General features: G+C 72.8%; 46 protein-coding genes, 1 tRNA gene, 2 pseudogenes and 1 CRISPR repeat array (1 of these 50 only partly in view). Of the genes and pseudogenes, 27 read left to right on the top strand and 22 right to left on the bottom strand.

Features of this window, described 5'->3' with window-relative positions; all coding sequences use genetic code 11:
• Positions 1-49: 49 nt before the first annotated feature.
• The 4 genes from ACZ6X9_RS15520 to ACZ6X9_RS15505 all read right to left on the bottom strand — a co-directional run bounded on the left by ACZ6X9_RS15520 (position 50) and on the right by ACZ6X9_RS15505 (position 3,066).
• Positions 50-122, bottom strand: a tRNA-His gene (locus tag ACZ6X9_RS15520).
• A 151-nt stretch (positions 123-273) separates the two neighbouring features.
• On the bottom strand, positions 274-879 hold the full coding sequence (orn, locus tag ACZ6X9_RS15515) for an oligoribonuclease (protein WP_469778491.1): 606 nt from the start codon (positions 877-879) through the stop codon (positions 274-276).
• 5 nt (positions 880-884) lie between these two features.
• Positions 885-2,255, bottom strand: a complete 1,371-nt coding sequence (locus ACZ6X9_RS15510) for a GlxA family transcriptional regulator (RefSeq protein WP_469778490.1) — start codon at positions 2,253-2,255, stop codon at positions 885-887.
• Positions 2,256-2,622: 367 nt separating this feature from the next.
• Positions 2,623-3,066 carry a hypothetical protein gene (locus tag ACZ6X9_RS15505; RefSeq protein WP_469778489.1) on the bottom strand — a complete coding sequence of 148 codons (444 nt, stop codon included), beginning with the start codon at positions 3,064-3,066 and terminating at the stop codon, positions 2,623-2,625.
• 451 nt (positions 3,067-3,517) lie between these two features.
• On the opposite strand from ACZ6X9_RS15505, the gene ACZ6X9_RS15500 reads away from it, so the two are divergent.
• A complete protein-coding gene (locus ACZ6X9_RS15500; RefSeq protein ID WP_469778488.1) occupies positions 3,518-4,039 on the top strand; it encodes a universal stress protein in 522 nt (173 codons plus the stop codon).
• Positions 4,040-4,339: 300 nt separating this feature from the next.
• Here the strand turns inward: ACZ6X9_RS15500 and glmS are convergent, their stop codons facing one another.
• The 7 genes from glmS to ACZ6X9_RS15465 all read right to left on the bottom strand — a co-directional run bounded on the left by glmS (position 4,340) and on the right by ACZ6X9_RS15465 (position 13,582).
• Positions 4,340-6,160: a glutamine--fructose-6-phosphate transaminase (isomerizing) gene (gene glmS, locus ACZ6X9_RS15495; RefSeq protein ID WP_469778487.1), complete on the bottom strand. Its 1,821-nt coding sequence runs from the start codon at positions 6,158-6,160 to the stop codon at positions 4,340-4,342.
• Positions 6,161-6,252: 92 nt separating this feature from the next.
• Complete coding sequence (locus ACZ6X9_RS15490; RefSeq protein ID WP_469778486.1) at positions 6,253-6,528, bottom strand: hypothetical protein; 276 nt, start codon at positions 6,526-6,528, stop codon at positions 6,253-6,255.
• Positions 6,529-6,606: 78 nt separating this feature from the next.
• Positions 6,607-7,509 (bottom strand): DUF4429 domain-containing protein, encoded by a 903-nt coding sequence (locus ACZ6X9_RS15485; protein ID WP_469778485.1) that lies wholly within the window; start codon positions 7,507-7,509, stop codon positions 6,607-6,609.
• Between the two features lie 183 nt (positions 7,510-7,692).
• Positions 7,693-8,853, bottom strand: a complete 1,161-nt coding sequence (locus ACZ6X9_RS15480; RefSeq protein WP_469778663.1) for an acyl-CoA dehydrogenase family protein — start codon at positions 8,851-8,853, stop codon at positions 7,693-7,695.
• A 6-nt stretch (positions 8,854-8,859) separates the two neighbouring features.
• Positions 8,860-9,810 (bottom strand): hydroxymethylglutaryl-CoA lyase, encoded by a 951-nt coding sequence (locus ACZ6X9_RS15475; protein WP_469778484.1) that lies wholly within the window; start codon positions 9,808-9,810, stop codon positions 8,860-8,862.
• Entirely contained in the window at positions 9,807-11,936 is a 2,130-nt protein-coding gene (locus tag ACZ6X9_RS15470) for an acetyl/propionyl/methylcrotonyl-CoA carboxylase subunit alpha (protein WP_469778483.1), read from the bottom strand. The genes ACZ6X9_RS15475 and ACZ6X9_RS15470 overlap by 4 nt, the downstream gene beginning before the upstream one ends.
• A 14-nt stretch (positions 11,937-11,950) precedes the next feature.
• On the bottom strand, positions 11,951-13,582 hold the full coding sequence (locus tag ACZ6X9_RS15465) for a carboxyl transferase domain-containing protein (RefSeq protein WP_469778482.1): 1,632 nt from the start codon (positions 13,580-13,582) through the stop codon (positions 11,951-11,953).
• 126 nt (positions 13,583-13,708) lie between these two features.
• Between ACZ6X9_RS15465 and ACZ6X9_RS15460 the strand changes: the two genes are divergently transcribed.
• The 4 genes from ACZ6X9_RS15460 to ACZ6X9_RS15445 all read left to right on the top strand — a co-directional run bounded on the left by ACZ6X9_RS15460 (position 13,709) and on the right by ACZ6X9_RS15445 (position 16,867).
• Positions 13,709-14,344, top strand: coding sequence for an SACE_7040 family transcriptional regulator (locus ACZ6X9_RS15460; RefSeq protein WP_469778662.1), 636 nt, complete (start codon positions 13,709-13,711; stop codon positions 14,342-14,344).
• Positions 14,345-14,516: 172 nt separating this feature from the next.
• A complete protein-coding gene (locus tag ACZ6X9_RS15455; RefSeq protein WP_469778481.1) occupies positions 14,517-15,674 on the top strand; it encodes an acyl-CoA dehydrogenase family protein in 1,158 nt (385 codons plus the stop codon).
• Positions 15,675-15,712: 38 nt separating this feature from the next.
• Positions 15,713-16,615 (top strand): acyl-CoA thioesterase, encoded by a 903-nt coding sequence (locus ACZ6X9_RS15450; RefSeq protein WP_469778480.1) that lies wholly within the window; start codon positions 15,713-15,715, stop codon positions 16,613-16,615.
• Positions 16,616-16,663: 48 nt separating this feature from the next.
• Positions 16,664-16,867, top strand: coding sequence for a hypothetical protein (locus tag ACZ6X9_RS15445; protein WP_469778479.1), 204 nt, complete (start codon positions 16,664-16,666; stop codon positions 16,865-16,867).
• Between the two features lie 56 nt (positions 16,868-16,923).
• On the opposite strand, the gene ACZ6X9_RS15440 is transcribed toward ACZ6X9_RS15445, so the two are convergent.
• Complete coding sequence (locus ACZ6X9_RS15440; RefSeq protein ID WP_469778478.1) at positions 16,924-17,721, bottom strand: phosphatase; 798 nt, start codon at positions 17,719-17,721, stop codon at positions 16,924-16,926.
• Between the two features lie 410 nt (positions 17,722-18,131).
• On the opposite strand from ACZ6X9_RS15440, the gene speB reads away from it, so the two are divergent.
• The 3 genes from speB to ACZ6X9_RS15425 all read left to right on the top strand — a co-directional run bounded on the left by speB (position 18,132) and on the right by ACZ6X9_RS15425 (position 23,731).
• Positions 18,132-19,106 (top strand): agmatinase, encoded by a 975-nt coding sequence (gene speB, locus ACZ6X9_RS15435; protein WP_469778477.1) that lies wholly within the window; start codon positions 18,132-18,134, stop codon positions 19,104-19,106.
• A gap of 107 nt (positions 19,107-19,213) precedes the next feature.
• Complete coding sequence (locus ACZ6X9_RS15430) at positions 19,214-23,053, top strand: ABC transporter ATP-binding protein (protein ID WP_469778476.1); 3,840 nt, start codon at positions 19,214-19,216, stop codon at positions 23,051-23,053.
• Positions 23,054-23,095: 42 nt separating this feature from the next.
• The gene (locus tag ACZ6X9_RS15425) at positions 23,096-23,731 is read left to right on the top strand and encodes a hypothetical protein (protein ID WP_469778475.1); all 636 of its coding nucleotides are present in this window, start codon (positions 23,096-23,098) and stop codon (positions 23,729-23,731) included.
• 257 nt (positions 23,732-23,988) lie between these two features.
• Here ACZ6X9_RS15425 and ACZ6X9_RS15420 read toward each other — a convergent pair.
• Together ACZ6X9_RS15420 and ACZ6X9_RS15415 are read right to left on the bottom strand one after the other, a co-directional pair.
• A pseudogene (locus tag ACZ6X9_RS15420) lies at positions 23,989-24,621 on the bottom strand (DUF5753 domain-containing protein); the annotation flags it as partial.
• A 12-nt stretch (positions 24,622-24,633) separates the two neighbouring features.
• On the bottom strand, positions 24,634-25,830 hold the full coding sequence (locus ACZ6X9_RS15415) for a helix-turn-helix transcriptional regulator (RefSeq protein WP_469778474.1): 1,197 nt from the start codon (positions 25,828-25,830) through the stop codon (positions 24,634-24,636).
• Between the two features lie 202 nt (positions 25,831-26,032).
• Between ACZ6X9_RS15415 and ACZ6X9_RS15410 the strand changes: the two genes are divergently transcribed.
• The 5 genes from ACZ6X9_RS15410 (at position 26,033) to ACZ6X9_RS15390 (ending at position 29,619) form a co-directional block, all read left to right on the top strand.
• Entirely contained in the window at positions 26,033-26,218 is a 186-nt protein-coding gene (locus ACZ6X9_RS15410; RefSeq protein ID WP_469778473.1) for a hypothetical protein, read from the top strand.
• Positions 26,211-26,435, top strand: coding sequence for a hypothetical protein (locus ACZ6X9_RS15405; RefSeq protein ID WP_469778472.1), 225 nt, complete (start codon positions 26,211-26,213; stop codon positions 26,433-26,435). The genes ACZ6X9_RS15410 and ACZ6X9_RS15405 overlap by 8 nt, the downstream gene beginning before the upstream one ends.
• A 333-nt stretch (positions 26,436-26,768) precedes the next feature.
• Positions 26,769-26,900 (top strand): hypothetical protein, encoded by a 132-nt coding sequence (locus tag ACZ6X9_RS15400; protein WP_469778471.1) that lies wholly within the window; start codon positions 26,769-26,771, stop codon positions 26,898-26,900.
• On the top strand, positions 26,901-28,103 hold the full coding sequence (locus tag ACZ6X9_RS15395; protein ID WP_469778470.1) for a methyltransferase domain-containing protein: 1,203 nt from the start codon (positions 26,901-26,903) through the stop codon (positions 28,101-28,103).
• An 82-nt stretch (positions 28,104-28,185) separates the two neighbouring features.
• Complete coding sequence (locus ACZ6X9_RS15390) at positions 28,186-29,619, top strand: S28 family serine protease (protein WP_469778469.1); 1,434 nt, start codon at positions 28,186-28,188, stop codon at positions 29,617-29,619.
• Between the two features lie 118 nt (positions 29,620-29,737).
• On the opposite strand, the gene ACZ6X9_RS15385 is transcribed toward ACZ6X9_RS15390, so the two are convergent.
• Positions 29,738-30,637, bottom strand: coding sequence for a LysR family transcriptional regulator (locus tag ACZ6X9_RS15385; RefSeq protein ID WP_469778468.1), 900 nt, complete (start codon positions 30,635-30,637; stop codon positions 29,738-29,740).
• Between the two features lie 189 nt (positions 30,638-30,826).
• On the opposite strand from ACZ6X9_RS15385, the gene ACZ6X9_RS15380 reads away from it, so the two are divergent.
• Complete coding sequence (locus ACZ6X9_RS15380; RefSeq protein WP_469778467.1) at positions 30,827-31,750, top strand: EamA family transporter; 924 nt, start codon at positions 30,827-30,829, stop codon at positions 31,748-31,750.
• Positions 31,751-31,802: 52 nt separating this feature from the next.
• Complete coding sequence (locus ACZ6X9_RS15375; protein ID WP_469778466.1) at positions 31,803-32,426, top strand: LysE family translocator; 624 nt, start codon at positions 31,803-31,805, stop codon at positions 32,424-32,426.
• A 39-nt stretch (positions 32,427-32,465) separates the two neighbouring features.
• Here ACZ6X9_RS15375 and ACZ6X9_RS15370 read toward each other — a convergent pair whose 3' ends face one another.
• The gene (locus ACZ6X9_RS15370; RefSeq protein ID WP_469778465.1) at positions 32,466-33,266 is read right to left on the bottom strand and encodes a sugar phosphate isomerase/epimerase family protein; all 801 of its coding nucleotides are present in this window, start codon (positions 33,264-33,266) and stop codon (positions 32,466-32,468) included.
• A 269-nt stretch (positions 33,267-33,535) separates the two neighbouring features.
• Between ACZ6X9_RS15370 and recD2 the strand changes: the two genes are divergently transcribed.
• Together recD2 and ACZ6X9_RS15360 are read left to right on the top strand one after the other, a co-directional pair.
• A complete protein-coding gene (gene recD2, locus ACZ6X9_RS15365) occupies positions 33,536-35,758 on the top strand; it encodes an SF1B family DNA helicase RecD2 (protein ID WP_469778464.1) in 2,223 nt (740 codons plus the stop codon).
• Positions 35,759-35,926: 168 nt separating this feature from the next.
• Positions 35,927-37,216 (top strand): citrate synthase, encoded by a 1,290-nt coding sequence (locus tag ACZ6X9_RS15360; protein WP_436783454.1) that lies wholly within the window; start codon positions 35,927-35,929, stop codon positions 37,214-37,216.
• 667 nt (positions 37,217-37,883) lie between these two features.
• On the opposite strand, the pseudogene ACZ6X9_RS15355 reads toward ACZ6X9_RS15360, so the two are convergent.
• The 4 genes and pseudogenes from ACZ6X9_RS15355 to ACZ6X9_RS15340 form a co-directional block, all read right to left on the bottom strand.
• A pseudogene (locus tag ACZ6X9_RS15355) lies at positions 37,884-38,163 on the bottom strand (heavy-metal-associated domain-containing protein).
• Between the two features lie 85 nt (positions 38,164-38,248).
• Positions 38,249-38,455, bottom strand: coding sequence for a helix-turn-helix transcriptional regulator (locus ACZ6X9_RS15350; RefSeq protein ID WP_469778463.1), 207 nt, complete (start codon positions 38,453-38,455; stop codon positions 38,249-38,251).
• A gap of 212 nt (positions 38,456-38,667) precedes the next feature.
• A complete protein-coding gene (locus ACZ6X9_RS15345; protein WP_469778462.1) occupies positions 38,668-39,699 on the bottom strand; it encodes a Gfo/Idh/MocA family protein in 1,032 nt (343 codons plus the stop codon).
• 232 nt (positions 39,700-39,931) lie between these two features.
• Positions 39,932-40,825: a sugar phosphate isomerase/epimerase family protein gene (locus ACZ6X9_RS15340; RefSeq protein ID WP_469778461.1), complete on the bottom strand. Its 894-nt coding sequence runs from the start codon at positions 40,823-40,825 to the stop codon at positions 39,932-39,934.
• Between the two features lie 256 nt (positions 40,826-41,081).
• Here ACZ6X9_RS15340 and iolC point away from each other — a divergent pair, with 256 nt between their 5' ends.
• The 7 genes from iolC to ACZ6X9_RS15305 all read left to right on the top strand — a co-directional run bounded on the left by iolC (position 41,082) and on the right by ACZ6X9_RS15305 (position 51,177).
• Entirely contained in the window at positions 41,082-42,380 is a 1,299-nt protein-coding gene (iolC, locus tag ACZ6X9_RS15335) for a 5-dehydro-2-deoxygluconokinase (RefSeq protein ID WP_469778460.1), read from the top strand.
• Positions 42,377-43,327: a Cgl0159 family (beta/alpha)8-fold protein gene (locus tag ACZ6X9_RS15330; protein WP_469778459.1), complete on the top strand. Its 951-nt coding sequence runs from the start codon at positions 42,377-42,379 to the stop codon at positions 43,325-43,327. The genes iolC and ACZ6X9_RS15330 overlap by 4 nt, the downstream gene beginning before the upstream one ends.
• A gap of 404 nt (positions 43,328-43,731) precedes the next feature.
• Positions 43,732-44,607, top strand: coding sequence for a 5-deoxy-glucuronate isomerase (gene iolB, locus ACZ6X9_RS15325; RefSeq protein ID WP_469778458.1), 876 nt, complete (start codon positions 43,732-43,734; stop codon positions 44,605-44,607).
• Positions 44,604-46,502, top strand: coding sequence for a 3D-(3,5/4)-trihydroxycyclohexane-1,2-dione acylhydrolase (decyclizing) (gene iolD / locus ACZ6X9_RS15320; RefSeq protein WP_469778457.1), 1,899 nt, complete (start codon positions 44,604-44,606; stop codon positions 46,500-46,502). The genes iolB and iolD overlap by 4 nt, the downstream gene beginning before the upstream one ends.
• 149 nt (positions 46,503-46,651) lie before the next feature.
• Positions 46,652-48,157, top strand: a complete 1,506-nt coding sequence (locus ACZ6X9_RS15315) for a CoA-acylating methylmalonate-semialdehyde dehydrogenase (RefSeq protein WP_469778456.1) — start codon at positions 46,652-46,654, stop codon at positions 48,155-48,157.
• 429 nt (positions 48,158-48,586) lie between these two features.
• Positions 48,587-50,836 (top strand): FUSC family protein, encoded by a 2,250-nt coding sequence (locus ACZ6X9_RS15310; RefSeq protein ID WP_469778455.1) that lies wholly within the window; start codon positions 48,587-48,589, stop codon positions 50,834-50,836.
• A 215-nt stretch (positions 50,837-51,051) separates the two neighbouring features.
• Positions 51,052-51,177 carry a hypothetical protein gene (locus tag ACZ6X9_RS15305; protein WP_469778454.1) on the top strand — a complete coding sequence of 42 codons (126 nt, stop codon included), beginning with the start codon at positions 51,052-51,054 and terminating at the stop codon, positions 51,175-51,177.
• A gap of 331 nt (positions 51,178-51,508) precedes the next feature.
• A CRISPR array of direct repeats spans positions 51,509-51,963; the repeat unit is 29 nt; unit sequence GGGACCACCCCCGCGTGCGCGGGGACCAC.
• A 232-nt stretch (positions 51,964-52,195) separates the two neighbouring features.
• Here ACZ6X9_RS15305 and ACZ6X9_RS15300 read toward each other — a convergent pair.
• On the bottom strand, positions 52,196-53,203 hold the full coding sequence (locus tag ACZ6X9_RS15300; RefSeq protein ID WP_469778453.1) for a threonine/serine dehydratase: 1,008 nt from the start codon (positions 53,201-53,203) through the stop codon (positions 52,196-52,198).
• Between the two features lie 160 nt (positions 53,204-53,363).
• Entirely contained in the window at positions 53,364-53,993 is a 630-nt protein-coding gene (locus ACZ6X9_RS15295) for a TetR/AcrR family transcriptional regulator (protein ID WP_469778452.1), read from the bottom strand.
• A gap of 110 nt (positions 53,994-54,103) precedes the next feature.
• Between ACZ6X9_RS15295 and ACZ6X9_RS15290 the strand changes: the two genes are divergently transcribed.
• The 3 genes from ACZ6X9_RS15290 to ACZ6X9_RS15280 all read left to right on the top strand — a co-directional run.
• On the top strand, positions 54,104-54,640 hold the full coding sequence (locus ACZ6X9_RS15290) for a PH domain-containing protein (RefSeq protein WP_469778451.1): 537 nt from the start codon (positions 54,104-54,106) through the stop codon (positions 54,638-54,640).
• Entirely contained in the window at positions 54,637-56,472 is a 1,836-nt protein-coding gene (locus ACZ6X9_RS15285; protein WP_469778450.1) for a PH domain-containing protein, read from the top strand. The genes ACZ6X9_RS15290 and ACZ6X9_RS15285 overlap by 4 nt, the downstream gene beginning before the upstream one ends.
• Before the next feature lie 284 nt (positions 56,473-56,756).
• Positions 56,757-57,442: the 5' portion of an alpha/beta hydrolase gene (locus ACZ6X9_RS15280; protein ID WP_469778449.1), read on the top strand. 268 nt of this gene lie beyond the right edge of the window; the window shows 686 of its 954 coding nt (coding positions 1-686); its start codon is at positions 56,757-56,759; its stop codon lies off the right edge, out of view.

The raw sequence follows: 57,442 nt of genomic DNA, 5'->3' as shown, positions 1-57,442 counted from the left end.
CGCCGAAGGCCCCGACCTGGTTTCCCAGATCAGGGCCTTCGGCTCTGAGGGTGAGTAACGGGACTCGAACCCGCGACATCCTGGACCACAACCAGGTGCTCTACCAGCTGAGCTATACCCACCACGACCGGCGTTCGTTTCCGTGTTTCCCACCGGCCGAGAAGAAGTCTACAGGGTCCGGAGGGGTGCTCGCTCCCGGCTTTCGCCGTGCCGGGAGCGAGCTGCGTCACTCCGCCTGGTCCCCGTGGAAAACCCACGGGGACCAGGACCGGACTACGACTGAACAGGAAGGACGTGCTTGGCCGCGATCGCCTTCGCCGTATCGGAGTCCGGACCGGGCTGCGGTACGAAGATCGCCTCGCGGTAGTAGCGGAGCTCGGCGATGGACTCACGGATGTCGGCGAGGGCCCGGTGGTTGCCGGCCTTCTTCGGACTGGCGAAGTAGGCACGGGGGAACCAGCGCCGGGACAGTTCCTTCACCGACGAGACGTCGACGATGCGGTAGTGCAGGTGCTTCTCCAGCTCCGGCATGTCCCGCAGCAGGAAGCCGCGGTCGGTGCCGACCGAGTTTCCGCACAGCGGGGCCTTGCCCGGCTCCGGGACGTACTCGCGGATGTACGCCAGGACCTGCCGCTCCGCTTCCTCGAGCGTCGTCCCGCCGTCCAGCTCGTCGAGCAGCCCGGAGGCCGTGTGCATCTGGCGCACCACCTCGGGCATGGTGGTCAGGGCCTCGGCGGGCGGGCGGACGACGATGTCCACGCCGTCGCCGAGGATGTTCAGCTCGGAGTCGGTGACCAGGGCGGCCACCTCGATGAGCGCGTCGGTCGACAGCGAGAGCCCGGTCATCTCGCAGTCGATCCACACCATGCGATCGTTCATGGAGCTCACCCTACGGGGCGTTCCCGCTGGCCGGGCAGGTGCGGGCTGTACAGGTCGGACTCCGGCTTGCCCGGTTCCACGGCGCCGGGACCGTGCCCCGCTCCGTGGCCGAACCCCGGGTTCCCCGGCCCGTGCCCCAGGGGCATCCCGTGTCCGGGATGCCCGCCGTGCCCACCGGAGTGCGGTGGGCCGCCGAGCGGACCGGCCGCGGCGTGCGCGGCGGCCAGTGCCGTCCGTCTCAGCCCGACCACCGACGGCTCCCCGGGCCGGGGCTCCATCGGCTCGGGTCCGCCGAAGCGGTCGGGCCGCCCGTCCCGGTCCGGCCGCTCGGTCCGCTCCGGCCGGCCGTCGGGGCCGCCCTGGGGCCGGCGCGCCCGGTAGGCCGCCCGGTAGGCAGCGGGGGAGGACCCGAGCTGCCGCCGGAAATGGCCGCGCAGGGCGACGGGGGAACGGAAACCGCAGCGTCCGGCGACCTCGTCCACGGAGTAGTCGGACGTCTCCAGCAGCCGCTGTGCCTGGAGCACCCGCTGGGTGATCAGCCACTGGAGCGGCGCGCTGCCGGTGAGCGAGCGGAACCGGCGGTCGAAGGTGCGGCGGCTCATGTAGGCGCGAGCGGCCAGGGTCTCCACGTCGAACTGCTCGTGGAGGTGCTCCAGTGCCCAGGCGACGACCTCGGCGAGCGGGTCGGCGCCGATCTCCTCCGGTAAAGACCGGTCGAGGTAGCGCTCCTGGCCGCCGCTGCGGCGCGGCGGTACGACGAGGCGTCGGGCGAGCGCCCCGGCGGCGTCCGCGCCGTGGTCGGTGCGGACGATGTGCAGGCACAGGTCGATGCCGGCCGCGGTGCCCGCGGAGGTCAGGACGTCACCGTCGTCCACGAAGAGCTCCCGCGGGTCCACATGGACCGAGGGGTAGCGCTTGGCGAGCGTCGGCGCGTACATCCAGTGGGTGGTGGCGGGTCTGCCGTCGAGCAGTCCCGCGGCGGCCAGCACGAAGGCCCCGGTGCACAGCCCGACGATGCGGGCGCCTTCCTCGTGGGCGCGGCGCAGGGCGTCGAGAGCGGCGGGTGGCGGTGGCTGGGTGATGGACCGCCAGGCCGGTACGACGACGGTGCCGGCCCTGGAGAGCGCCTCCAGGCCGTACGGCGCGGTCAGTTCCAGACCGCCGGTCGTTCGCAATGGCACATCTTCGCCCGCGCAGACGAGCAGGCGATAACGGGGGACCCCGGCGTCCTGCCGGTCGATCCCGAATACGGAGAGCGGAATGGAGCTTTCGAAGATCGGGCCGCCGCTGAACAGCAGTACGGCGACGATCTCCCGGCGGCGGCGTCCGGAGAGCTTGCGCACGGTCTCCGGTACGGTCGTGGAGTCCTGGCTCATGGCGCTAAGCCCCCCTCGGCGGTCGAGTCCTCTCGGTCCTGCACGTTTCCCCTCGGTCCTGAACGGTTCCCCCGCCGGTCATGGCCAAGATCGAATCTACTGCGTCGGATGTCGTCGCGGTGACCAGTTCACCATCCGGCTCTATGTCGACATGACAACTTGGCGCGAAGCGTTCGATCACGAAGCGTTGCACTTGCAGGGCCCGCTGAAAAGTACGCCTCTCGCCACTGCCCTCGCCGCGTAGGGATCAACCGCCCTCAGCGGTCCTTTCCTTGCTGGTCGCCCGGCTGTTGGGGGCTGGTCAGGCCAAGCGAGGGCCCTCGGCCTGAAGTTGGCCGAAAACATACGGGTGTCGTCGTACAAAAACTCAGTCGACGTACGTACTGGTGCCCGCATGGCGTGCGCCGCGGTGCGTACCGGTACCCGTGCGGCCGTGCCGGCCGCGGTGCGGGGAGACGGGTGCCCCGGCCCGTCCGACTGCCTCGTCCGCGAGGTCGTCGAGGGCCCCTTCGAGTGCTCCCGCGACCTCTTCGTCCCGGGCCGCCCGGCCGCTCCCGGAGCCCCGGCCGGTGGCCCGGAGGCCGCGCCCGGCGGCCCGTTCCGAGCGGCGGAGCAGGGCGTGGCAGGCGCAGGTGACCGCCACGAGGCCGGCGGCGCTGCCGGCCGCCCCTCCGACGGACCGTCCGCACATCAGCAGGACGACGGGGACCAGGGCGCAACTGAACGCCGCCCAGCGCACGACGTCGCTCACCGGATCGGGCGATTCCCGGTCGGGTTCTGCGGCGTGGGCGTCGTCGCGGGTTCCGGGCACGGAGCGGCTCCCTGGTGGCGGCTGCTGGCGGTAGTACAACGCCGGTCCGGCGTGTGGGTCACTCGGCGAACGGGCAGGGGTAGGGACACACGGGGCATTGCGCTGGGGACGGCCCTCGTGCATGCTCCGGGGAACGCTCACCCGTCAGCCGTCACACCCGTCGAGGGGACACCGCGTGTCGCACCCGTCGTCCGGACGTCCGCCCCCCGGGGACGGCCGTCGCGGGCGGGTGACCGCCGGCGTCTTCCGGCCCCGTCCGGCGGGCCGGCCTCTGGGCACCCGGCGGGCGGGGCCGTACCCTGGGGGGTAAGTCCTTGAAAAGATGAATCCCGGACGGATTTTTGTCGTCGTACTGACATCCATGCGCCCGCTCGGTGTCCCGTACGGCGGGAAATGTCCCGTCAGCCCACCGCCGACCCTCCGCAAGAGGATTTCCTTCGCCGAGACACCGATGGCCGGTCACGAATTCTCCGAACCCGCGGACCGCAAGCGGATCGCCGATCAGACGGCGCTTCCCGAAGCGGCGGAAGAAACACGTCATTCCTGCGATCCGGCGTTCCAGCACGGCGTCGTGGTGGGTTTCGACGGCTCCACGTCGAGCGAACGGGCGCTTGCTTATGCAATCGGAATGGCCCGGCGCTCCGGCTCGGGCCTGATCATCGTCCACGTGGCCAACCGGCTGCCGACGACCGTCTGGGCGGGCTGCGAGCCGCCGGTCTTCGTGGACGTCCCCGACCACCGCACCGAGGTGCTGGGCCTGGAGCTGGCCTGTGCCGACCATCTCTCCGAGGTCTCCTGGATCCTCGTCGAGCGCGGCGGGGACATCTGCCACGAGCTGGAGGAGGTCGGGCGGGAGTACGCGGCCGACGCCATCGTGGTGGGTTCCACCCATGGGATCGTCGGCCGGATCTTCGGCTCGGTGGCCGGCCGGCTGGCCCGGCGGGCGCAGCGTCCCGTGGTGGTCATTCCCTGAGACGCCAGGGGCGCCCGGTGTTCCCGGGTTCTCGGAAGCGGGAAGGGACGGGCCGCACGCGGCTTCCGTCCCCTCTCGGCTTCCGTCCCCTCAACTTCCGCTCACCGGGCGCCCGGTGAGCCGCCCGCGCGCCTGTGAGAGGGGTACGGAAGGCCCCCCGCGTGCCAGGCGGCCCGTGCGGGGAGGATCGTCGGCGGGCCGTCGCCCCAGGGCGTGGGCCCGCCGGATACACGTCCGTTCGACTACGCGTCCGCTCGGCTTACGCGTCGGCTCGACTACGCGTCCGCTCAGTCTGCGCGACTACTCGACGGTGACGGACTTCGCCAGGTTGCGCGGCTTGTCGATGTCGCGGCCCATGGCCTTGGCCGTGTAGTAGGCGAAGAGCTGGAGCGGGATGCCCATGAGGATCGGGTCCAGCTCGTCCTCGTTCTTCGGCACCACGATCGTGTGGTCGGCCTTCTCCTGCACCTGGTGCGCGACGGCGAGGATGCGGCCGCTGCGGGCCTTGATCTCCTCCAGGGCGGCGCGGTTCTTCTCCAGCAGCTCGTCGTCAGGGACGATCGCGACGGTCGGCATGGCGGGCTCGATCAGGGCCAGCGGGCCGTGCTTGAGCTCCGACGCCGGGTAGGCCTCGGCGTGGATGTACGAGACCTCCTTGAGCTTGAGGGAGGCCTCGCGGGCCACCGGGTAGCCCCGGACGCGGCCGATGAACATCATCGACTTGGCGTCGGCGTACTCGGCGGCCAGCTTCTCGATCTCCGCCTCGTTGCCGAGGATCTCCTCGATCTGCGCGGGCAGCTTGCGCAGGCCCTCGATGATGCGCTTGCCGTCGGCGACGGACAGGTCGCGGGTGCGGCCCAGGTGCAGGGCGAGCAGGCCGAAGGAGACCACCATGTTGGTGAAGCACTTGGTGGAGACGACGCAGACCTCGGGTCCCGCGTGCACGTAGATGCCGCCGTCGGTCTCCCGGGCGATGGCCGAGCCGACCACGTTGACCAGGCCGAGGACGCGGGCGCCCTTGCGCTTGAGCTCCTGGACGGCGGCGAGCACGTCGTACGTCTCACCGGACTGCGACACGGCGATGTAGAGGGTGTCCGGGTCCACGACCGGGTTGCGGTAGCGGAACTCGGACGCCGGCTCGGCGTCCGCGGGGATGCGGGCCAGCTCCTCGATCATCTGGGCGCCGATCTGGCCGGCGTGGTACGAGGTGCCGCAGCCGAGGATCTTCACCCGGCGCACGGCGCGGGCGTCGCGGGCGTCGAGGTTGAGGCCGCCGAGGTGCACGGTGGAGAAGCGGTCGTCGATGCGGCCGCGCAGGGCGCGGTCCACGGCGTCGGCCTGCTCGTGGATCTCCTTGTGCATGTACGTGTCGTGGCCGCCCATGTCGTACGACTCGGCCTCCCACTCCACGGTGGTGGGCTGCGACGAGGTGGAGGAGCCCTCGGTGGTGTAGGTGCGGTAGTCGTCGGCCTTCAGGGTGGCCATCTCGCCGTCGTCCAGGGTGACGACCTGGCGGGTGTGGCTGACCAGCGCGGCGACGTCGGAGGAGACGAACATCTCCTTCTCGCCTATGCCGAGGACGACCGGGGAGCCGTTGCGGGCGACGACGATGCGGTCCGGGAAGTCGGCGTGCAGCACGGCGATGCCGTAGGTGCCCTCGATGTGCCGGACGGCGTCGCGGACCTTCTCCTCCAGCGTGGCGGCCTGCGAGCGGCCGATGAGGTGGGCGAGCACCTCGGTGTCGGTGTCGGAGAGGAACGTCACGCCGTCGGCGGTGAGCTTGGCGCGCAGCTCGGAGGCGTTGTCGATGATGCCGTTGTGGACGACGGCGACCTTCTCGTCGGCGTCCACGTGCGGGTGGGCGTTGACGTCGTTGGGGGCGCCGTGGGTGGCCCAGCGGGTGTGCGCGATGCCGGTGGTGCCGTTGAAGCGCTTGGGGAGGCGGGCCTCCAGCTCGCGGACGCGGCCCTTGGCCTTGGCGGTCTTCAGGCCGCCGGCCTTGCCGCTCGCGTGCAGGGCGATGCCCGCGGAGTCGTAGCCGCGGTACTCCAGGCGCTGCAGACCCTCCAGCAGCAGCGGGGCGACGTCCCGCTTGCCGATGTAACCGACGATTCCGCACATGGTGATGACCCTCCCAGACAAACGATCAGTGATGCCCGCGGGCGGCAGCAGCCGCCGTTCCGCCGTGGACGCCGTCCCGGCCCGGTGCCGCCTCAGCCGTAGACGATGCGCCGCAACTGGCGCAGCGAGAGCGGGGGCGGGGCGACCGCGCGGTGCGGCAGTTCGGCCGCGATCCGCTCGAAGATCTCCGCGTTCGCCAGGCCACCGGACTGCAGTTCGCGGTGGCGGCGGCGGACGAACTCCTCGGCCGTCTCGTCGAAGTACGCCAGGACGTCCAGGACCACCCGGGCGGCCTCGCCGCGCTGGAGCGGCGTGCTGCGCACCAGGTGGTCCACCAGGTCGTCATGGGGCGTACGGCGTTCGAGCACCCGTTGATACTGAGGGGTACCGCAGCGTTTCGCAAGAATCCTGCCCGATTTCGGGCAAGGGTCGTGGCAAAGTGTTGATCATTTTGCCTGGAAACGCTGGAGAATCGCCTGTTTCGCGGCGGTGAACTCGTCCTCGGTGAGAATCCCGGACTGGCGCAGCTCGCCCAGCTCCCGCAGCCGGCGGAGCAGGACGTCATGGTCGTCGGCGGCCGGGGCGTCCACCGGGGCCCGGTCCAGTGCGGCGGGCGCGGCGGGCACCGGGACCTCGTGCGCCGCCGGCGCGGACGGGTGCGGCAGCCGGGCCGTGACGGCCGCGCCCAGCAGGGCCATCAGCCCGTCCTTCTTGAAGCCGTAGAGCTCGATGGCGTTCGGATCGTGCTTGGCGGGCGTCTTCGTGGGCGCGCCCCGGACGAGGAACCGCAGGTAGCCGTTCTCCAGCCCGATGCCCGGCAGCCACTCCACGCCCGTGATGTCGGCCAGCGTCAGTTCCCGGGGGCCGCCGGACGCCTTGCCCTCGTCGGTGATCCAGTTCCACTCCAGCCGGACCTTCTCGCCGTCGAAGGAGGCCGTGCCGTCGCCGGCGCCGACCGCCAGCGGGACGGCGGGCCCGGGCAGCAGATAGCGGTCCGTCGGGCCGTCCGGCACCTGCTCCAGCAGCAGGGCCGTGCGGACCTCCTCCGCGAAGTACTCGGCGACGCCGGCCCGGTCCGGGTCCGTCTTGAGCTGGTACGGGTCGATGGCGTCCGTCATCCGGCCGCGCGTCACCTGGGAGAGCGGGTCGGCCCCCTCGCGCAGCCGCAGCCGCAGCCGGCCGGCCTTGCGGCCCGGCTCGAAGGCGATGCCCGCCACTGCCTCCAGCGGCACGGTCAGCTCACCCAGCGTCTGCCGGACCAGGTGCACACCGCGCTCGCGGCCCGGGACGATGCGTATCGCGTCCCCGTCGAACGTCCACGTGCCGTCCTTCTGGAAGATCTCTGCCATGGACGAATTCTCGCAGTCGGCGGACGGGTGGGTGGAGCGGTCGTGCGGCGGGGCGGGCGGGCAGGGGGCGGCGGCCGGGCGGGGCCGAGTGGGGCGGATGGGTGTGCGCGGGGCGGGCGGGCCCCCGGGGCGGATGGGTGTGCGCGGGGCGGGCGGCACACCCGCCCGCCCCGCGCACAGCGGTCAGCCCGTGAGCCCCAGCTCCCGGGCGATCAGCATCCGCTGCACCTCGCTGGTGCCCTCGCCGATCTCCAGGATCTTGGCGTCGCGCCACATCCGGGCCACCGGGTACTCGTTCATGAAGCCGTAGCCGCCGTGGATCTGGGTGGCCTCGCGGGCGTTGTCGACCGCGATCTCCGAGGAGTAGAGCTTCGCCAGCGCCGCCTCCTTCTTGAACGGTTCGCCGTGCACCAGCCGGGAGGCCGCGTCACGCCAGGCGAGCCGGGCGGTGTGGGCGCGCATCTCCATGTCGGCGATCTTGAACTGGATGGCCTGGTTGTCGCCGATCGGCCGGCCGAACGCCCGCCGGGTTTTCGCGTACGCCAGCGACTCGTCGACGCAGCCCTGGGCCAGGCCGGTGGCCAGCGCGGAGATCGCGATCCGGCCCTCGTCGAGGATCCGCAGGAACTGGGCGTAGCCCCGACCCTCCTCGCCCAGCAGGTTCGCGCGCGGCACGCGGACGTCGGAGAAGGACAGCTCACGGGTGTCCGAGGCGTTCCAGCCGACCTTGGAGTAGGGGGCCGCGACGGTGAAGCCGGGGGTGCCCGAGGGGACGATGATCGTGGAGATCAGCGGCTTGCCGTCCGGCGTGCGGCCGGTCACGGCGGTGACGGTGACCAGGGCGGTGATGTCGGTGCCCGAGTTGGTGATGAAGCACTTGGTGCCGTTGATGACCCACTCGTCGGTGGCCTCGTCCAGCCGCGCGGTGGTGCGGGTGCCGCCCGCGTCCGAACCGCACTCCGGCTCGGTCAGACCGAAGCCGCCCAGTATCTCGCCGGCGCACAGCCGGGGCAGCCACTCGCGCTTCTGCTCCTCGGTGCCGAAGCGGAAGATCGGCATCGCGCCCAGGGAGACACCGGCCTCCAGGGTGATCGCCACGGACGAGTCGACGCGGGCCAGCTCCTCCAGAGCGATGCCCAGGGCGAGGTAGTCGCCGCCCATCCCGCCGTACTCCTCGGGGAAGGGGAGGCCGAAGAGGCCCATGCGGCCCATGTCGCGGACGATCTCGTACGGGAACTCGTGGCGCTCGTAGAAGTCCCCGATCTTCGGGGCGATCACGTCGTGGGCGAACTCCTCGACGGTGCGGCGGAGTTCCTCGTGCTCGGGGGTCAGGCGATGGTCCAGCATGGCTCAGGACTCCTGGTGGGAGATGGCGCGGACGGTACGGGACGGGCTCGGCCGTCCCAGGTGGGCGGCCATCCACACGCTTGTGGCGGTGAGCCGGCCGAGGTCGACCCCGGTGTCGATGCCGAGGCCGTGGAGCATCCAGACGAGGTCTTCGGTGGCGAGGTTGCCGGTGGCGCTCTTCGCGTACGGGCAGCCGCCGAGGCCGCCCGCCGAGGCGTCCACGGTGGTCACACCGTGGCGCAGGGCCGTGAGGGTGTTGGCCAGGGCCTGGCCGTAGGTGTCGTGGAAGTGCACGGCGAGGTGCTCGGTGGGGACGCCCGCCGCGGTGAACGCCGTGAGGAGGGCCGTGACGTGGCCTGGGGTGGCGACGCCGATGGTGTCGCCGAGGCTCAGCTCGTCGCAGCCCATCTCGTACAGGCGGCGGCCGACGTCCGCGACCCGCTCGATCGGGACCGGGCCCTCCCACGGGTCCCCGAAGCACATCGAGAGATAACCGCGGACGCGGGCGCCTTCGTCCTTCGCCCGGCGGACCACCGGCGCGAACATGGCGAGCGACGCGTCGACCGTGCGGTTGAGGTTGGCCTTGGCGAACGACTCGGTGGCGCTCGCGAACACGGCGATCTCCCGGGCGCCCAGGGCGAGGGCGCGGTCCAGGCCGCGCTCGTTGGGGACGAGGACGGGGAGCCGGACTCCGTTGCCGGCGAGCCCGTCGACGAGGGGCAGGAGCTCCTCGGCGTCCGCGAGCTGCGGCACCCACTCCGGGCGGACGAAGCTCGTCGCCTCGATCGTGCCCAGGCCGGCGTCGGCGAGGCGGCGGATGAAGTCCGCCTTCACCTCGACCGGGACGATCGCCTTCTCGTTCTGCAGGCCGTCACGGGGGCCGACCTCGTGGATCCGGACGCGGTCCGGGAGGGCGGGGTCCCGTACGGGCATGGGGAGGCCGTCGGTCGTCATGCTTCCTCCTGGGCGGCGGGCCGGTCCGGGGCGACGACGGCCAGGACTTGGTCCATGGCGACCGTGCTGCCTGGGGTGACGTCCAGTTCCGTGACGGTGCCGTCGTGGGGGGCCGCGATGACGTGCTCCATCTTCATCGCCTCCACGACGAGCAGGCTCTGGCCGGCGGTGACGCTGTCCCCGACGGCCGCCTTGACGACGGTGACCGTGCCGGGCATCGGCGCGGTGAGCGCCCCGGCGTGTGCCGCCGCGCCCGCGCCCCCGGCGGCGACCGGGTCGTGGTCGAGGACGTGCCAGGTGTCCCCGGCGTGCGCCAGCCAGGTCCCGGCGGAGCCGGTTCCGGTTCGGTCGGGGGCCGTCACAAAGGGGGTGGTGTGGCCGTCGAGGTCCAGGGTGAGGCGGTGAGGGCCGGTGCGGAGGAGGCGGGCACGGCGGGGTGCGCCTGCGGCGCGCTGCTCCCCAGCCTCTCCCTCAGAGGGGGAAGCCCCGCTTGCCGAAACCGGGGGCAGGCCCCCGGTCCCCCCGGCCCCCGCGCCCTCCGGCGCGTCCAGCAGCACCTCCGTCCCCGACGCCGTCGTCCGGACCCGGACCGTCACCGGGTCCCGTCCGGGCACCCGCAGGTGGTGCGGTGTCCAGGCGGGCTCGCCGCCCAGGCGCCAGGCGTCCGGGACGGAGAACGGGTCCGTCCAGGCGTCGGGGGCGGTGGGCGGGGCGAGGGCCGCCTGGCGGGTGAGGGCCGCTGTCGCGTAGACCTCGTCGGGGACCGTGTCCGCCAGCAGCGACGGGCCGTCGCGGTCGACGAGGCCGGTGTCCAGGTCGCCCGAGACGACCGCCGGGTGGGCCAGGAGGCGGCGGAGGAAGCCGGTGTTGGTCTCCAGGCCGAGGATGGTGGTGTCCGCGAGGGCGGCGCGCAGGCGGCGGAGGGCCGTGGCGCGGTCGGGGCCGTACGCGATGATCTTGGCGAGCATCGGGTCGTAGTCGGTGCCGATCTCCGTGCCCGGGAGCAGGCCGGAGTCGACGCGGATGCCGGGGCCCTCGGGCTCGTGGAGGGCGACGATCTTCCCGGCGGACGGGAGGAAGCCGCGAGCGGGGACCTCGGCGCAGATGCGGGCCTCGACGGCGTGGCCGGTGAGGGTGATGTCCTCCTGGGTGACGGCCAGGTGTTCGCCCGCCGCCACGCGGAGCTGCCACTCCACCAGGTCGAGGCCGGTGATCAGCTCCGTGACCGGGTGCTCGACCTGAAGGCGGGTGTTCATCTCCATGAAGTAGTAGGCGGAGGGGTCGCCGCCGGGGACGATGAACTCCACCGTGCCCGCGCCCGTGTAACCGCAGGAGCGGGCCGCCTGGACGGCGGCGGCGCCCATCGCCGCGCGGGTCGCCTCGTCCAGCAGGACGCTCGGCGCCTCCTCGATGATCTTCTGGTGGCGGCGCTGGAGCGAGCACTCGCGCTCGCCGAGGTGGACGACGTTGCCGTGGCCGTCCGCGAGGACCTGGATCTCGATGTGCCGGGGGCGGTCGATCCACCGCTCCACCAGCAGCGTGTCGTCGCCGAAGGAGCCGCGCGCCTCCCGCCGGGCCGCCGCGATCTCCTCGGCGAGCAGCGCCTCGTCGCGGACCAGCCGCATGCCCTTGCCGCCGCCGCCGGCCGACGGCTTGAGCAGCACCGGCATGCCGATCTCCCGCGCCGCGTCGATCAGTCGGGCGTCGCTCAGGCCGCTGCCCGTCGAGCCCGGGACGACCGGGACGCCCGCCGCCCTGACCGTCTCCTTCGCACGGATCTTGTCGCCCATGAGGTCGATCGCGTCGGCCGGCGGGCCGATGAAGACCAGGCCGGCGTCCGCGCAGGCACGGGCGAACGCCGCGTTCTCGGCGAGGAAGCCGTAACCGGGGTGGACGGCCTGTGCGCCGGCCCGTTCGGCGGCGGCCAGCAGCCGTTCGACGGACAGGTAGCTCTCGGCGGCGGACGCCGGGCCGAGGCGGACGGCCGTGTCGGCCTCGCGGACGTGCCGGGCGTCGGCGTCCGCGTCGCTGTAGACGGCGACCGAGCGGATGCCCAGCTCCCGCAGGGTGCGGATGACGCGGACGGCGATCTCGCCTCGGTTGGCGACCAGGACACTCTCGAACATCGTCACGTCTCCTCTCACATCCGGAAGACGCCGTAGCCGGGCGCGTTCGGGTCGCGTTCGGGCAGGGGGGCGTTGGCGCAGGCGGTGAGGGCGAGGCCGAGGACCCGGCGGGTCTCCAGCGGGTCGATGACGCCGTCGTCCCACAGCCGGGCGGTGGCGTAGTAGGCGTTGCCCTGCGTCTCGTACTGCTCGCGGACGGGCGCCTTGAACGCCTCCTCGTCCTCCGCGCTCCACTGCTCGCCGCGCGCTTCCGACTGGTCGCGCTTGACGGTGGCCAGCACCGAGGCGGCCTGCTCGCCGCCCATCACGGAGATCTTGGCGTTGGGCCACATCCACAGGAAGCGGGGCGAGTAGGCCCGGCCGCACATCGAGTAGTTGCCGGCGCCGTACGAGCCGCCGACGACCACCGTCAGCTTGGGGACGCGCGCACAGGCCACCGCCGTCACCATCTTGGCGCCGTGCTTGGCGATGCCGCCCGCCTCGTACTGCCGGCCGACCATGAAGCCGGAGATGTTCTGGAGGAAGACCAGGGGTATGCCGCGCTGGTCGCAGAGCTCGATGAAGTGGGCGCCCTTCTGGGCGGATTCGGCGAAGAGGATGCCGTTGTTGGCGACGATGCCGACCGGGTGGCCGTGGATCCGGGCGAAGCCGGTCACCAGCGTCTGCCCGAACTCGGCCTTGAACTCGGCGAACCGGGAGCCGTCCACCACCCGCGCGATGACCTCGCGGACGTCGTAGGGGGTGCGGGGGTCGACCGGGACGGCGCCGTAGAGCCCGGCGGGGTCGACCTTGGGCTCCTCGGGGGGCTCCACCCGCCAGGGCAGCGGCCCGCGGTCGCCGAGCGTCGAGACGATCGTGCGGACGATGCGCAGCGCGTGCGCGTCGTCCTCCGCCAGGTGGTCGGTGACGCCGGAGACCTTGGAGTGCACCTCGCCGCCGCCCAGCTCCTCGGCGGTGACGACCTCGCCCGTGGCGGCCTTCACCAGCGGCGGGCCGCCCAGGAAGATCGTGCCCTGGCCGCGCACGATGACGGCCTCGTCGCTCATCGCGGGGACGTACGCGCCGCCGGCGGTACAGGAGCCGAGCACGGCGGCGATCTGCGGGATGCCCGCGCCGGACATCCGGGCCTGGTTGTAGAAGATGCGGCCGAAGTGCTCGCGGTCGGGGAAGACCTCGTCCTGCATGGGGAGGGAGGCGCCGCCGGAGTCCACCAGGTAGAGGCAGGGGAGCCGGTTCTCCAGGGCGATCTCCTGGGCCCTGAGGTGCTTCTTGACGGTCATCGGGTAGTACGTGCCGCCCTTGACCGTCGCGTCGTTGGCGACGATCACCACCTCGCGGCCCGAGACCCGGCCGATGCCCGCGATCACCCCGGCGGCGGGGGCGGCCCCGCCGTACAGGCCGTCGGCGGCCAGCGGGGCCAGCTCCAGGAACGGCGATCCGGGGTCCAGCAGGGCGTCCACCCGGTCCCGGGGGAGCAGCTTGCCCCGCGCGGTGTGCCGGGCGCGGGCGCGCTCGCCCCCGCCGAGCCGGGCCGCCGCCAGCTTCTCGCGCAGTCGTGCCACGAGCTCGCGGTGCGCGGCCTCGTTGGCGCGCCAGCCTTCGGACGCCGGATCTGCGGCGCTGGTCAGCGCCGGTGCCTGCTGCATGGACTCGAAGCTCCCTTGCTACGTGCCACGTGCGCTTGTCAACCGTTGCGGTTAATAAGCGTTAACAGATCCTCTTCAGGTTAACGGCCGCTAACGGCGCTGTCTACAATTTGTTCGGTGACCCCTGTGAACCCCGCCCCCATCGACGCGACCCCCGCCGCCCAGCCCGCCCCCACCCGCCGCGAGCAGATCCTCCGCGAGGCCGCCCGCCTCTTCGCCGAGCGCGGCTTCCACGGCGTCGGGGTGGACGAGATAGGGGCGGCGGTCGGCATCAGCGGACCCGGCCTCTACCGCCACTTCGCGGGCAAGGACGCGATGCTCGCCGAGCTGCTGGTCGGCATCAGCGGTCGGCTGCTGGCGAGCGGGCGCGAGCGCCGGGCCGCGGCCGAGGCGGCGGACGCCGGGCCGGCCGCCGTCCTGGGGTCGCTGATCGACGGGCACATCGACTTCGCGCTGGACGACCGGGCGCTGATCATCCTGCACGACCGCGAGCTGGGCCAGCTCCGCGACGTCGACCGCAAGCAGGTCCGTTCGCTCCAGCGGCAGTACGTGGAACTGTGGGTCGAGGTCGTCCGGGGGCTCCACCCGGGGGTCGCCGAGGACGACGCCCGGGCCGCCGTGCACGCCGTGTTCGGCCTGCTCAACTCCACCCCCCACCTCGGTCGCGCCGGCGGGCTGCCCGGCCGGGACGCCACCGCCGCGCTGCTCCGCCGGCTGGCGCACGGCGCCCTCGCGGCACTCACCGGCCCCGCCCGCCCCTGAGGCCTTATGCTCCTCATCCCGTCCGCCTCCGAGGCCCCGCCTGCCCCGGCTGCTCCGGACGCGCCCGCGTCCGGCGGGATCTGGACAGTCGCGGAGACCGCCGGGTAGCTTTCGCTGAGCAAGCGCTCAGCCGACCGGGGGCGGCGGAACCGGCCCCGCCGAGGGGGTAGTTGTGCGTCGGACGGTGTTCAACGAGGACCACGAGGCGTTCCGGGAGACCATCCGCGCCTTCATCGCCGCGGAGGTCGTCCCGGACTACGAGGCGTGGCGCGAGGCCGGACAGGTACCGCGCGACTTCTACAAGAAGCTCGGCGAACTGGGCGTCTTCGGCATCGAGGTCCCCGAGGAGTACGGCGGCGCCGGCGAGACCGGCTTCAAGTACCAGGCCGTCATCACCGAGGAGTGCGCCCGCGCGGCCGTCAGTTTCGGCGGCAGCGGCGTGCACACCGCCCTCGTCCTGCCGTACCTCCTGAAGTACGCCACCGAGGAGCAGAAGCGGCGCTGGCTGCCGTCGTTCGTCAGCGGCGACATGATGACCGCCATCGCCATGACCGAGCCCGGCACCGGCTCCGACCTGGCCGGCATGCGGACCACCGCGAAGCTCTCCGAGGACGGCACCCACTACGTGCTCAACGGCGCCAAGACCTTCATCACCGGCGGCGTGCTCGCCGACCGGGTGATCGTCTGCGCCCGCACCGCGCCGCCCGCCCCCGAGGACCGGCGGGGCGGGATCACGCTCCTCTTCGTGGACGCCCGCTCCGAGGGGTACGCGGTCGGCCGCAAGCTGGAGAAACTGGGGCTGAAGACGTCCGACACCGCCGAACTGTCCTTCGCCGACGTCAAGGTGCCCGTCACCGACCGGCTCGGCGAGGAGGGCAAGGCGTTCTCCTACCTCGCGCACAACCTGCCGCAGGAGCGGCTGGGCATCGCCTTCTCGGCGTACGCGCAGTCGGCCGCCGCCGTGGAGTTCGCCCACCGGTACGTGCGGGAGCGCACGGTCTTCGGGCAGCCGGTGGCGTCGTTCCAGAACACCAAGTTCGTCCTCGCCGACTGCAAGTCCGAGGTCGACGCCATGCAGGCCGTCGTCGACCGGGCGCTGGACGCCCACGACGCGGGCGAGCTGACCGCCGCCGACGCCGCGTCCGCCAAGCTCTTCACCACCGAACGCGCCGCCGTCGTCATCGACAAGTGTCTGCAACTGCACGGCGGTTACGGCTACATGATGGAGTACCCCATCGCCCGGCTGTACGCCGACACCCGCGTCAGCCGGATCTACGGCGGCACCAGCGAGGTCATGCGCTCCATCGTCGCCAAGTCGATGGGTCTCTGAGCTCCCCGAGCTCATTCAGGAACGGAACGGCACCGCACGTGAACGAACCCCCGGCCCCGGGCCCGGCCCCGCTTCAGGACCTCCTCGACCTGCTCGACCTCGAACGGATCGAAGAGGACATCTTCCGCGGCACCAGCCGGCCCGCCCTGATCCCCCGTGTCTTCGGCGGCCAGGTCGCCGCCCAGGCGCTGGTCGCGGCCGGCCGGACGGTCCCGGACGACCGGTTCCCGCACTCCCTGCACGCCTACTTCCTGCGGCCGGGCGACCCCGGCGCGCCCATCGTCTACACGGTGGACCGCATCCGCGACGGCCGCTCCTTCACCACCCGCCGTGTGGTGGCCGTCCAGCGCGGCCGGCCGATCTTCCACCTCTCGGCGTCCTTCCAGCTTTACGAGGAAGGGCTGGAGCACCAGGAGCCCGCCCCGCCCGCGCCCGACCCGCTCACCCTGCCGACCGCCGCCGAGCTGCTGCCCCGGTACGCCGACCGGTTCGCGGGCCCGGACGTCGTCGAACGGCTGCTGGAGGCGCGGGCCGCCGTCGACCTGCGGTACGTCGGCGACCCGCCGTTCGCCCGCTACGGCGAGCCGCGCGAACCCCGTTCGCAGGTGTGGTTCCGCACCGACGGCAAACTCGCCGACGACCCGCTGCTCCACGTCTGCCTGGCCACCTACGTCTCCGACATGACCCTGCTGGACTCCGTCCTGCTCGCCCACGGCCGCGGCGGCTGGGTGGTCGGCGACGTCGTCGGCGCCAGCCTGGACCACGCCATGTGGTTCCACCGGCCGTTCCGCGCCGACGAGTGGCTGCTCTACGACCAGGAGAGCCCCACCTCCCAGGGCGGCCGAGGGCTGGCCCGCGGCCGGATCTTCACCCAGGACGGGCAGTTGGCGGTGTCGGTGATCCAGGAGGGGCTGGTGCGGATTCCGCGTACGCGGGACTGAGGCGCCGTCGGTTTCCCCGTACGCTCATCGCGTAGGAGGGGAGAACTCATGCGCAACATCCTGCTGATGGCCGCTGGGGCCGTCGTCATCGTCCTGACAGCCCTGCTGATGTTCTTCTGGCATCAGTGGCTCCTGGACCAGGCGGGCGGCCCCCGGTTCGCCTTCGGCCTCGTCGGGCGCGCCGCCGAACTCGGCGCGCTGTACGGCGGGACGTGGCTGTGCGTCCGCGGCTGGAACGGGCGGACAGCCTGACCGCCGTGGGGACTTGGCCCCGGTCCCTCCCCCTCTGGGGGAGGGACCGGGGAAGCTCACCCCGCCCGCAGCCCCGCCGCGTCCAGCAGGTACGCCGTCATCGGCTCGTAGAACCGCGGGTCGGCCACGTGGTCGTCCAGCGGCACCGCCACCCGCAGCAGCCCCTCCGCCTCCGCGAGGAACAGCGCCGGGTCGTTGCAGTCCGCGAAGCCGACCGTGTCGATCCCCCGCTGCGCCGCGCACCCGGCCCAGCCGTGGTCGGCGACCACCAGGTCAGGCAGCGGGCGGCCCTCCCGCGCCAGCCCGTCGAGGACCGCCGCCATCGGGGCGGGGGAGTGGGTGTGCCACAGGGTGGCGCCGCGCTCGAACACCGCCACGTCCGCGACCTGGTACACCGAGCCCTCGTCCGCCCGCAGCCCGCCCGGCACCGAGACGATCTCGCAGCCGGCGGCGCGCAGGGCCGCGGCCGTCGCCCGGTGCACGTCCAGCAGCCCGCCGGGGTGGCCGGTGGCGAACAGCACCCGCTGCCGCGCCTCCGCCGCCTTGCGCAGGAACAGGGCCGCCCGTTCCAGCGCCGTGACCGTCAGCTCCGGGTCGATGGCGTCCTGCCCGGACCGCAGCGTGGGGTCGTCGCTGACCCCACAGCGCTCGGCCATGACGGCCAGCACGTCCTGCTCGTCCGTCCAGCGGTCGCCCAGCTCCACCCCCAGCCAGTACTGCCGGTCGCCGTGCGCGAGCCGGCGGTAGTGGTCGAGGCTGTTCTGGCGGGGCGTCGCGACGACCCCCGCGATGCGCGTCCGGACGAGGTGGTCGAACAGCTCGGCTCGGCTGGGTACGGTCTGCGGCGTCGGCATGAGGGCATTCTTCCCGCCCGCCGATCCGCCGTCTCCCCCCGGGCCGCGAGGGACGCCGAGGCCACGACGGGAGGGACACCGGGCCCATGACGCGCCGGACGCCGGGCCACGGCGCGGGAGACGCCGGGCCGCGACGGGAGAGACGCCGGGCCACGGCGCGGGGGGACGCGGAGCAGCGACGTGACGGACGTCGTACCTGCGCCGTCCCCGCGATCCGCCGAACTGTCCTGCCGGACGCCGTGCCCACGCCGTCCCCGCGTCCTGCCGGACGCCGTACCCGGCGCGCCCGTGACGTGATGGACGCCGTGTCCATAAAAGGGAGCCGGACCCACAGTTCCGTACATGTGCGGAAACCCGGCCCCTGCCTACTCTCGGGAACGTCCCAGGCAGCGATCCGAGAGGCTCCCCGCATGACCACCGACGCCCCCCGTGAACCGCGCGGCCCCGTCGACTCGTCCCGCATCCCGCGGTACGCCGGGCCGGCGACCTTCGCCCGGCTGCCGCGGCTCGACGAGGTCGGCACGGCCGACGTCGCGGTCGTCGGCGTGCCCTTCGACACGGGCGTGTCCTACCGCCCCGGCGCCCGCTTCGGCGGCAACGCCATCCGCGAGGCGTCCCGGCTGCTGCGCCCCTACAACCCGGCGCAGGACGCGTCGCCGTTCGCCCTCGCGCAGGTCGCGGACGCCGGTGACATCGCCGCCAACCCGTTCGACATCAACGAGGCCGTCGAGACGATCGAGGCCGCGGCCGACGACATCCTCGGCACCGGCGCCCGCATGATGACGCTCGGCGGCGACCACACGATCGCGCTGCCGCTGCTCCGCTCGGTCGCCAAGAAGCACGGCCCGGTCGCGCTGCTGCACTTCGACGCGCACCTGGACACCTGGGACACCTACTTCGGTGCCGAGTACACCCACGGCACCCCGTTCCGCCGGGCCGTCGAGGAGGGCATCCTCGACACCTCCGCCCTCTCCCACGTCGGCACCCGCGGCCCGCTCTACGGCAAGCAGGACCTGACGGACGACGAGAAGATGGGCTTCGGCATCGTCACCTCGGCCGACGTCTACCGCCGCGGTGCCGACGAGGTCGCGGACCAGCTCCGCCAGCGCATCGGCGACCGCCCGCTGTACATCTCGATCGACATCGACTGCCTCGACCCGGCGCACGCCCCCGGCACCGGCACCCCCGAGGCCGGCGGCATGACCTCCCGCGAGCTGCTGGAGATCCTGCGCGGCCTGGCCTCCTGCAACCTGGTCTCCGCGGATGTCGTCGAGGTCGCGCCCGCCTACGACCACGCCGAGATCACGGCCGTGGCCGCGTCCCACACGGCGTACGAGCTGACGACGATCATGTCGCGGCAGATCGCGGCGGCGCGCGGCGCCTGACACGTGCGAACGGGGGCGGCGCCGCCCCCGTTCGTTACGGCGGGATGAAATCCGCCCCTCCCGGCGTTGGCGCCTTCCGGTAAGGCGTACGAGTCGGGAGGACCCGGGTGGCGGAGAAGGCGGAGCAACGCGCGGACATACGCGCGGAGGGGCGCGGCGGCGGACGTACGGGCGGTCACGGGGACGGGCGCGGCGACGGACGTGCGGACGGACCGGGCTGGGCCAGGCGGCTCGCCGGGTACTGCTGGCGGTACCGGAGGGCGGTGCTGCTGGCGCTGGGCTCGTCGCTGGGCGGCATGGCCGTCACGGCCCTGGTCCCGCTCATACCCAAGGTGATCATCGATGACGTCATCGGTGGTCACCACCGCCCCCTGGCCCCCTGGGCCACCCTGCTGATCGTCGCCGCGGTCGTCGTCTACGGCCTGACCTACGTCCGCCGCTACTACGGCGGCCGGCTCGCGCTCGACGTCCAGCACGATCTGCGCACCGAGATGTACGCGTCCATCGCCCGGCTCGACGGCAAGCGGCAGGACGAACTCTCCACCGGCCAGGTCGTCGGCCGGGCCACCAGTGATCTCCAGTTGATCCAGGGCCTGCTGTTCATGCTGCCGATGATGATCGGCAACATCCTCCTCTTCCTGATCTCGCTGGTCGTGATGGCGGTCCTCTCGCCGGTGCTCACGGTCGTCGCCCTGGCCGTCGCCCCCGCCCTGTGGTTCCTCGCCTCCCGCAGCCGCGTCAAGCTCTTCCCCGCCACCTGGTACGCCCAGGGGCAGGCCGCCGCGGTCGCGGGTGTCGTGGACGGCGCGGTCGGCGGCGTCCGGGTGGTCAAGGGCTTCGGGCAGGAGGCCCAGGAGGCCGGGAAGCTCCGGAAGGTCAGCCGCCGGCTGTTCGCCGGGCGGCTGCGCACGGTCCGGCTCAACTCCCGCTACACGCCCGCCCTCCAGGCCGTCCCCGCGCTCGGCCAGGTGGCCATGCTGGCGCTCGGCGGCTGGCTGGCGACGCGCGGACAGATCACCCTCGGCACGTTCGTCGCCTTCTCCACCTACCTCGCCCAGCTCGTCGGCCCGGTCCGGATGCTGACGATGATCCTCACTGTCGGCCAGCAGGCCCGCGCCGGCGTCGAGCGGGTCCTCGAACTCATCGACACCGAGCCGGTGATCGACGAGCGCCCCGACGCCCACGAGCTGCCCGCCGACGCCCCCGCGACCGTCGAGTTCGACGACGTCTCGTTCGGCTACGACCCCGAGCGGCCCGTCCTCGACGGCGTGACCCTGCGGATCGAGCCCGGCGAGACGCTCGCCGTCGTCGGCGCCTCCGGCAGCGGCAAGTCGACACTGTCGCTGCTGCTCCCGCGCTTCTACGACGTCACCTCCGGCGCCGTCCGGATCGGCGGCCACGACGTCCGCGACCTCACCCACGCCTCACTGCGGGCCGCGATCGGTCTGGTGCCCGAGGACAGCTTCCTGTTCTCCGACAGCGTCCGCGACAACATCGCGTTCGGCCTGCCCGGCGCCACCGACGAACAGGTCCGCACCGCCGCGCGGGCCGCGCAGGCCGACGGCTTCATCTCCGCGCTGCCCGAGGGCTACGACACCAAGGTCGGCGAGCAGGGCCTCACCCTCTCCGGCGGCCAGCGGCAGCGCATCGCCCTCGCCCGCGCCATCCTCGCCGACCCCCGGCTGCTCCTCCTCGACGACGCGACCTCGGCGGTCGACGCCCGCGTGGAGCACGAGATCCACGAGGCGCTGCGCGGCGTCATGGCCGGCCGGACGACGCTGCTGATCGCCCACCGGGCGTCCACCCTCGGCCTCGCCGACCGGATCGCGGTGCTCGACGGCGGCCGGCTGGTCGACGTCGGCACGGCGGACGAGCTCCAGGAGCGGTGCGCCCTCTACCGGCGGCTGCTCACCGACCCCGACGAGCTGGGCGGCGTCACCAAGGACCCGGCGGGCGCGACGGAACCGCCCGTCGACACCGTCGCGGACACGGTGGACGGCCGCGTGGACGGCGTGACGCCCGCGCTCTGGAAGCGGGACGGTTCGTCGGAAGAGGACGATCCGCACGGTTCCCTCACCGGCATGCCCGCCACCCCCGAACTCCTCGCCAAGGTCGCGGCCCTGCCGCCCGCCACCGACGCCCCCGACATCGACGAGGAGCGGGCCGCCCGCCCCGAGGAGGCGTACGGGCTGCGGCAGTTGCTGCGCGGCTTCGGCGCGCCGCTGGCGGTGAGCCTGCTGCTGGTCGCGGTGGACGCGGTCGCCGGGCTGCTGCTGCCGGTGCTGATCCGGCACGGCATCGACCAGGGCGTGGAGCGGATGGCGCTCGGCGCGGTCTGGGCGGCGTCCGGGCTGGCGCTGCTGGTCGTCGTCGCCCAGTGGGCGGCCCAGGTCGGCGAGACCCGGATGACGGGCAGGACCGGCGAACGCATCCTCTACTCACTCCGGCTGAAGATCTTCGCGCAGCTCCAGCGCCTCGGTCTCGACTACTACGAGCGCGAGCTCACCGGCAAGATCATGACCCGGATGACGACGGACGTGGACGCCCTGTCGACGTTCCTCCAGACCGGACTCGTCACCGCCTTCGTCTCCGTCCTCACCTTCCTCGGCATCCTCGTCGCCCTCCTCGTCATCGACGTGCAGCTCGCCCTGGTGGTCTTCGCGACGCTGCCGCTGCTGATCGTCGGCACGGTCTTCTTCCGGCGGCAGAGCGTCAAGGCGTACGAACTCGCCCGGGAGCGCGTCGGCCTCGTCAACGCCGATCTCCAGGAAAGCGTGGCCGGCCTGCGGATCGTGCAGGCCTACCGCCGCGAGGAGGCGGGCGCCGACCGCTTCGCCGAGCGCAGCGACGACTACCGGCGGGCGCGGGTGCGCGGCCAGTGGCTGATCTCGGTGTACTTCCCGTTCGTCCAGCTCCTGTCGTCGGTGGCGTCGGCGGCGGTACTGATCGTCGGCGCGGGCCGGGTGGACGACGGGACGCTGACGACCGGCGCGCTGGTCGCCTACCTCCTGTACATCGACCTCTTCTTCGCCCCCGTGCAGCAGCTCTCCCAGGTCTTCGACGGCTACCAGCAGGCCACGGTCTCGCTGGGACGGATCCAGGCGCTGCTACGGGAACGGACGTCCACACCGGTGGCGGCCGAGCCGCTCCCGGTACCGAAGCTGCGCGGCGAGATCGTCTTCGACGACGTGCACTTCCGCTACGGCTCGGACGACTCCGACACCGGCGGCCGCGCCCAGGCCCTCAGCGGCATCGGCCTGACCATCCCGGCCGGCCAGACGGTCGCGTTCGTCGGCGAGACGGGGGCGGGCAAGTCCACGCTGGTGAAGATGGTCGCCCGGTACTACGACCCGACGTCGGGGAGGGTCCTGGTGGACGGCCGGGACCTGCGGGACCTGGACCCGGTGGCGTACCACCACCGCCTCGGCGTCGTCCCGCAGGAGCCCTACCTCTTCCCGGGCACCGTCCGCGACGCCATCGCCTACGGCCGCCCGGACGCGTCCGACGCGGAAGTGGAAGCGGCGGCGCGAGCGGTCGGGGCGCACCCGATGATCGCCACCCTGGACGGCGGCTACCTGCACCCCGTCGCGGAGCGCGGGCGCAACCTCTCCGCCGGACAGCGGCAGTTGATCGCCCTTGCGCGAGCGGAACTCGTCGATCCCGACGTGCTGTTGTTGGACGAGGCGACGGCGGCCCTCGACCTCGCCACGGAAGCACTCGTCAACGAGGCCACGGACCGCCTGGCCGGCCGCCGCACCACCCTCGTCGTCGCCCATCGCCTCACCACGGCGGCCCGGGCGGACCGGGTGGTCGTTCTCGACGGGGGCCAGATCGTGGAAGACGGCACCCACGAGGAACTCTTGACCCTGGACGGCCGGTACGCGGCGCTCTGGCGGACGTTCACGGGCGGCGCCGGGCGGGAGGAGGCGCTCGGGGTGGGGGCCTGAGGGGCTGGTGTGACGTCATGACGTCACCTCTAGGCTGACGCCATGACGTCACACCCGCACCAGCCGTTGCTGCGCCTGCTGTCGGACACCCATGTCCCCGCCGAGGTCCGGCACGCCTTCACGTACCTCCGCCCGGTGGCCGAGGGGCTGGTGGAGGGCATCGCCCTCGACACCCCCGACTCGATCGTGCTCCTGGACGACAAGGGCGTGGCGTCCGACGGCGATCCGGCGGCCCTGCGCATGGCGGCCCGCGCCAACCTCGCGGCGCTGCCGATGGGCCACGACCGGCTGGACTGGCCCGACGGAACGGTCCTGTACATCGTGGGGGCGGGTTCCGCACACGCCGCGAGCAAGATCCTCGTCCTGGACGAGCTGGTCCGCGAGGTGACCGGGCAGGCGCCCCCTGCCGAGGGCGTCCTGGTGACCGTGCCGAGCCGGCACAACCTCGCCTTCCACCCGATCACGGACGGGACCGTCGTCAGCGCCGTCAACGACCTGGCGGCCTTCGGCCTCGGCGCGTACCAGGACAATCCCGACGACTGTCTCTCGCCTCGGGTCTACTGGTGGCAGGACGGCGTCCTGACCTCGCTGACGGTCATCGACCACGAGACGCGGCAGTTCTCCATACGGCCGCCGGAGGAACTCCTCGCCACCATGAGGCGGTTGGCTGCCGCCTGAGGGGTGCCCCTGTCCCTCCCCCAGAGGGGGCACCCCCATTCGCCGTTTCCTGGGGCTGCGCCCCAGACCCCCTTTTTCGCGGCTTCGCCGCTCGTCCTCAAACGCCGGACGGGCTGGATAGGGCGCCCACTCCAGCCCGTCCGGCGTTTGAGGACAACCGCGCGGAGCGCGGTTTCGGGGGTGCGGGGGCTGGCCCCCACGGAAGTAGCGCTACGCCCCCTTCGCCTTCAGTCGGTCGCAGGGGAGGCGCCTTGCGATCACGTGCTCAGGGCGTGCCGCGCCTGACTGATGAGCCGCTGCGCGTCGGATCCGAACACTGCGGACTCACGCAGCGTGCACCAGGTGCGCAGGTGAGTGGTGACACTGTCGGTGTCGTCCAGCCATAGCTCCGCGTCCCAGGTCTCTACGATCACCTGGCGGTCATCGTAGATCCAGAAACCGACTCCGGGCGGCACCTTCAGAGTGGCTCGGAGAGGTACGATCCCCAACTCGACCGTGTCGAGACCGACGATTCCCAGGAGCCGATCGAGCTGGCCCGCGAGGACGGAGGGCGGGCAGATCCGGGTGTGCAGCACCGCTTCCCATAGCAGTACGTGGTAGCGCTTGCCCGAGTCGTAGAGCCCCGACTGCCGCTTCATGCGGGCCTGTACCGCCTCTTCGATGTCGCGCTTCGACCCGTGGAGTTCGGCGAAGCGGGTCAGAATGGCTCGTGCGTAGTCGGGTGTCTGGAGGACTCCTACGATCCAGGACGACTCCCAGGCTCGCAGAACGAGCGAGTTCGCCTGCGCCTCATTGTGCGCTTCCTGGACTGCACAGTGGTCCCCCGGCAGTGGGCGCCGCATGGAATGCCCTTCGGTCGTGGGCTGAGGGTTTACGTGGCTCGTGTGTCCGCCGACGGGCGGTCAGAATTCGATTTCGGCTTTTTGGGCGAGCCTGACGAGCCGCGGATTGCTCCGCTTGTGCAGCGTCGTCAGCACTCGAATGAGCTCCTGGCTGGTGGGATGCACCTTCGCCATTTGAGGAGCGATACTCCAAGCCTTCTCCAAGTCCTCAAGGGCTCCTTCCCGGTCACCCAGCGCCAACTTGGAGCGAGCGGTGTTCATGTACATGGGACTGGTTCGCGTGGCGGGAAGGCTCAACGGCCGTCGTGCCGGGTCTTTGGTGAGGTCCCGCATGACCGCGATGGCGTCGGCGTGCCTCCGGAGGTCACTGCACGTCGCGACGACGTGGATGGCGGTGTTCTGCGGGCCGAAGTGGATCCCGCCGATCCCGCCGGCGCGGCAGACATCCCGGTCGAAATCCTCGGCGAGAGCCCAAGCGCTGTCGATGTGGCGGTCGGCCGTACGCTTGTCTCCCAATCGCCCGGCCAGTGTCAGTCCCCGAAGGTGCAGGGTTCCCAGCGCGTAGGAGCGCTCGAACCCGGTCGCGTCCCCCCGCTCCACTTGAGTGATGGCGCGGTCCACGACGGCCAGGCCGTCTTCGAATTCCCCGTGATTCAGATAGACCCCGGCTTCGTCCCTGGCGGCGACCGCCAGTGTCACCGGGTCGGCTTGCTGCGCGGCGATCTTCTGCTTGGTGACCGCCAGGTCGGCCAGGGTCATCCAACGGTGACGTGCGGCAAGCCAGTAGACGCACGAGTATGCCTCCGCCACCATGGCCCACGCCTCCGGAGTTCCCGTCCTGTGCGCGTGGTTCGTCACCTCCGACACAACCGGCGGGAGTTTAAGTAGTACCTGGGTCAGGTCGGCCTTCCCGCGGATCTCGGCCATCTCGGCCAACGCTGCTTTGAGCTGTTCCGGGCTCGCCGTGGACTCGGCCGGGAGATCGAATCGTCGAATCGCCGAATTTAGGGCCTTCAGTGAGTCCTCGGCGCCGACAACCGGTGTGGATCCCAGGACCACTTCAAGGCTGACGCCGAATGCGCGCGCCAGTGCGGCGGCCACGCCCTGCGTCAGTGTCCGCTCGCCGCGTTCGATCTTTCCGATATGCGGCCTGGACAGTCCGGCGCGCCGCGCCAGCTCCTCCTGTTTCCAGCCGCGTTCGTCCCGGAGCACCCGCACGTTCGCACCCGGCCCCGGAACCTCAATGATCGCGCTCATATCGCCCGGCTTTCGCATCGACGTTCGCCGTTCCCATGATCCACTAACTGACGCACCTGACGCGGTGTTTGGGTACCCACTGGGTACCTCAAACCCCTGTCCTCCGACGTTACACAGGTCCAACCTGTCAATGCCCGACCGCCGATGGCGGCACGGTCGACTGTTCATCGCCCACGGGCAGGACTTACGGAGGTTCGAACGTATGACGCATCTGTCCTTCGGTGTCGGGGCCCGACCCGCACTCGTGCCCAACCCGTACGTGCCTTGCGCCGCGTGCACGAGGATCGCCGGCGCGCGCCACGCCGCCGAGCGCGTCGGCGACTGGAAGCGCGTGGAACTGCTGCGGCGGGAGGGGCTGCGGCACGGGGATGAGGTGCACCGTGGTTGACGACTGGATCCCTCAACCGCTCGAACCCGTCCTCGACGTGGAACTCGACCGGGTCGGCGTCGTCGTCGGCTGGGACCACGACACCGGGCAGATCACCCTCCGGCCTCCCGGCGGTGGCCGGACCTGGCGGCCGGCGCGCTACCGCCGCGCCACCGCCACCGACAAGCTCCGCGCCCGCGTGCGCGAGCTGAACCGGGAGGGGCGGCGCGGATGGTGACGGGCGCGGGGGGCGAGGAGCCGTCGGTGGGCAGCGCACCGGGCGGTTGGGGGTGCGCAGGATGCCCTGAATGTGCCCAGTTGAAGAGCGACTTCGCACTTGCGCTCGGCAAGGGTGACCGTGGCGAGGGCGAACGTGTGATCACCGCCCGGGGGCTGCACTTGTACACAGCGCACTGGGGCCCCTGGGGCGCGTAGTCCCCCCCACACAGACTCCCGTCTGCCCCGCCGACGACCCTGGCCGTGTTCCCTCACGGCGACTCCCGGCGCGGCACGCGGGGCACAACGCCCGTCCGACCGGACGGGCGCCGCACCACTCACCCCAGGAGGACCCATGCCCCAGTGGCTGACCATGGTGGACGGCAACCCTCAGGACGACAGCGACAGCGGCAACAAGCACGGTGGCGGCGGGTCCGACGAGGGCGGCAACACCAACGACGGGAAGAACCCGGCGGACGGTGGCTGAGTGAGCGCCGACGGCATCGACGTGGCGGGCCCGAAGGGGCTCGCCTCCGCGCTCCTGGCGTCCGGAGCGCTGACCGGCGATTGGTTGCCCGCCTTCGAGGCGGTGCCCCGGCACTTGTTCGTGCCTGACGTCATCTGGCCCGGCCGCGCCGGTATGAACCGGCAGAGCGACCGCGTGGTCCGTGCCGAGGAACCAGAAGCGTGGTGGGCAGCCGTGTACCGGGACGCGCCGATCACCACCCAGTGGGACGACGGTGCGTATACCGGGCCGGGTAAGGGAAAAGTTCCGTCCAGCTCCAACTCCATGCCCACCATAGTGTTTTCCATGCTCTCCGCGCTGAGCGTTGAAGAAGGACACCGTGTGCTGGAGATCGGCACCGGAACCGGCTGGAACGCCGCCCTGCTGTCCCATCGCGTCGGCGCCGCGAACGTCGTCACCGTGGAGGTGGACGAGAACAGCGCGCGGGAGGCGCGGGCCCGGCTGGACGCGGTGGGGTACGCGCCGCTCACCGTGGTCGGGGATGGCGCCGAGGGGTTCCCCGAGCGGGCGCCGTACGACCGGGTGATCGCCACGTGTTCCGTCGGCAGCCTGCCCCGGCCGTGGGTCACGCAGACGAAGCCCGGCGGCGTCATCGTCGCCCCCTGGGGGCCCGTCTACGGCGGGGAGGCGGTCGTCCGCCTCACCGTCGCGGGGGACGGCTCGGCGTCCGGTCGGTTCGTCGGGTCGTCCGCGTTCATGCGGCTCCGGGCGCAGCGCACCGGGCGGACGCACGTCCGGGAGTACCTCGGGGGTCGGAAGTGGCCCGCCGACGGCGTGCGCCGCACGACCCGCCTGTCTCCGGACGCCGTGGGCGACTGGCACGTGATGTTCGCGATCGGTGTGCAGGTGCCGGAAGCGTTCCCGTGGATGGAGGCGTACGACGACGGCTCCTACACCCTGTGGCTGCGCGACACCGCCGTCACGTCCTGGGCGACGGTGGACTACGAGCCGGGTGCAGGTGAGTTCGAGGTGTGGCAGTCCGGGCCCCGGAAGCTGTGGGCAGAGGTCAGCGCGGCCTACCACTGGTGGGACGCCCGGGGGCGGCCCGGGTTCGAGCGGTTCGGGCTGACCGTGGACGTGGACGGCGAGTACGTGTGGCTGGACGAGCCCGGTCAGCCCGTACCGGTCGTCCGGCCGTCCGAGGAAAAGGGGCAAGCCGTGTGAACTGCGAGGACAAAGGGTCTGGCGCAACGCATGTCACCCCCGATAGGTTCACGGCGACCTTTGCGAACCCAGGGGAGGGCGCATGCGCAAGGCTCTCAGATCGCTGCTGGCGGCGACGATGCTCATAGGAGCGATCGGCGCCGGCAGCGCCACGGCGGAGGCGGCGGCGACCACCGCCCCGCAGGCCGACATCAAGGACCGCATCCTGCGGATTCCCGGGATGAAGTTCGTCGAGGAGAAGCCCTACCAGGGCTACCGCTACCTCGTGATGTCGTACCGGCAGCCGGTCGACCACCGGAACCCCGGCAAGGGCACGTTCGAGCAGCGCTTCACCCTGCTGCACAAGGACACCGACCGTCCCACCGTGTTCTTCACCTCCGGCTACAACGTCTCCACCAACCCGAGCCGCAGCGAGCCCACGCGCATCGTGGACGGCAACCAGGTGTCGATGGAGTACCGGTTCTTCACCCCGTCGCGCCCGCAGCCCGCCGACTGGTCCAAGCTGGACATCTGGCAGGCCGCGAGCGACCAGCACCGCCTCTTCCAGGCGCTCAAGCCGGTCTACACCAAGAACTGGCTGGCCACCGGCGGCAGCAAGGGCGGCATGACGGCCACCTACTTCCGCCGCTTCTACCCGAACGACATGAACGGCACGGTCGCCTACGTCGCGCCCAACGACGTGAACGACAAGGAAGACTCGGCGTACGACAAGTTCTTCCGGAACGTCGGCGACCGGGCCTGCCGCAACCAGCTCAACTCCGTGCAGCGCGAGGCGCTCGTCCGCCGGGACGAGATCGTCGCCCGGTACGAGAAGTGGGCGAAGGAGAACGGCAAGTCGTTCAAGGTCGTCGGCAGCGCCGACAAGGCGTACGAGAACGTCGTCCTGGACCTGGTGTGGTCCTTCTGGCAGTACCACCTGCAGAGCGACTGCGCCTCCGTCCCGGCCACCAAGGCGTCCACCGACGAGCTGTACAAGTTCATCGACGACATCTCGGGCTTCGACGGCTACACGGACCAGGGCCTGGAGCGCTTCACCCCGTACTACTACCAGGCGGGCACCCAGCTCGGCGCCCCCACGGTGAAGTACCCGCACCTCAAGGGCGTGCTGCGGTACCCCGGCATCAACCAGCCGCGTTCGTACGTGCCCCGGGACATCCCGATGACCTTCCGCTCCGGCGCGATGGCGGACGTCGACCGCTGGGTGCGCCAGGACAGCCGGAACATGCTGTTCGTCTACGGGCAGAACGACCCGTGGAGCGGTGAACCGTTCCGTCTGGGCAAGGGCGCCGAGGCGCGGCACGACTTCCGCTTCTACGCCCCCGGCGGCAACCACGGCTCGAACATCGCCCAGTTGGTCGCCGACGAGCGGGCCAAGGCCACGGCCGAGGTCCTGAAGTGGGCCGGCGTGGCACCCAAGGCCGTCGAGAAGGACGAGAAGGCCGCCAAGCCGCTCGCCCCGTTCGACGCCAAGCTCGACCGCGTGAAGACCGACAAGCAGAGCGCGCTGCGTCCGTAGGGTACGGGCAGGGCGGTACGGCGGGCGCTCCCGGCAGGGGGTGCCCGCCGTCGCGTTCCCCCGGACGTCCCGGGACGCCGGCGCCGGTGCTCCGGTGAGGGCGCCCCGGGCCCCGGGATCAGGCCTGCGCCGCCGCCGCGCGCAGCAACCGGACGGTCTCGGTGATCGCCGGACGCCGCGCGGCGCCGATCCGCCAGTAGGCGTACAACCGCCGTACGGGCACGGGATCGAACCGCAGCGCCACCACGCCGGGCGGCAGCGTCCCGCGGCCCAGCCGGGGGACGACGGCGACGCCCAGGCCGGCGTTCACCAGCGCGAGCTGGGTCTGGAACTCGGCCACCTGGTGGACGAGGTCCGGCTCGTCGCCGGTCGCCCGCAGGGTCCGGACCAGCCAGTCGTGGCAGACGGTGCCGGGCGGCTGGCAGACCCACCGTTCGTGCGCCAGGTCGGTGGCGACGATCACTTTCCGTTCGGCCAGCCGGTGGCCCCGGGGGACGATCACGTCGCACCGGTCCTCGCCCAGCGTCACCCGTTCCATGCCCTCCGGCGCGGGCAGCGGGTGGATGTCCCAGTCATGGGCCACGGCCAGGTCGACCGCCCCCTGCGCGACCAGCCCCACCGACAGGTGCGGGTCGACCTCCGACATCCGGGCGTCGACGGTCGGGTGCTCCTTGGCCAGCCGCGCGAGCACGCCCGGCAGCAGGTCCCGGGCGGCCGTGGGGAACGCGGCGATGGTCAGCCGCCCGGTGGGCAGTCCGCGGCGCTCGTCCAGCTCGGTCTCGGCCCGTTCGACCAGGGCCAGCAGCTCCCGCGCGGTGTCCGCGAGCCGCAGGGCGGCGTCCGTGAGCACCACGCCGCGGCCGCGCCGCTCCAGCAGGGGCGTGCGCGTCTCCCGCTCCAGTTTGGCGATCGCCTGCGACACGGCGGACGGGGTGTAGCCCAGGGCGATCGCCGCCGCGCTGACCGAGCCGTGGACGGATACGGCGTGCAGGGCACGCATTCGGGACAGGTCCAGCACAGTTCCAAGCCTCCGTCGTCGAAGCCGTCGGTCGTCGAAGCCGTCAGTCGTCGCGGCCGTCGGTCGTCGCGGCCGTCGGTCTCTGCGGCCTTCAGTCCCTGAAGCCGCCGGTCGTTGAAGCAACGCTCAATGCCATGGTGAAGGAAGATGAACTGGTGCTGCACGGTTCCGGGCCGTGATGCTGATCCCATGCGACCCCGCCATCTTCTCCTCGCCGTCTTCGTCGCCGCCTTGTGGGGCGTCAACTTCGTCGTCATCGATGTCGGTCTCGACCACTTCCCGCCCCTCCTCTTCGACGCCCTGCGCTTCCTCGCCGCCGCCGTCCCCGCGCTCTTCTTCGTCGGCCGGCCGCCGGTGAAGTGGCGCTGGATCATCGGGGTCGGACTGGCTCTGGGCGTGGGCAAGTTCGGGCTGCTGTTCATCGGCATGCGCGCGGGGATGCCCGCCGGGCTGTCCTCGCTGGTCCTCCAGGCGCAGGCGGTGTTCACCGCCCTCTTCGCCGTCGTGACACTGGGCGAACGGCTGCGCGGGGCGCGGGCGGTGGGGCTGGCCGTGGCGGTCGCCGGGATCGTGGTCGCGGCGGTCGACGAAGGACTGTCCGGGCCGTTCCTTGGCTTCGCCCTCGTCATCGCCGCGGCGGCCTTCTGGGGCGTCTCCAACATCCTGACCCGCAAGGCCGCCGCACCGGACGCCTTCCGGTTCATCGTCTGGGTCAGCGCCGTCCCGGTCCTGCCGCTGCTCGTCCTCTCCCTCGCGGTGGAGGGCCCGCACGCCGACGCCGAGGCGCTGCGCTCCCTGGACTGGAGCGGCGTCGGGTCGCTGCTGTTCGTCGCCTGGATCAGCACGGTGCTCGGTTTCGGGCTCTGGGGGCACCTGCTGCGCACCTACGACGCCTCGGCCGTGGCCCCCTTCTCGCTGCTCGTGCCGGTCTTCGGGATGTCGTCGGCCGCGCTGCTGCTCGACGAGGAGGTGAGCCCCCTGCGGTGGTGCGCGGCGGTGCTGCTGGTCGGCGGCATCGCGGTGGCCTCGCTGGCGGGGTCGGGGCGGCCGGCCTTCCGCCGGGTGGTGCGCACGGGCGGACCGGCCGCCGCGCCGCAGAGCACCGCCCCATGACCTCCGTTCCGACCCCGTACCCCGTACCCCTGTACCGAATGAGGAGTTCTCCGTGGTCACCTGGCACGCGGTGACGGGCATGGCCCTGGTGGCCCTGGGCATGGTGCTCACTCCGGGGCCCAACATGATGTATCTGGTGTCCCGTTCGGTGACACAGGGGCGGCGCGCGGGGCTGATCTCGCTGCTGGGCGTCGCCGCGGGCTTCCTCGTCTACCTGCTGGCCGCGGTCGCCGGGATCGCCGCCCTCTTCGCCCTGGTGCCGGCCGTCTACACGGCGGTGAAGCTGGCGGGCGCCTGCTACCTGGCCTGGCTGGCGTGGCAGGCCCTGCGGCCGGGCGGCACCTCGGCGTTCGCCCCGAAGCCGCTGCCCCCGGACCCGCCCCGGCGTCTGTTCGTGATGGGTTTCGTCACCAATCTGCTCAACCCGAAGATCGCGATCCTGTACGTCTCGGTGCTGCCGCAGTTCGTCGACCCCGACCGGGGATCCGTCCCGCTGCAGAGCCTGTTGATCGGCCTGACGCAGATCACCGTCGCGCTCACCGTCAACGGCCTGATCGCCGTGGGGGCCGGGTCCGTGGCCGCGTTCCTGGGCCGCCGCCCCCGCTGGCTGCGCGTCCAGCGGTACGTGACGGGGGCGGCCCTGGCGGGGATCGCCGTGACGGTGGCGGCGGACTGAGGACCGGCCGGCCGTCGGGGCTTCGCCGCCGGCGGCCCGTCAGGCGCCCAGCAGTCCGCTCAGGTACTCCCGGCCCGGCCCGGCCAGTCCCGCGAAGTCCGGCGCCTCCGGGTGCCACCGCTTCTCGTACTCCCAGCACAGCCAGCCGTCGTAACCGGCCGCGACGAGCTCCGCCACGCACGCCGCGACCGGCACCGCGCCCGTGCCCAGCGGCAGCGGGGCGGTGTCCTCCGCCGAGGCGACGTCCTTGACCTGGACGTATCCGAGGTGCGGGGCGAGGGCGGGCAGGCTGACGGCCGGGGTCTCGCCGTTCCGCCAGGTGTGCAGCAGGTCCCAGAGGGCGCCGACGTTGCGGTGGCCGACCGGGCCCAGCATCCGGACCACGTCCTGGGCGCGCGGGTGCGAGTCGTGGGTCTCCAGCAGCACCTGGACACCCAGGTCGGCGGCGAGCGGGGCGACCCAGGCCAGCCGGCGCGCGGCGGTGTCCTCCGCGGAGTCGTCGCCGTCGGCCGGCTGCTCGCCGGCGCCGGGGAACACCCGGACGTAGGGGGCTCCCAGGTCCGCGGCGAGCCGGACGAGCGCGTCCAGTTCGCCGAACACCGGCTCGTCGGGTCCGGGCCCGGCCACCCGGGCGTACCCGGCCACTCCCAGGATCTGCACCCCGTCCGCCGCGAAGCGCCGTACGGCGTCCGCCCGTTCGGCCGGGCCGACACCGGGGTGGAGGGGCTCCTCGGGGTGGGCGCGGAGCTCGACCCCGTCCCAGCCGTGCGCGGCGGCGAGCCGCGAGACGTCGGAGAGGGGGAGGCCGGGGACAGCGAGAGTGGAGAAAGCCAGTTTCACAAAGAACCGGCTTCCCCATGCGTAACGGACTTCTCGCCACTTCGGGTAACGGATCGATAACGCTTCGGATGGGCCGCAACCTCCCGGGCCTCCCGGCTGTCGTATGTGGCATCCGGCTTCCCGGGGGAGGTATCCGGGGGGATCAGGGGGAAGCCGGCCGGGGGGAAACGAGGGGCTCGGTCAGGGGACCGGGCCCCTCGAATCGCGGTCCGGAGCGTCCCGCGCCGCCCCGCCGCGGCGTTGTCGTACCCCGGCGGTACGGTCACTCCATGGCGCAACCGGCAGTGGTCGAAGGGGTGCTCGAACGCATCACCTACGCCAACGAGGAGAACGGTTACACCGTCGCCCGGGTGGACACCGGCCGCGGTTCCGGCGACCTGCTCACGGTCGTCGGCTCGCTCCTCGGCGCCCAGGTCGGCGAGTCGCTGCGGATGGAGGGGCGGTGGGGCTCGCACCCGCAATACGGCCGCCAGTTCACGGTGGAGAACTACACGACGGTGCTCCCCGCCACCGTCCAGGGCATCCGCCGCTACCTGGGATCCGGCCTGGTCAAGGGCATCGGCCCGATCTTCGCCGACCGCATCACGCAGCACTTCGGCACCGACACCCTGCGGATCATCGAGGAGGAGACCGAGCGGCTGATCGAGGTCCCGGGCCTCGGCCCCAAGCGGACGAAGAAGATCGCCGCCGCCTGGGAGGAGCAGAAGGCCATCAAGGAGGTCATGCTCTTCCTCCAGACCGTCGAGGTCTCCACCTCCATCGCCGTCCGCATCTACAAGAAGTACGGCGACGCCTCCATCTCCGTCGTCCGGAAGGAGCCGTACCGGCTGGCCGCCGACGTGTGGGGCATCGGCTTCCTCACCGCCGACCGGATCGCCCAGTCCGTCGGCATCCCGCACGACAGCCCCGAACGCGTCAAGGCCGGTCTCCGCTACGCCCTTTCGCAGTCCGCCGACCAGGGGCACTGCTTCCTCCCCGAGGAACGGCTGATCGCCGACGCCGTGAAGCTCCTCCAGGTGGACACCGGACTGGTGATCGAGTGCCTGGCCGAACTCGCCGCCGACGAGGAGGGCGTGGTCCGCGAGACCGTCCCCGGCCCGGAGGACGGACAGCCGGTCACCGCCGTCTACCTCGTCCCCTTCCACCGGGCCGAACTCTCCCTCGCCGGACAGCTTTCGAGACTGCTGCGCGCCGAGGAGGACCGGCTGGCCGCCTTCCGGGACGTCGACTGGGACCGGGCCCTGACCTGGCTCGCCGGCCGCACCGGCGCCGAACTCGCCCCGGAGCAGCGGGACGCGGTCCGGCTCGCGCTCACCGGCAAGGTCGCCGTCCTCACCGGCGGTCCCGGCTGCGGCAAGTCCTTCACCGTGCGGTCCGTCGTCGAACTCGCGCGCGCCAAACGGGCGAAGGTGGTCCTCGCCGCGCCCACCGGCCGCGCCGCCAAGCGCCTCGCGGAGCTCGCCGGCGCCGAGGCGTCCACCGTCCACCGGCTGCTGGAGCTCAAGCCCGGCGGCGACGCCGCGTACGACCGGGACCGGCCGCTCGACGCCGACCTGGTGGTCGTCGACGAGGCGTCCATGCTCGATCTGCTGCTGGCCAACAAGCTGGTCAAGGCCGTGGCCCCCGGCGCCCACCTGCTGCTCGTCGGGGACGTGGACCAGTTGCCGTCGGTGGGCGCGGGCGAGGTGCTGCGCGATCTGCTGGCCCCCGGGAGCCCCGTCCCCGCCGTGCGGCTGACGCGCGTCTTCCGGCAGGCGCGGCAGTCGGGGGTGGTGACCAACGCCCACCGCATCAACTCGGGCGTTCCGCCGATCACCACGGGTCTCGCGGACTTCTTCCTCTTCGCCGAGGAGGACACCGAGGAGGCCGGCCGGCTCACCGTGGACGTGGCGGCCCGCCGGATCCCCGCCAGGTTCGGGCTCGATCCCCGCCGGGACGTCCAGGTGCTCGCCCCGATGCACCGCGGCCCGGCCGGCGCCGCCGCCCTCAACGGGCTGCTCCAGCAGGCCGTTACCCCCGCCCGCCCGGACCTGCCCGAGCGCCGCTTCGGCGGGCGCGTCTTCCGGGTGGGCGACAAGGTGACGCAGATCCGCAACAACTACGAGAAGGGCGCGAACGGCGTCTTCAACGGCACGGTCGGCGTCGTCACCGGCCTGGACCCGGACGAGCAGCGGCTGACCGTGCGCACCGACGAGGACGAGGAGGTCGGCTACGACTTCGCGGAGCTCGACGAGCTCGCCCACGCCTACGCCGTGACCATCCACCGCTCGCAGGGCAGCGAGTACCCGGCGGTGGTGATCCCGGTGACCACCGGCGCCTGGATGATGCTCCAGCGCAATCTTCTCTATACGGCGGTAACCCGGGCGAAACGCCTCGTCGTGCTGGTCGGCTCGCGACGCGCCCTCGGGCAGGCCGTGCGCACGGTCGGCGCGGGCCGGCGGTGCACCGCGCTCGATCACCGGCTCGCCGTGGGAGGTGGTGTTCGTCTCTGAGCGGTTTACCAATCGGGGCGAAGGGGGCAGGATGGCACGCTGGACGGCACTCAGTGCCGCTCTTGGGCCCTATGGCCGACCCCGAGTGCACGGACCGCGTCCAAATGGGGGAAGGTAGGGGTAGTCAGGGCACCTCGAAGAAGAGGCACAACGTCGGTGAGGGATGACGTGAGCGACAACTCTGTAGTAGTGCGTTACGGGGACGGCGAGTACAGCTACCCGGTGATCGACAGCACCGTCGGTGACAAGGGCTTCGACATCGGCAAGCTGCGCGCCCAGACCGGTCTGGTGACCCTGGACTCCGGTTACGGCAACACCGCCGCCTACAAGTCCGCCATCACCTACCTGGACGGCGAGCAGGGCATCCTGCGCTACCGCGGCTACCCCATCGAGCAGCTCGCCGAGCGCAGCACGTTCACCGAGACGGCGTACCTGCTGATCAACGGTGAGCTGCCGACCGCCGACGAGCTGTCGCGCTTCCAGGACGAGATCACCCGCCACACCCTGCTGCACGAGGACGTCAAGCGGTTCTACGACGGCTTCCCGCGCGACGCCCACCCGATGGCCATGCTGTCGTCCGTGGTCAGCGCCCTGTCGACGTTCTACCAGGACAGCCACAACCCCTTCGACGAGAAGCAGCGCGATCTCTCCACGATCCGGCTCCTCGCCAAGCTGCCGACGATCGCGGCCTACGCGTACAAGAAGTCCGTCGGCCACCCGGTGGTCTACCCGCGTAACGACCTCGGCTACGTCGAGAACTTCCTGCGCATGACGTTCTCGGTGCCGGCCGCCGAGTACGACCTGGACCCGGTCGTCGTGAGCGCCCTGGACAAGCTGCTCATCCTGCACGCCGACCACGAGCAGAACTGCTCCACGTCGACCGTGCGCCTGGTGGGCTCCTCGCAGGCCAACCTGTTCGCGTCCATCTCCGCGGGCATCAACGCCCTCTGGGGTCCGCTGCACGGCGGCGCCAACCAGGCCGTCCTGGAGATGCTGGAGTCCATCAAGAACTCCGGCGGCGACGTCGACTCCTTCATCCGCAAGGTGAAGAACAAGGAGGACGGCGTCCGCCTGATGGGCTTCGGGCACCGCGTCTACAAGAGCTTCGACCCCCGGGCGAAGATCATCAAGGCCGCGGCGCACGACGTCCTCTCCGCCCTGGGCAAGGACGACGAGCTGCTGGAGATCGCGCTCAAGCTGGAGGAGCACGCGCTCAGCGACGACTACTTCGTCTCGCGCAACCTCTACCCCAACGTGGACTTCTACACCGGTCTCATCTACCGGGCGATGGGCTTCCCGACCGAGATGTTCACCGTGCTCTTCGCGCTCGGCCGGCTGCCCGGCTGGATCGCCCAGTGGCACGAGATGATCAAGGAGCCGGGTTCCCGCATCGGCCGCCCGCGCCAGATCTACACCGGCGTCGTCGAGCGCGACTTCGTGCCCGTCGAGGCCCGCTGACCCGTAGGGGTCCGAAGCCTGCCGACCCCCAGGGGTCGCCGGTACGGCGCCCTCGCCTCCCCCTTCGGGGGGACGGCGGGGGCGCCGTTCGCGTGGGCTGTCCACCGCCAGGGGTGTGGCGGCGGTGGGGGTATACCGGCGGTAGGGGTATACCGACGGTTACCCCTAATAAAAGATGATGTACGTAGCACATGTACATGGCATCCGAGGCAGTTGTACATGGCATCAATGAAAAGCGCCCCGGCTCCGATCCCCCCACGGGTCGGAGCGGGGCGCTTTCCGCCCCGGAACGGATTCCCCCCACGGGATCCGCCCGGGAGTCCGAATGCGCGCCGCGCGCTCACCGTTCTCCGGCGCACCGGGTGCGCCGTCTCTCGGACGCGATCTGCCGGGACAACGTACGTACGGGAGGGCCGCTCAAAGCTCCCCGGGTACGTGTCCCGGCCACGCGTGGCCGGCCCGTCCCCCAAGACGATCCAGCACTGCCTGGTTAGACCAATCCGGACGAGGAATGGTTACCCCGGAATTGCTGTGATCTAGGTCTCTTGTTTTCGTCAGTCAAAGGGGGCGGAAAAGGGCAAGGGCCCTGAACGGAAATCAGGGCCCTTGTCTCAGGGGTAAGGCGAGGCCGGCGGGTGACGCCCGGCGGCCGGTGGGGGGCGCCCGGTCAGACGCGGCCCACCAGCTCGTACCCCGCCTCGTCCACGGCGGCCCGTACGGCCTCGTCGTCCAGCGGGCCGTCGGAGACCACGGTGACCCGGCCGGCGGAGGCCTCGGCCTTGACGGAGGTCACCCCGTCGAGCGCGGAGAGCTCGCTGCCGACCGCGCTCTCACAGTGGCCGCAGGTCATGCCGGTCACCTGGTAGACGGTGGTGGTCCCGGCGGTCGTTCCGTGCGTCATGCTGTGCTCCTCGGTGAAGTGGACCGGTTGGCGACTGCGCTGCCATCATACCCCCGGGGGGTATTGACCGGGGTCCGGCCTCCGGTCTCCGGTCCCGGGTTCCGGTCTCCGGTCCCGGGTTCCGGGGCGGTTCAGCCCCGGCGCTCGCGCCGGGCCCGGTTGCCGGGGCGTTCGGCGACCCACAGCCGGATGGTGTCGGCGAACCAGTACGGTTTCCCGCCCTCGGTCAGGTCGGGTGACGGCAGCAGGCCGTGCTTGCGGTAGGACCGCACCGTATCGGTCTGCACCCCGATGTGTGCGGCGATCTCCTTGTAGGACCAGAGTCGACGGTCGGTCATCTCTCGCGCCTCTCCGCTGCGCCGCGGCCACGGAGGGGATCCGTCGGGGGGTCCGCGACGCCGCCGTTCTCGATCACGCAGCCTCGTCCGGGGAGTGCCCCGGACGAGCCGGGCGGGCGGGGTTGTGGAACGGCTGTCGAGGAAGACTGACCGGGCCGTGACGCTCGTAACCCGGCAGGGACGTGGTGTTCGGACGGCCGCCGTCCGGGCGGTCAGCCGAGCCCGGCCGCCGCGGCCGGTTCCGACGGGCTCACCGGCCGGTTCTCCCGGCGGGAGAGCTCGCACGCCTCGGCGACCAGCAGGGCGTTCAGGCCCTCGCGGCCGGGGCACGGGCTGTCCCGCGCGCCGCGCACGGCGCGCACGAAGGCGTCCAGCTCGGCGCGGTACGCGCTCTCGAAGCGTTCGAGGAACCCGGGCCAGGGGCGGTCCGGGGCGCCCGGCCCGGCCGGTTCGGCGGAGGTGAGCGGTGTCCGGGCGCCGAGGCCCACCGCCCACTGGTCGCGGTCCCCGCACAGCTCCGTCCGGACGTCGTAGCCCGCGCCGTTGTAGCGGGTGGCGGTCGCCGACACCAGCGTGCCGTCGTCCAGGGTGAGGAGCGCGCAGGCGGTGTCCACGTCGCCGTGCTCCCGGAACGCGGGCGCCCCCGCGTCCGTGCCCCGGGCGTACACCTCCACCACCTCCCGTCCCGTCAGCCACCGGACGGTGTCGAAGTCGTGCACCATGCAGTCGCGGAACAAGCCGCCGGACAGGGGAAGGAACTCCGCCGGCGGCGGCGCGGGATCGGAGGTGACGGTCCGGATCGTGTGCACCCGGCCCAGCCGCCCGGCCCGCAGCGCCTCGCGCGCGGCGCGGAAACCGGCGTCGAAGCGGCGCTGGAAGCCGATCTGGAGCAGGACGCCCGCTCGTTCCGCCTCGGCCAGGGCGCGGGCCGTGCCGGCGAGGTCGACGGCGATCGGCTTCTCGCAGAAGGCGGGGAGGCCGGCTTGGGCGGCTCGGGTGATCAGGTCGGCGTGGGCGGCGGTGGCCGAGGCGATGACGACGGCGTCGACGCCGGCGGCCGTGAACGCCTCCTCCGGCGAGTCGAGCGCTTTCGCTTGGACGCGAGTCGCGAGGGCGGCGGCGCGGCGGGCGTCGGCGTCGGCGATCAGGAGTTCGCCTACGCCTTCCGTGTGGCGGGTGAGGGTGGTGGCGTGGAAGGAGCCGATGCGGCCTGCGCCCAGGAGGGCGATGCGGAGGTTTTTCATTCGGTGGGTCCTTGTGGGGTGGATGGGTTTGCCCCTGACCCGCCCCTTCCCGTTTCTTGCGGGGGCTGCGCCCCCGCCCCCCCAAGCGCCGGACGGGCCGGATGGTCAGCCCGTCCGGGGGTGCCCCCTCCGGGGGAGTCCGAGGACAGGCGGCGAAGCCGCTTTCATCGGGGTGCGGGCCCTCCCGCAGGAAACGGTGAAAGGGCGGGGCCGGGGCTCGGACACCGCGGCGCTACGCGCCGCACGAGCGCAGGAACGCGCGCGTCCGCCGCGCGATGGGCAGCGGAGCGTCCGGCGCGCACGGATACATGTCCTGCTCGACGATGGCGAACAGGTCGACGCCGAGCCGGGAAGCCGCGGCCAGAACGGGCGGAAGCGCCGGCACCCCGTGAGGCGGCTCGCACATCACCCCCTGCCGCACGGCCGGCCCGAACGCCGTCCCCCGCGCGACGACGTCGGCGAGCACGTCGGGATCCACCTGCTTGAGGTGGAGGTAGCCGATCCGCTCCCCGTACGTCTCGATGAGCTTGACGCTGTCGCCACCGCAGTACGCGTAGTGCCCGGTGTCCAGGCACAGCCGCACCAGCGCGGGATCGGTCGCGTCCAGGAAGCGTTCGACGTGCTCCTCGGTGTCGATGTGTGTGTCGGCGTGCGGATGCACGGCGATCTCCAGCCCGTACGCGTCGCGGACCTGCCGGGCGAGGCGTTCCGTGCCGGCGGCCAGCAGGCGCCACTGCTCGGGCGTCAGTTCAGGGTCCTCGATCCGCTCGGCGGTCCGGTCGTCGCGCCAGAAGGACGGGATGACGACGAGGTGGCGGGCGCCGGTGTCGCGGGCCAGGGCGGCGACCCGGGCGACGTGCTCCCAGGTGGCGTCCCAGACGGCGGGGCCGCGGTGCAGGGCGGTGAAGACCGTTCCGGCCGAGACGCCCAGGCCGCGGCGGGCGGTCTCGTCGCGCAGCCGGGCCGGGTCGGTGGGGAGGTAGCCGTAGGGGCCGAGCTCGATCCAGCGGTAGCCCGCGTCGGCGACCTCGTCCAGGAAGCGCCGCCAGGGGACCTGCGCGGGGTCGTCGGCGAACCAGACGCCCCAGGAGTCGGGCGCCGAACCGACGCGGATCCGGTCGAGCATGCGGCTCTCTCCTCTCGCCGGGGTCTCACCGGTGGGGATGTCCGTGGCTTGTGGCTTCGGTTGTCCGTGCTCCGGCTGTCCGTACTCCGGTTGTCCGTGCTCCGGTTGTCCGTAGCTTCCAAGGCCGGTGAGGGGGTGTCAAGGCTTGGACAGGACATACGGACGTAACGTCAATCCCTCAGGGGACGCGCCGGGAAGTCAATATGTAAGGACAAATCCTTGACACGGTTCGACGGGCCCGGTTACACCTGACCCCATGAGCGAGCCGGACGGACCGCAGCCCCCCTACGACCTGATCGCCATGGGCCGGCTCGGCGTGGACCTCTATCCGCTCCGGGCCGGCGTCCCGCTGGCGGAGGTGGACACCTTCGGTAAGTTCCTCGGCGGCTCGGCGGCCAACGTGGCCGTCGCCGCCGCCCGACTGGGCCGCCGCGCGGCGCTGGTCAGCCGCACCGGCGCCGACCCCTTCGGCACCTACCTGCACACCGAACTCCGCCGCTTCGGAGTCGACGACCGCTGGGTGACGCCCGTCCCCGCCCACCCGACGCCCGTCACCTTCTGCGAGATCTTCCCGCCGGACGACTTCCCGCTGTACTTCTACCGCCGCCCCAAGGCGCCCGACCTGGAAATCCGCACCGAGGAACTGGACCTGGCGGCGATCCGCGCCGCCCGGATCCTCTGGGTCACCGGCACGGGCCTGTGCGAGGAGCCCAGCCGGACCGCGACCCTCGCCGCGCTCACGGCCCGCGACCGGTGCGGCATCACGGTCTTCGACCTCGACTGGCGGCCGCTGTTCTGGGGCGGCGAGGGCGGCGCCTCCGGCGCGGGCGGCCGGACGGGCGCCGCCGCCGCGGCCGCCGCGCGCCCGCACTACGCGGCGGCCCTGCGGCACGCGACGGTCGCCGTCGGCAACCTCGACGAGTGCGAGACCGCCACCGGCGAACGCGAACCCGAAGCCGCCGCACGGGCGTTGCTCGCCGCGGGCGCCGAACTCGCCGTCGTCAAGCGCGGACCCGACGGCGTCCTCGCCCTGCACCGCGACGGCACCCGCGCCGACGTGCCACCCGTCCCTGTCGAGGTGCTCAACGGCCTCGGCGCGGGCGACGCGTTCGGCGGCGCCCTCTGCCACGGCCTCCTCGCCGGCCGCCCCCTGGCCGACGTCCTCCGCTACGCCAACGCCGCCGGCGCCCTCGTCGCCTCCCGGCTCGCCTGCTCGTCGGCCATGCCGCGGCCGGAGGAGGTGGAGGCGCTGCTGGCGGAGTCCGCCGGGGGCGGGGCGGCTCGTCCGGAGGGCGCCCGTCAGGAGTCGGCCTGGTCGCCGCTTTCCCGGTCAGCGGATTCCCGGCCCGAAGTGCCTGGGCCGGAGGCTCCCCGAACCGAGGAGTCCGGACCTGCGAATGTCCGGCCCGAGGCGGCCGGGTGCGCGGGGTCCCGACCCGAGGCGTCCGGGCGCGCGGATTCCTGGCCCAAGGCGCCCGGGTGTGCGAATCACCGGCCCGAGGCCTCGCATCCCGGCGCTTCCCGGCCCGCCGCGCCAGGAGACCCACGCCCGTGACCCCGCGCGTCCGCATCGCCGATCTCACCACCGTCCGCAGCCGTCACCCGGAAGCCATCGCCGAGGCCGCCGCGCGCCGCGCACGCCGCCCGCTGCTCGGGCCCTCCGGCCGGCTGCTGGTCGTCGCCGCCGACCACACCGCGCGCGGCGCCCTCTCCGCCGGCGGTCGCCGCCTGGCCATGGCCGACCGCGCCGACCTGCTGGAACGCCTGTGCGTCGCGCTCTCCCGGCCGGGTGTGGACGGCGTGCTGGCCACCTCGGACATCCTCGACGATCTGCTGCTGCTCGGCGCCCTGGACGGCAAGATCGTCATGGGCTCCATGAACCGCGGCGGCCTCTTCGGCGCCTCCTTCGAACTCGACGACCGCTTCACCGGCCCGAGCGCCGAGGACCTCGCCCGGCGCGGCTTCGACGCCGGGAAGCTGCTGCTCCGCATCGATCCGGACGACCCCGGCTCGCTGCGCACCCTGGAGTCCGCGGCCCGGGCCGTCGACGCCATGGCCGCGCGCCGGCTGCCGGTCTTCGTCGAACCGTTCCTCTGCCGGCGGGACGGCGGCGCGCCCGGCGGCGGACAAGGCGGACTCGGCGGCGGGCAAGGCGGATTCGGCGGCCCGCTCCGCACCGACCTCACCCCCGAGGCCGTCACCACCTCCCTCGCGATCGCCTCCGGCCTCGGCTCCACGTCGGCCTACACCTGGCTCAAGGTCCCGGTGACCGACGACGCCTCCGCCATGGCCCGGGTACTCCGCGCCACGACCCTCCCCGTCGTCCTCCTCGGCGGAGACGCGGGCGCCCGGCCCGACGACGCCGAGCGGGCGTACGAACGCTGGGACACGGCCCTGCGCCTGCCGGGTGTGCGGGGGATGGTCGCGGGCCGGGCACTGCTCTATCCGCCGGACGGCGACGTGGCGAAGGCGGTGGACCGGGTGGCGGGGCTGCTGCGGTGAGGAGGACTTGGGCTGCCGTGGGGGTGAGGCCGCGTCAGCCCCCGGGGCCCTGGCCCCGGCATGCCCTCGCGTCCCCGCACCTCGCGTCCCGGCATCACGCGTCCCCGCGCCGCAGCCGGGGGAGGAAGAACGGAGACCGGGGCCCCAGCCCCACCTCCGTCCACCCTCGCCCCAAGCCCGCCCGACCCCGGCTCGCCCTCGTTCTCGACTCGCCCCCGCCCCGGCTCGCCCCCGCCCCCGTCCTCGACCTGCGCCCCGACTCGCCCCGCCCCTGCGCCCCTGCCTCGCCTCCCACCTGCCTCCGACTTGCCCCCTGCCTCGTCTCCGACCTCGCCTCGCCCCGCCCCCCACCTGCCCCCGCCTCGCCCCCCGCCTCGCCCCCGTCCCCGAGGAGTACGCGCCCCATGACCCACCTCCCCGCCGGCAGTGCAGCCCGTGGCCCCTACGCGTTGGACGTCGACCCCGCCCGCGCCGGGTGGGACCGCTCGGCGTTGCGGATTCTCAGCCTCCCGCCCGGCGGGACCCACTCCTTTCCCACCGGTGACAGCGAGTGGATCGTGCTGCCGCTGGCGGGCGGCTGCACGGTCGCCGTCCTCGACAGTGCGACGTTCACCCTGCGCGGGCGGGACAGCGTGTTCACCGCCGTCACCGACTTCGCGTACGTCCCACGGGACGCACGCGTCACGGTGACCGCGCCGGCCGGCGGGCGGTTCGCGCTCGCCGGGGCCCGCTGCGAGCAGCGCTTCCCCGCGCGGTACGGGCCCGCGCCCGCCGTCCCCGTCGAACTGCGCGGCGCGGGCGGCTGCTCGCGGCAGGTCAACAACTTCGCGGCGGCGGACGTCTTCGCCTGTGACCGGCTGATCGCCGTCGAGGTTCTCACCCCCGGCGGCAACTGGTCCTCGTACCCGCCGCACAAGCACGACGAGGACCGGCCGGGGGAGGAGTCCCGGCTGGAGGAGATCTACTACTTCGAGGTCGCCCCGGGCCCCGGCGGCGAACCCGGCCTCGGCTACCAGCGGGTGTCGCCTTCCCGCGCCGGGGGAACCGATGTCCTCGCGGAGGTCCGCACCGGCGACGCGGTGCTGATCCCCGACGGCTGGCACGGCCCGTCCGTCGCCGCGCCCGGCCACTCCCTGTACTACCTCAACGTCATGGCGGGCCCCGGCCCCCGGGAGTGGCTGATCCGCGACCACCCCGACCACGCCTGGATCCGCGCCACCTGGTCCCGGCAGCCGGCCGACCCCCGGCTGCCGCTCTATCCCGCGGGAGACACCCGATGACCCCACGGACCGCACGCGTCCCAGGCACCCGACGGCTGACCGTCGCCCAGGCCCTGGTGGAGTTCCTCGCCCACCAGTACACCGAACGGGACGGCGAGCGCCGCCGCCTGATCGCCGCCTGCTGGGGCATCTTCGGGCACGGCAACGTCGCCGGGATCGGACAGGCGCTGCTGGAGACCGGCCGTGACCGCATGCCGTTCCACCAGGGGCGCAATGAACAGGCCATGGTCCACGCGGCCGTCGGCTACGCCCGGACCGCGGACCGGCTGTCCGCGCACGCCGTCACCACGTCCATCGGCCCCGGCGCCACCAACCTCGTCACCGGCGCCGCCCTCGCGACCGTCAACCACCTGCCCGTCCTGCTGCTCCCGGGCGACACGTTCGCGACGCGCCCGGCCGACCCCGTCCTCCAGCAGCTCGAACACCCCGGCGCCGGGGACGTCTCCGTCAACGACTGCCTGCGGCCGGTGTCGCGGTGGTTCGACCGGGTCACCCGCCCGGAGGCGCTCGTTCCGGCCGCGCTCCAGGCGATGCGGGTGCTCGCGGACCCGGTGGAGACGGGCGCGGTGACCCTCGCCCTGCCGCAGGACGTGCAGGCGGAGGCGTACGACTGGCCGGCGGAGTTCTTCGCCGACCGCGTCTGGCACGTCCGCCGCCCGGCGCCCGACCCGGCGGCCGTGGCGGAGGCGGCGGCCGTCGTCCGGTCGGCCCGCCGTCCGTTGCTGGTCTGTGGCGGCGGGGTCCGGCACAGCGGCGCCGAGGCGGCGCTGCGCTCGCTCTCCGAGGCCACCGGCATCCCGATGGCCTTCACCCAGTCCGGCAAGGGCGCCGTGCACCACACGACGTGCACCGACGTCGGCGGGATCGGGCACACCGGTACGGCCGTCGCCGACGCGCTGGCCCGGACGGCGGACGTGGTCGTCGGCGTCGGCACCCGCTACACGGACTTCACCACCGCCTCGTCCACCCTCTTCGCCGACCCCGGCGTCCGCTTCGTCAACCTCAACGTCTCGTCCGCCGACGCCCACAAGCTCGCCGGGCTCGCCGTGACGGCGGACGCGCGGGCGGGGCTGGAGGCGCTGGCCGGGGAGTTGGACGGATACCGGGTGCCGGAGGAGTACGCGCGCGAGTACGCGCGGGGGAGGGAGGAGTGGGACCGGGTGGTCGGCCGGGCCTTCGCCCCGCACCCGGACCCGGCCGCCCGGCCGACGCAGATCCAGGTGCTGGGCGCGCTCGACCGTCTCGTCGACGGTGACGACGTGCTCGTCAACGCGGCCGGCTCGCTCCCCGGCGACCTGCACAGGCTGTGGCGCTCGCGCGGCGGCGACTACCACGTCGAGTACGGCTACTCCTGCATGGGCTACGAGATCCCGGCCGCCATCGGTGTCCGGCTGGCGGGCCGCGGCCCGGTGTGGGCGCTGGTGGGCGACGGCACGTACCTGATGATGCCGACGGAGCTGGTGACGGCGGTGCAGGAGGGGCTGGACATCAAGGTGGTGATCCTCCAGAACCACGGCTACGCGTCGATCGGCGGCCTCTCGGAGGCGGTGGGTGCCGAGGGATTCGGCACCGCCTACCGGCGATTGGCGCCCGATGGTACGTACACGGGCGATCCGCTCCCGGTCGACCTCGCCGCCAACGCGGCCTCCCTCGGCCTCGACGTCCTCCGTGTCCGGACCGCCGGCGAACTGCCGGAGGCGCTGGCGGCGGCGCGGGCGGCGACCCGGCCCACATGTGTCCACGTGGAGACCGCGACGCCCGACAGTGTGCCGGGCGCGCCGCCCGCCCAGGCGTGGTGGGATGTGCCCGTCGCCCGCACCGCGACCCGCCCTGCCGCCGTGCGGGCCCGGGAGGAGTACGAACGGGGAGCCGCGGGGCGCCGCCGCCATCTGTGAGGCGTGTCGGCGGGCCGTCGAGGCACGCCGAGGACGCAGGCGCCCGAAGACAAAGGCGCCCGAAGACGAAGGCATCTGAGCACGAAGGCGCCCGAGGACGAAGACACCTGAGCACGAAGACGCCCCAAGACGAAGAAGGAGACGCGGAGATGACGTCGGAAACGAAGACCGTCGGCCACTGGATCGGCGGCCGGGCCGTCGAGGGCGCGTCGGGTGCGTACGGGCCGGTGACCGATCCGGCGACGGGCGAGGTGACGACGCGGGTCGCGCTGGCGTCGGCGGAGGAGGTGGACGCCGCGGTGGCGGCGGCGAAGGCCGCGTACGCCACGTGGGGGACGTCCTCGCTCGCCGCCCGCACGTCCGTCCTCTTCGCCTACCGCGCGCTGCTCGACGCGCGCCGTGACGACCTGGCCCGGCTGATCACCGCCGAACACGGCAAGGTGCACGCCGACGCGCTGGGCGAGGTCGCGCGCGGCCTGGAGATCGTCGAGCTGGCCTGCGGCATCACCACCCAGCTCAAGGGTGAGCTGTCCACGCAGGTGTCCAGCCGGGTGGACGTGGCGGCGATCCGGCAGCCGTTGGGCGTGGTGGCGGGCATCACGCCGTTCAACTTCCCGGCGATGGTGCCGATGTGGATGTTCCCGCTGGCGATCGCGTGCGGCAACACGTTCGTGCTGAAGCCGAGCGAGAAGGACCCGTCCGCGGCGCTGCTGCTGGCGGAACTGGCCGCGGAGGCCGGGCTTCCGGAGGGTGTACTCAACGTCGTCAACGGCGACCGGGTGGCGGTGGAGCGGCTGCTGGAACACCCGGACGTCGCCGCCGTCTCCTTCGTCGGCTCGACCCCGATCGCCCGCCACATCCACACCACCGCCTCCGCGCACGGCAAGCGCGTCCAGGCGCTCGGCGGCGCCAAGAACCACATGCTCGTCCTGCCCGACGCCGACCTGGACGCCGCCGCGGACGCCGCCGTGTCGGCCGCGTACGGCTCGGCGGGCGAGCGGTGCATGGCCGTCTCGGCGGTGGTCGCGGTCGGCGACACGGGCGACGCGCTGGTCGCGAAGATCCGCGACCGCGCCGAGAAGATCAAGATCGGACCGGGTTCCGACCCGGCGTCCGAGATGGGCCCGCTGATCACCGCCGAACACCGCGACCGCGTCGCCTCCTACGTGACGGGCGCGGCGGCGCAGGGCGCCGAGGTCGTCCTCGACGGCACCGGCTTCACGGTCGAGGGGTACGAGAAGGGCCACTGGATCGGCCTGTCACTGCTCGACAAGGTGTCACCGGAGTCGGACGCCTACCGCGACGAGATCTTCGGCCCGGTGCTGTGCGTGCTGCGCGCGGAGACGTACGAGGAGGGCGTGGCCCTGATCAACGCCTCCCCCTGGGGCAACGGCACCGCGATCTTCACCCGCGACGGCGGCGCGGCCCGCCGCTTCCAACTGGAGGTGGAGGCGGGCATGGTGGGCGTGAACGTGCCCATTCCCGTGCCGGTGGGCTACCACTCCTTCGGCGGCTGGAAGGACTCCCTCTTCGGGGATCACCACATCTACGGCAACGACGGGGTCCACTTCTACACGCGGGGCAAGGTCGTGACGACGCGGTGGCCGGACCCGGAGGACGGCGGGGTGGATCTGGGGTTCCCCAGCCACAAGTAGCCGGCCGGCGAACGGCGTCGACGAGCCCCGGTGCGTGGACGCCGCCCGATGCGTGCGCGGCGCCTGACGCGTGGACGCCGCCCGGTGGGTGGGCGGCGCCTGACGCGTGCGCGGTGTCCACCGCGTGTGCGCCGTCCGCCGCGTGCGCGGCGTGCCCGGCGGCCGGCCGATGCGAGGCGTTCCCCTCAGCACCCTCAGCACCCTCAGTACCCTCAGCGGCACCGCGGACGGGCTGCGGCCCCCGTGCCGGGTGCTGCCCGAGGAGGTGCCGGGCGGCGGGGGACGCCGAGGCGGCGCGGCGCGGGGGCGGCCGGTCGGGGCCGGTATGGCAGTTCCGGAGGGGGCCGCCCGCGCCCCGGGGCGTGGGGTGGGCCACCCCACCCGGAGCCAGCCGTTCCGAATCGTCCGCCGGAACGTAAGCTCAAGATCATGCCCTGGTTGAGCGCCCTCAAAGAGACCACCCGCTCCGGGCTGACCATCGAGCGGGCCACACTCGAACCCCTCGTGGCCGTCCGCAGCACGTCGGGCGTGGCGATCGTCATGGCCCTCATGCTCACCTTCGGCAGCCCCGCCCTCGCCGTCTCCTCCGCGTTCGGCGCCTTCGCCGCCGGCCTCGCGACGTTCCAGCGGAGCTGGCGGCCGAGGCCGGTGCTGGCACTCGGGGTGGCGGTCGGACTGGCCGTCAGCACGTTCCTCGGCTACCTGGCCGCCTACAGTCACGTGCTGTTCCTGCTGCTGCTGGCCGCCTGGACGCTGCTGGCGGGCATGGCGTGGGCCGTCGGACCGGTGTCCGGGCTGGTGGCCACGCAGACCGTCGCGGTGATGCTGATCACCGTGACCCTGCCGACGTCCGTCGCGGGGGCGGCCGAGCACGCGGGACTGATCGCGGTCGGCGGTCTGGTGCAGGCGCTGCTCATCGTGGTGTTCCCGATCAGACCCTGGGGGCGGCAGCGGGACGCGCTCGCCGACGCGCTGGCCGCCGAGGCGGACTACGCGCGCCGGCTGCGGCACGACCCGGTGGCCCACTTCGACCCGCAGCCGCTGATGGAGGCGCGCAACGCCGCCGCCGTCACCCCCCGCCAGGCCCGCAACCGCCCCCGGCAGCTCGGCGGTCCGCGCGGCCTCGCGGAACGGCTGCGTCCGGTACTGGCGGCCCTCGCCGACCCGGTCGTCGGCGCACCGCCCGAGGGCCCGGAACGCGACCGGGTCCGCGACCTGCTGGGCGCCGCCGCGTCCGTCCTCGACGCCGTCGCCCGCTCGGTCCGCCGGGGCGGCCCCGTCCGACTGCCGCCCGAGGCGCTGGACGTGCTGCGGGTGCCGGAGTCCGGCCCGATGCTCACCGGCGCGGCGCGCCGGTCCGCGTACCGGCTGATCGCCCTGCTCGGCGACGCGGTCGAGGGCAGCGACGAGCCGGTGCGGCAGGCGCGGCGGGCGGCGGGCGGTTCCGCTTCGGCCGGGTCCGGGTCCGCCGGCTCTGTGGGGTCCGCAGGGTCCGCCGGATCTGCGGGGTCAGCCGGGTCGGTCGCGGGCGGGTCCGGCGTGGCCGGGGCCGTCGCCGGCGGGTCCGCCCCGCCCTCCGGCCGCCCGCAGGAGGAGTACCGTCACCTCCTCCGCCCGACCGTCCACCGGCTCATCCCGGTGGCCCTCCGCGCCGTCCGCCGCGAGGCGCGCTGGTCGTCGCCGATCGGCCGGCACGCGGTCCGGCTGTCGGCCGTCGCGAGCGTCGGCTACGTCCTGGGCGCGGCGCTGCCCCTCGGCCACGGCTACTGGGCGCCCATGGCCTCCGTGATGATCATGCGACCGGACTTCGCGCAGACCTACTCGCGGGGCGTGGCCCGCTTCGTCGGCACGGTCGTCGGCGTCCTGGCGGGCGCGGCGGTGACGGCGCTGCTGCACCCGGACCCGTACGTGTGCGCCGGTCTCGCCGTCGCCTGCGTCGGGCTGCTGTACCTGTTCACGGGCGCGGGCTACATCGTCGCGTCGGCGTGCGTCGGCGGGTACGTGGTGTTCCTGCTGGGGGTCGTGGGGGAGGGCTGGTCGCAGACCGTCCAGGCGCGCGTGGCCCTGACCCTGCTGGGCGGACTGCTGGCGATGGCGGCGTACGCCCTGTTCCCCGTCTGGGAGACGCGCCGGCTCCGCGACCGGCTCGCCGAATGGCTGCGCGCCAACGGCGAGTACAGCCTCGCCGTCCTCACCGCCCACGCCGACCCCGCCGGCCGCAGCCCGCGCCGCGTCCGCGAGGCCCTCCTCGACGCGCGGGCGGCACGGCGCGAATGGGAGGACACGGCCGAACGCGCCCAGAAGGAACCCGTCCGCCACCGCGGCCTCTCCCGCAGCGCCGAACGCGCCGCGGAGTCCGCGCTGGCGACGATGGGCCGCGTCACGATGCTCATGGAAGCCCACCTCCCGGACCCCGACGCCCCACCCTCCCCCGGCGCCGCCCACTTCGCCGACACCCTCCGCGACCTGCTCCCGACCGCGATCACCGCGGTCCGCGAACGCCGCCCGCTCGACTGGACCCCCCTCCACCTCGCGGTCGCCGCCTGGTCGGCGGAGGAAGGCGACACAGGGGTGACGGTACGAGGCGCGGAACTCCTCACGGACGCCCTGGACGAACTGGCGACGGCCCTCTCACCGGGCCCGGGCGGAAGGAACCGGGCGGCCCGGAGGGCGGCGTGAGGATCCGGGAGCCCGGGGGCGGTGCGGAACCGCGTCCGGTTCGGCCTCCCCCGCGACCGCCTCCTGCCGAACCGGCGGCTTTCCCGGCCCGCATCCCTTCCCGCCCCGGTACCGCACCCGTAGCCTGGTGACCGCTTTCCACCCGCAGGGGGCGGGCGCCGGCGAGACAGCACCACCACCTCGCCGACGCCTCGACCGAAAGGGAGGTGGAAGGCATGGGCGACAAGAAGTCGACCCGCTCGGCGGCACTCTGCACGGACCTGGCCAAACGCATCGCCACCGCACTCGGCGCACGAGCTTTGTGGGCGGCCATCGTGCACCTCGTACACCACGAGATGTGACGCCACCGGGCCCCGCGCCATCCCCCTGGCCGGGGCCCCACGGGAGCCCGGGCGGGCTGCGGTCACGTTGGGGGACGGGCTAGGACGGGGGAGTTGTGGGGCCGTCTCTGGTGGCACCATTCCCGCGCACGGGGGACCACGGTAGGAGACGGCCCCGTGCCAGCGTGGCCAACGGACCACCCCCGCCCACGCGGGGACCCCCCTCACGGGAATGCGTCCTCCGGGCGAGGTGGGACCACTCCGGCCACGTTGGCGCAAGCAAGGCGTTGCCGGGACCACCCCCGCACGCGCGGGACCACGACGCCTGGTACGTGCTCACCAACGACCCCGGGGGACCACCCCCGCGTGCGCGGGGACCACCGTTCCTTCGAACGTGCGAGTTCGCGGTAGGGGGGACCACCCCCGCGTGCGCGGGGACCACCCGATCAAGAGCTGGCTTCGGATGACCGTGCTGGGACCACCCCCGCGTGCGGGGGACCACCGCTCCTCGACCGGCACAGCCGGGTCCGCCCAGGGACCACCCCCGCGTGGGCGGGGACCACGGCCCGCCGTTGGGACCCCGGGTTCTCCGACTGGGACCACCCCCGCGTGCGCGGGGACCACGTGAATGCAGCTCCAGATCACTTACCGCCGCAGGGACCACCCCCGCGTGCGCGGGGACCACACGGCGGACGGGGGCTTTGTCCAGGCCGAGGAGGGACCACCCCCGCGTGCGCGGGGACCACTGTGGTGCGGTGGTGGTCATGCGGGTACTCCCGGGACCACCCCCGCGTGCGCGGGGACCACAGGGCGCCACCTGCGAGTTTATGCGCGCAGGGCACGGTTTTTACTCACTTTGGCGGGAACGGGCAAAGCGCGTCTGCTGCGCATATCGCTTGTCTCGCGTTCAGCGACAGTCGGCAGTACCACCGGCAACCGAATCTCCCCTCGCTGACGCATCCCACCCGAAAGGAAGTTGTCGCAGGCCGGGCACCGGCTCACCACCCCGCCTGCCGCCTGCCTCCCCCCTCCCGGACCGTCAATTCACAGGCCCCGCGAGCGTAGCGGGATCCGTATTGGCTCCGCACAGCACTACGCACACCTTCTCGCCCGCCCGCGGCCGGTACCCGTAACCGGCGGTGGTGCCCGCTGCGGTCTCACCCCCGGCCGTGAGCGCCGCCAGGGCGGTGGCCCCACCGTGTTCGGTGGCGATACGGCGGTCGTCCCACAGCGTCCGGCGGGCGCGGACGATGTCGTGGTCCGGTACGAGTACGGAGTGGACGTCGCCGTCCCGAGCCGCCTGCAGGGCCGTGGCGGAGGCGCGGCGGGCGCCGAGGGAGTCGGCGGCGACCGAGTCGACGGGGACGTCGACCGGCTGCCCGGCCTGGAGGGCGGCGTTGAGGGCGCGGGAGTGCTCCGGTTCCACGGCGACGGTGCGGATGCCGTGCTGCCGGGCCGCGGTGGCGACGCCGGCGAACAGGCCGCCGCCGCCCACCGCGACGATCACCGTGTCCAGGCCGGGGAGCTGCCGGTGGATCTCGTCCAGCAGGGTGCCGGCCCCGGCGGCGATCAGCGGATGGTCGTAGGCGTGGGAGGCGAGAGCCCCGGTCGTGGCGGCGAAGGCTTCGCAGGCGGCGGCCGCTTCGGCGTACTCGTCGCCGATCAGCCGCACGTCAGCCCCGTAACTCCGCAGCCTGGCGACCTTCACCTCCGGGGCGGTGGCGGGCAGGAAGACCGTGGCCCGTACGCCCTGTCGCCGGGCGGCCCAGGCGCACGCCAGTCCGGCGTTGCCGCCGGAGGCGATGGTGACCCCCGCGTCGGGGAGGCTGCCCGCGTCGAGGTGGGACTGGAGGAAGTTGAGGGCGCCGCGGGCCTTGAACGAGCCGGTGTGCTGCAGGAACTCCAGTGCCAGCCATGCCTCGTAGGGCCGTTCTGCCCGTTCTCCGCCGATCGCGTCCGGTTCCGCCGGGGCGAGGGCGACCGGGCGGACGTGTCCGGTGATCCGGTCGCCGGCGGTCTTGATGTCGCTGTAGGTGAGTCGGTGCACTTCATCACTCCTGGTGGTCCGGGTCGGAACATTCTGGCTCGGCACCTCCGAAGTCGAGCCCCCAGGCAGCAGGCAGCGGACACCGAGTGGGGGCGCGGGAGTCCCCCGCGGGAAACGGTGACAGGGCGGGATCGGGGCGCCTCCCACCCACAAGCGAAGCTCACCGCACGAACAACCGGTCCAAGTGCCGGTCCACGTACCCCATCGCCTCCTCCGGCGTGATCACCTCCATCAGCGCCGAACTCGTCAGCCCGTCCGTCAGCGCGATGAGCAGCATCGCCTCCAGCTCCGGGTCCAGCCCCGGCACCGTCTCGCCGCGCTCGGCCGCTTCCCGGAACTGTTCGGCGAAGAAGGCGCGCAGTTTGGGCTGTCCCTCCTGGGCGTGGCGCCGGATGCGCTCGTCGTTGATGGCGCGGACGAAGTAGGCGATGCCGACGAGGAGTCCGGTGCGCGTCTCGTCGTCCAGCGGCAGCATCTCGGCGGCGCACTCGCGCAGGACGGTGCGGGGGGCGGGGCCGCCGGCGTCGCCGCCGGTCTCGGATCCGGCGCCCCAGAGGGCCAGGATGCGCGTACGGATGCGGGCTTCGGCGAGGCCGGTGATGTGCTCCAGCGCGAAGACGAGCATCTCGTCCTTCCCCGCGAAGTAGTGCTGCAACTGCCCCAGCGAGATGCCCGCCTCGGCGGCCACGTCCCGCAGGCTCGCGCCCTCCAGGCCGCGCGAGCTCGCGATGCGCCACAGCGCCTCGGCGATCAGGCGCCGGCGTTCCTCGTGGTCCACGCGCTTCGGCACCGCGACGCCCACCTCCGTTTTACAAGTCGTTCGTATTGCCATACCTTACCGGTGACAGTAGCAATACAACTGACCTGGAAAAGGTCCCGGGTCGTCCCAGGGGGCATCCCATGCACACCACCGGCACGGGCGGCGGCGGCTCGCCCGTCACCCTCCGGCCACCCCGCCACCGCGTCGACCCCCGGGCCCGCCGCTGGTGGGCGGTGCAGGCGCTGCTCACCGTCAGCGGACCGCTGCTGCTGACGGCGGCGACCCTGCTCGTGCTCTCCGTGCTCTTCTTCCCCGGCGCCCTGCCCTGGCTCGTCCCCCTCGTCGCGGTCGTGCTGGTCGCGCCCGCGCTCGGCTACCAACTGGCCATGCCCGCCTGGCGCTACCGGATCCACGCGTGGGAGGTGGGCGAGACGGCCGTCTACACGGCGAACGGCTGGTTCTGGCAGCGCAGCCGCATCGCGCCGCTCTCGCGGGTGCAGACCGTCGACACGACGGTCGGGCCGCTCCAGCGCCGCTACGGACTCGCCACCGTCGTGGTCACCACCGCCTCCACGGCGGGCGCCGTGAAGATCTCCGGTCTGGCCGAGGACGATGCCCGGCGCATGGCAGAGCGCGTCGGCCAAGCCGCCCGGTACGTACGGGAGGACGCGGCATGACCGGCGGCACGGGAGAACAGCGGCCGTGGTGGGAGGAGCCGGGCGCGCAGGACGGCACCGCCTACGGCGGCAGTGACAGGCGCGGCAGTCACAGCGGTAACGGAGGTGAGGAAGGTAAGGGAGGTAACGGTGGCCACCGGGGCTACGGCAGCTACGACAGCTACGGATTCGGCGGCAGCACGCCCGACGGTCCGCTGAGGGACGGACGTTCCCCAGGCCGTCACGCCTCACGCGCCCGTCACGCCTCACGCGCCCGTCACGCGTCCCCGACCCCGCACACGTCCCCGACCCCGCACGCGGCCCCGAACGGCACCCCCACTCCCCACGGGACCGCCACCGGAAGCACCACCGCACACCCGCCCGCCACCGCCTGGCACCGCCTGGCCCCCCGCACCCTGATCGCCCACTGTTCCTGGCTCGGCGCCCCCCTCGGCTCCCTCGTCCTGGCCACTCTCGCCACCGGGGGCCGCCCCGGCGCCCGGGTGTGGATCAGCCTGGCCGTCCTCGCGGCCGTCTTCGCGACCCTCACCGCCCTCGGTTCCCTCTCCTGGCTCCGCACCCACTACCGCGTCACCGCGGACGCGCTCGAACTCCGCACCGGCCTGCTCACCCGGCGCACCAAGTCCGTCCCCCTGCACCGCGTCCGCAACGTCGACCTCACCGCCCACCCCGTCCAGCGCCTCCTCGGCCTCGTCGTCCTCCGTGCCGGCACCGGCGGGCACGGTCAGGTGTCACTGGACGCGCTGACCCGCCCCGACGCGGAACGGCTGCGCGCCGAACTCCTCGCCCGGGCCGCCGAACGGCCGGACGCGGACGACCCCGTCCTGTCCGCCGCGGACCCGCGCTGGCTGCGCTACGCGCCGCTCACCTTCTGGGTGTTCGGCGGCGTCCTCGCCGCCGTCGGCGCGGCCTGGCGGGTCCTCGACGGGATGGGCATCGAACCGTGGCGGATCGGCGTCGTCCGCCGCGCGTTCGACGAGTTCGGCAACAGCGCCCTCTGGATCACCGTCCCCCTCCTCATCCTCGCGGTCACCGTTCTCGGCACGATCGGTTCCGTCCTCCTCTACGCCGAGACGTGGTGGCGGTACCGGCTGGAACGGACCGACGCGGCGACCCTCCGCGTCCGACACGGCCTGCTCACCACCCGGTCCGTCACCATCGAACGCGCCCGCCTGCGCGGCGTCGTACTCCGCGAACCGCTGCTCCTCCGCACCGGCGGCGGCGCCACCGTACGCGCCGTCGCCGGCGGACTCGGCGACCGCGAGGAGAACCGCAAGCGCAGCACCCTCCTCCCGCCCGCCCCGCGCTCCGAAGGCGAACGCGTCTGCGCCGGCGTCCTCGGCGAACAGGTCGACGCCGACGGCCTGCCGCCGCACCCGCCGGCCGCCCGCCGCCGCCGCGCCGTCCGCCTGCTGCTGTGGTGCGCCCTGCCACCGGCCGTCGCGCTCGGCGTCCTCGGCGCCCTGCTCACCCCGGTGCTGCTGTACTGCGGGGCGGCGTGGCTGCTCGTGTCCGTCCCGGTGGTCCTCGCCTTCGCCGACGACGCCTACCGCGCCCTCGGGCACGCCCTGCGCGGACGCTGGCTCGTCATCCGCTCGGGCAGCCTCACCCGCGACACGGTCCTCCTCGACCGGGACGCGGTCCTCGCCTGGACGTTCACCCACACCCCGTTCGCCCGCCGCGCCGGCGTCGTCACGGCGACGGCCGCCGTCGCGGCTGGCGAGGAGGGCTACCACATCCGCGACATGGCGGCGGGGGAGGCGGCGGCGTTCGCGGAGGCGGTGACGCCCGGGATGCTGCTGGAGTTCCTGGTGCCGGTGGGGGAGGCGTGAGGTGCGGACGGGGGTGAGGGCTGCTTCATGGAAGGGTCCACACCATTGACGGGTCCACGGCACGGACGGGGTGCACGGCACGGGCGGGGTGCACGGCACGGGCGGGTGCACGCCACGGACGGGTCCACGCCACCGCGGGCCCAGGCCACGGACGAGCCCACTACCTGGGCGGAGCCCGCGTCACCACCCGGCCCGGGCGGCAACGCAGACCACAGGGAAAGTGGCGCAGACCACAGAGAAAAGGTGACAGGACGTTGTCGCGGTCGGCTGCGACCGTCGGCGGCATGCTGATCACCGATGAGGACTGCCTCCCCGAGACCTTGGCGTTCAACAGGCAATTCGAGGCCGCCGCCGCGGCCCGCCCGGCCCGTGGGCGGACGCCGGGCCCGGCCACGCTGGCGCTCCTGCGGCGCAACCGGCTCGGTGGCGGCACGCCACCCGTAAGACTGCCGCAGGGCCGGGACCGCGTCGTGGAGGGCGGGGTGAAGGTACGGGTCTTCGTGCCGGACCGCGTCGACGGTGTCTACCTGCACATCCACGGAGGCGGCTGGGCGTTCGGGTCCGCGGACGGGCAGGACGAGCGGCTCTGGTGGCTCGCCGAACAGGCGCGGCTGGCCGTGGTGAGCGTGGATTACCGCCTCGCGCCCGAGCACCCGTTCCCGGCCGGTCCCGACGACTGCGAAGCCGCTGCCCGGTGGCTGGTGAAGCACGCCGCGGAGGAGTTCGGGACGGAACGGCTGCTGATCGGCGGTGAATCGGCCGGCGCCCACCTCAGCGTCGTGACGCTGCTGCGCCTGCGCGACAGACACGGCACCACCGCCCCGTTCCGGGCGGCCAATCTGCTGTTCGGCCCCTACGACTTGTCGATGACACCAAGCCAGCGGAGGTTCGGCCCCCGAAACCTGCTGAGCGGCACCGACACGCTCCGGGTCAGCTATGAACTGTTCACGCCGGGGATGGAGCCGGAGCA

It is taken from the genome of Streptomyces sp. NPDC052910 (genome assembly GCF_055585605.1).
The sequence above is the reverse complement of the archived record's forward strand: the minus strand, read 5'-3'. Positions and strand labels throughout refer to the sequence as shown.

What these genes read in the sequence shown, in the direction of transcription:
- orn (WP_469778491.1), bottom strand. Translation starts at nt 879, where the DNA reads ATGAACGATCGCATGGTGTGGATCGACTGCGAGATGACCGGGCTCTCG.
- ACZ6X9_RS15510 (WP_469778490.1), bottom strand. Translation starts at nt 2,255, where the DNA reads ATGAGCCAGGACTCCACGACCGTACCGGAGACCGTGCGCAAGCTCTCC.
- ACZ6X9_RS15500 (WP_469778488.1), top strand. Translation starts at nt 3,518, where the DNA reads ATGGCCGGTCACGAATTCTCCGAACCCGCGGACCGCAAGCGGATCGCC.
- glmS (WP_469778487.1), bottom strand. Translation starts at nt 6,160, where the DNA reads ATGTGCGGAATCGTCGGTTACATCGGCAAGCGGGACGTCGCCCCGCTG.
- ACZ6X9_RS15485 (WP_469778485.1), bottom strand. Translation starts at nt 7,509, where the DNA reads ATGGCAGAGATCTTCCAGAAGGACGGCACGTGGACGTTCGACGGGGAC.
- ACZ6X9_RS15475 (WP_469778484.1), bottom strand. Translation starts at nt 9,810, where the DNA reads ATGACGACCGACGGCCTCCCCATGCCCGTACGGGACCCCGCCCTCCCG.
- ACZ6X9_RS15470 (WP_469778483.1), bottom strand. Translation starts at nt 11,936, where the DNA reads ATGTTCGAGAGTGTCCTGGTCGCCAACCGAGGCGAGATCGCCGTCCGC.
- ACZ6X9_RS15465 (WP_469778482.1), bottom strand. Translation starts at nt 13,582, where the DNA reads ATGCAGCAGGCACCGGCGCTGACCAGCGCCGCAGATCCGGCGTCCGAA.
- ACZ6X9_RS15445 (WP_469778479.1), top strand. Translation starts at nt 16,664, where the DNA reads ATGCGCAACATCCTGCTGATGGCCGCTGGGGCCGTCGTCATCGTCCTG.
- ACZ6X9_RS15440 (WP_469778478.1), bottom strand. Translation starts at nt 17,721, where the DNA reads ATGCCGACGCCGCAGACCGTACCCAGCCGAGCCGAGCTGTTCGACCAC.
- speB (WP_469778477.1), top strand. Translation starts at nt 18,132, where the DNA reads ATGACCACCGACGCCCCCCGTGAACCGCGCGGCCCCGTCGACTCGTCC.
- ACZ6X9_RS15425 (WP_469778475.1), top strand. Translation starts at nt 23,096, where the DNA reads ATGACGTCACACCCGCACCAGCCGTTGCTGCGCCTGCTGTCGGACACC.
- ACZ6X9_RS15415 (WP_469778474.1), bottom strand. Translation starts at nt 25,830, where the DNA reads ATGAGCGCGATCATTGAGGTTCCGGGGCCGGGTGCGAACGTGCGGGTG.
- ACZ6X9_RS15410 (WP_469778473.1), top strand. Translation starts at nt 26,033, where the DNA reads ATGACGCATCTGTCCTTCGGTGTCGGGGCCCGACCCGCACTCGTGCCC.
- ACZ6X9_RS15400 (WP_469778471.1), top strand. Translation starts at nt 26,769, where the DNA reads ATGCCCCAGTGGCTGACCATGGTGGACGGCAACCCTCAGGACGACAGC.
- ACZ6X9_RS15390 (WP_469778469.1), top strand. Translation starts at nt 28,186, where the DNA reads ATGCGCAAGGCTCTCAGATCGCTGCTGGCGGCGACGATGCTCATAGGA.
- ACZ6X9_RS15380 (WP_469778467.1), top strand. Translation starts at nt 30,827, where the DNA reads ATGCGACCCCGCCATCTTCTCCTCGCCGTCTTCGTCGCCGCCTTGTGG.
- recD2 (WP_469778464.1), top strand. Translation starts at nt 33,536, where the DNA reads ATGGCGCAACCGGCAGTGGTCGAAGGGGTGCTCGAACGCATCACCTAC.
- ACZ6X9_RS15350 (WP_469778463.1), bottom strand. Translation starts at nt 38,455, where the DNA reads ATGACCGACCGTCGACTCTGGTCCTACAAGGAGATCGCCGCACACATC.
- ACZ6X9_RS15345 (WP_469778462.1), bottom strand. Translation starts at nt 39,699, where the DNA reads ATGAAAAACCTCCGCATCGCCCTCCTGGGCGCAGGCCGCATCGGCTCC.
- ACZ6X9_RS15340 (WP_469778461.1), bottom strand. Translation starts at nt 40,825, where the DNA reads ATGCTCGACCGGATCCGCGTCGGTTCGGCGCCCGACTCCTGGGGCGTC.
- iolC (WP_469778460.1), top strand. Translation starts at nt 41,082, where the DNA reads ATGAGCGAGCCGGACGGACCGCAGCCCCCCTACGACCTGATCGCCATG.
- iolB (WP_469778458.1), top strand. Translation starts at nt 43,732, where the DNA reads ATGACCCACCTCCCCGCCGGCAGTGCAGCCCGTGGCCCCTACGCGTTG.
- iolD (WP_469778457.1), top strand. Translation starts at nt 44,604, where the DNA reads ATGACCCCACGGACCGCACGCGTCCCAGGCACCCGACGGCTGACCGTC.
- ACZ6X9_RS15315 (WP_469778456.1), top strand. Translation starts at nt 46,652, where the DNA reads ATGACGTCGGAAACGAAGACCGTCGGCCACTGGATCGGCGGCCGGGCC.
- ACZ6X9_RS15310 (WP_469778455.1), top strand. Translation starts at nt 48,587, where the DNA reads ATGCCCTGGTTGAGCGCCCTCAAAGAGACCACCCGCTCCGGGCTGACC.
- ACZ6X9_RS15305 (WP_469778454.1), top strand. Translation starts at nt 51,052, where the DNA reads ATGGGCGACAAGAAGTCGACCCGCTCGGCGGCACTCTGCACGGACCTG.
- ACZ6X9_RS15290 (WP_469778451.1), top strand. Translation starts at nt 54,104, where the DNA reads ATGCACACCACCGGCACGGGCGGCGGCGGCTCGCCCGTCACCCTCCGG.
- ACZ6X9_RS15285 (WP_469778450.1), top strand. Translation starts at nt 54,637, where the DNA reads ATGACCGGCGGCACGGGAGAACAGCGGCCGTGGTGGGAGGAGCCGGGC.